This window comes from Desulfomicrobium macestii, from assembly GCF_014873765.1.
GTDB lineage: Bacteria > Desulfobacterota > Desulfovibrionia > Desulfovibrionales > Desulfomicrobiaceae > Desulfomicrobium > Desulfomicrobium macestii.
The window spans coordinates 1-56,819 of sequence record NZ_JADBGG010000030.1 but is presented as its reverse complement, the minus strand read 5'-3'; the positions used below and the strand labels follow the sequence as shown (position 1 = coordinate 56,819).

Below are 56,819 nucleotides of genomic sequence, written 5' to 3'. Positions count from 1 at the left end.
ACATAACCAGACGAGGTCGTCCGAGCGAAAATCTCTCATGTTTGCTGGCGTCATTAAGGTGCCCATCGGTGGCGCTATTAGGGTGCCCAGTCACACCAACCACCAGAGGGCGAATGGCACTTCGTTTGTGACGCATAGCATCAATCTTAATCCCCTCGAATCGGGTCATGGATTCAGAGCATATCTTGCCGCCCGCGCCGAGGTGGACCGGCTGATGTCTTAATCCCCTAAAATCGGGTCATGCATTCAGAGTTCTGACCACATACCCCAACTCGAACGGCCTCTTCTTGTCTTAATCCCCTCAAATCGGGTCATGCATTCAGAGTGCGCCATCGCTGTTGGCATCCTGCTTGACCAAACCGTCTTAATCCCCTCAAATCGGGTCATTCATTCAGAGGTTCACCCCGAACGCGGCGGGCAGGTGGTTGTGCTGGTCTTAATCCCCTCAAATCGGGTCATTCATTCAGAGTTGAGCACTGGGAGGGTCGCGATGCATAAGATAATACGTCTTAATCCCCTCAAATCGGGTCATTCATTCAGAGCATGACCCGGCTGCAGAAGCCCCGCCGGCTGACGTAGTCTTAATCCCCTCAAATCGGGTCATTCATTCAGAGATTGTTCTGGTAGTCCAACCAACTAACGCTAGTGTGGGTCTTAATCCCCTCAAATCGGGTCATTCATTCAGAGTTCATGATAATGGCACAAGCCTGATAACGCATCACATGTCTTAATCCCCTCAAATCGGGTCATTCATTCAGAGCGTGAATGCGATCAAAAGCTTGCTTCGCAAAGCAGGGTCTTAATCCCCTCAAATCGGGTCATTCATTCAGAGCGTGCTGACGGGCGGCTTCCGCTGGTCGCCGACGAGTCTTAATCCCCTCAAATCGGGTCATTCATTCAGAGCAAGGTGATGACGCCGTGCTGTGGCACGAAGGGCTGAAGTCTTAATCCCCTCAAATCGGGTCATTCATTCAGAGTTCTACGTTGAAGCATACGATAAAACGACTTGTGACGTCTTAATCCCCTCAAATCGGGTCATTCATTCAGAGGAGTCCACCCAGTCCACCGTTACCCGTGAACGCCAGAGTCTTAATCCCCTCAAATCGGGTCATTCATTCAGAGAGCGCAGTGCGACACTGCAGAATATCTGCACTTCATCGTCTTAATCCCCTCAAATCGGGTCATTCATTCAGAGCGTGCTGACGGGCGGCTTCCGCTGGTCGCCGACGAGTCTTAATCCCCTCAAATCGGGTCATTCATTCAGAGACGTGTCCATAATCCCCTCCCTTCCATACCCCGAAGTCTTAATCCCCTCAAATCGGGTCATTCATTCAGAGGGAGGATCCCTACGAACTGAATCGGTACGAATTCATGTCTTAATCCCCTCAAATCGGGTCATTCATTCAGAGAAGCGTTGGGTGTTCGGCGAGTAATCGCCTGACACCGTCTTAATCCCCTCAAATCGGGTCATTCATTCAGAGCGCGACGCGATAATCCTGGGCGTCAACGGCGATCCAGTCTTAATCCCCTCAAATCGGGTCATTCATTCAGAGAAGGTATCGAAGCTCTCCCACTGAATTTCGAGCTATGTCTTAATCCCCTCAAATCGGGTCATTCATTCAGAGCTGGATAGGTACGAATTCATGACGCTGGCCGAAAAGTCTTAATCCCCTCAAATCGGGTCATTCATTCAGAGTATGACCATTGAAAAGAACACTACCAGCGAAGTAACGTCTTAATCCCCTCAAATCGGGTCATTCATTCAGAGGATGAACACAAGGCCGCAAGGCCGCAGACGGCACAAGTCTTAATCCCCTCAAATCGGGTCATTCATTCAGAGGATCCGGTAAGCGGCCAGCCGTGCTTCTTCGTGGGCAAGTCTTAATCCCCTCAAATCGGGTCATTCATTCAGAGCCTCTCCAACCGCGTGAGGATTGCCGTCACGCAGCAGTCTTAATCCCCTCAAATCGGGTCATTCATTCAGAGCTGACTGGTGCATTCCGCTGGTTGCCGACGATCAGGTCTTAATCCCCTCAAATCGGGTCATTCATTCAGAGAAGAAAAATCGGTGTTAGTGTCTCTGCGGTCTGCTCTGTGTCTTAATCCCCTCAAATCGGGTCATTCATTCAGAGCAAGGCCGAAAGCCGCGAAACGCAGCCCCTGGCCCCGTCTTAATCCCCTCAAATCGGGTCATTCATTCAGAGATACGTCCTGTGGGTCGAGGCGAACGTCAAGTTTTTGTCTTAATCCCCTCAAATCGGGTCATTCATTCAGAGTTGACCGGCAAGAAGGTCAGTTTGCTCATCACGACCCACGTCTTAATCCCCTCAAATCGGGTCATTCATTCAGAGCAAGTTTGTCAAATGCTGGACCGGCGATCCTGCCGACGTCTTAATCCCCTCAAATCGGGTCATTCATTCAGAGTCCAGCGCCTTTTTTTATGAGCGTTGAGCGGAAGGCGTCTTAATCCCCTCAAATCGGGTCATTCATTCAGAGCAAGCCCGTAGCTAAGCCTGTAGCCAAGCCCGTCAAGTCTTAATCCCCTCAAATCGGGTCATTCATTCAAATCGGGTCATTCATTCAGAGTCTACTGGTTCTGCGTGTCAAGCGCGCAAAGTTCTTCGTCTTAATCCCCTCAAATCGGGTCATTCATTCAGAGCTTTCGAGAAGAAAGGCAAGAAATAAAGCGCAGCGGGTCTTAATCCCCTCAAATCGGGTCATTCATTCAGAGGCGGTATCTACACCTGAGAACTACGAGGCAGTGCCAGGTCTTAATCCCCTCAAATCGGGTCATTCATTCAGAGCAAGTATGGCCGACACGCTGTCATTGTTGACATTGAGTCTTAATCCCCTCAAATCGGGTCATTCATTCAGAGTGCGCCCGACGATCGACCTTCCGGCGTCCGTGCGGCGTCTTAATCCCCTCAAATCGGGTCATTCATTCAGAGACGTTCGGCGGCATCCTGGCTGGGTACGTCGATCCGTCTTAATCCCCTCAAATCGGGTCATTCATTCAGAGTGCCGGCCAGAAGCTGGCGCTGGTCCTTCAGGAGGTCTTAATCCCCTCAAATCGGGTCATTCATTCAGAGGAACTTGAAAAGCTTTGGCCAAAAGGCAGCACACAAAGTCTTAATCCCCTCAAATCGGGTCATTCATTCAGAGTATGAACGCACGCGAATTCTTGGAGATGCTCGATTTGTCTTAATCCCCTCAAATCGGGTCATTCATTCAGAGCCATGTCCAGACGCACACAGAACGCACAGACCCAGCCGTCTTAATCCCCTCAAATCGGGTCATTCATTCAGAGATCGTCACGCGACGCAAGCAAGCGCAAGAGTAAAGGTCTTAATCCCCTCAAATCGGGTCATTCATTCAGAGATTACGCTGGCGCTCATCATGCCCGTGACAAAGACGTCTTAATCCCCTCAAATCGGGTCATTCATTCAGAGCGAAACAAACGAGCCAATACAGGCAAGCGCAACGCGTCTTAATCCCCTCAAATCGGGTCATTCATTCAGAGAGCCGGATGGTTCGTCGAAGACAAGTCCGCCCGAGAGTCTTAATCCCCTCAAATCGGGTCATTCATTCAGAGCTGTTCGGGGACGAAGCGGACCAGCTCGTTGAGAAGTCTTAATCCCCTCAAATCGGGTCATTCATTCAGAGAACGGCATTCGCGTTCGGCATTGGTTATCTTTATGTCTTAATCCCCTCAAATCGGGTCATTCATTCAGAGCTGCTCGTCTTCTGTTTCGTATTCGTCACTCAAGAAGTCTTAATCCCCTCAAATCGGGTCATTCATTCAGAGTGCGGACCAAGGCAGACAAGGGACAGGCTACTATAAGTCTTAATCCCCTCAAATCGGGTCATTCATTCAGAGCCTGGGGCCGCTGAGGTTAGGGTTTGCAAGGGTTGCCGGAGGCGCTCTCACGGATCACCCCTAAAAAAGGGCCTCGGGAAATTTTGAATGCCATTCAATACAAGTCATTTATATACTAACCATCCAATTTTGCAACGAAAAACCTCTCTCACGTATCGATTTTCACCGAGTGTGCAATATCAGGCGGATAGCAGGTTTTTCAAAAAACTACGGAGATGCGTGAGAGAATGTCCACGATCTTGACCATCCCGGTTGGACGCGAAGGCAAGACTGCACTTCACGCCCCCGAAAGCACGTCATCTTATGCCATCCAAGGAAGAAACCGCTGCGAAGGCACTCCATATATCCAAGCCCGACTTCATCCGTTGCTATCGAAAATTGAAAGGCAGTAGCGTCTGAACAGCCTCAAGCGGCGACTCCGGGGGAGCCGCCGCATATCTTTCCAGAAGGTCCAGGCGAGCCTGAGCTCCCGGAAGGGCAGTGCGCAGCTGCTGCACTTCAGAAGCAAAAACGGGCCATGAAGCATCGATCAGTCCAAGGGCCACGCCCAGACACATACCGATGTAACGAACAGTCGGCCCTTGGTCTGGGTCGAAGGCCAGCTCCCATATGGACTTTGCGGTCTCCTGCCATAGCCGAGACTCATGCTTCCGGGCCAACAGGCAGCGGTAGAACTGGATAAGAGGCCAAGGATGGCCGTAATCATAGGACATGCTCTTTGCCGAGCGAAGATAATCTTTGGCAGATTTTTCGTCTTCGCTCTGGACAAGGTAGCGCACCAGAAGGTGGTGCTTGTACTTATCCTGGACCTTGGTGTTCGAAGCCAAAGCCTCTATCGCAGAGTTAACAGGACCCAGTACCGACTCCACCAGCCTGGTGACCTCCGTCGGGGCGCAGTCTGGATCATCCATGGACGCAATAGCCAGATAAATGCCTGTCTGCTCCTTGTCGCGGGCTGCCGAGACAGGGTCGGAGAGTCTCTCAAAATCCCTGAGTGCCAGTTCGAACATTTCCCGAGCTTCCGCCAGACGACCCTCAAAAGCCAGATGCTGGCCCAGCGAACTCTTCACCCGGCCAGACAGTTGAAGCCCGATGGTCATGTTTGACAGTTCAGCATACTGCATGAACTGGGACGGGGCCAACCCCATTTCGCGAAATATGGCTTCCAGACGAGGCATTCCCCGCCAGCGCTCCATGAAACGAGATGCTTCATCGAACTCAAAACGGTTGGTGGCCTGCACTGCCAGATGTAGATCGGCCTTGCATACGAGCCTTGCGTCCTCATCGAGCAGCCTGTCTCCGGCAGACTTTATCACCCTTATCGAATCCTGACACTCCGTCTTGCCCAGATGATTTGCGTTGGCCAACAGCGCTACGTTCCACATGAGCTCCATGGCGGCGGGCAAAGTCTTTCCCGACGGGCGACACTGCGCCAGCCAAGCGCACTGGCGTCCAAGAATTTGCAAATCCAGGGCCTTGCTGTCCAGATGTTCAAACAGGGCTCCTACATATTCGTCCCATTTTGTGGGGTTATTGGAGCAGTACGTGGCAAGTCGGCCCAACAGATGCCCGCTCAGGCTCTCAGGACGATCGCTGCCTGGCAGACCGCTCAGCCACTTCCAGTACTCTCCGTCCAGCAACTCCGGGCGGGCATAGAAGTCACGCAGATCACGCAGTTTTCTGCCACTCCCGATGCTCTGGAGGCATTCCCCGACCAAGGCGCTGCGCCTCAGGCGCTCTCTGCTCTCTTGCGCTGAACTTCCCCACGTGAACGCGACGGCATCTACATAGCCGAGAAAGTCATGCCCGTCCTTAGGCGCGATGGACATCGAGAGCTCCACCTTGCGGGAAGCGTCGATGCGAGCCCACTGGCGCAGCAGTTCCCTTTCCAGGGCCTTGAGGTCCAGGCGGGCCTCGTAGTCGCCACGGTTTTCTACGTGCACGTGTAATTCGGTGTGCAATGTCTGAGTGTCGAGGGGCAAGAGTTGCCAGACCCAGTGGACAACCTCGCACACCCCATCCATCCACCTCTCGCCGTCGGCCTCCGGGATGTCAGTTACGGAAATGCCGAACACTCCGACCGGGCGATCCAGTATCGCCTGCAGGGCCTGATCGACCACCTCGGGTGTGGCTGAAACTGCATGAAAACCCTTTAGCGCGGGAAGATCGCTCCCCCGGGGGACCAATAGGCCCACAACCTTGCCGGCCTGGGCACCTTTGGCACCAGCTTCGAACTCCATGCCGGATTCGTCGATGACGAGATCCCATACTGGACAAGGATCCAGGGTCTGGATGGCGTGAGACCTACCGGAGACAACCGAGGACAAGGGCTTTCCGGTCTTGCGGAAGGCCTGGTTACGCTCCAGGCGTTTTTTCCTGTTTTTCTGATACTCCATGGTTTTTTTCAATTTTGCTGACAGAAACGGGTATTTATTCAGCAACTGGGAGTATTTTTCCGCGACTTTCTTCTCGTCGGGCGTTGTTGCAAGAAATTTTTCGAAAGCATTAAGGGCTTTGCGGATTTCGAGTCCCAGTTGCTTCGCACGGGTGATGTCATTCACAGACACTTCAGGTAATGTGGACAACCAGGCCTCCACCTCCTCAACCTTCTCATCATTACCCCAGGAAACGTATTTCTGCAGGCTCCTCAGGAGAGGCTTCGCGCCGCTGCGAACATGCCGGGCGATGTCTTCCAGGGAAACATCGTCCCTGCCGGACAAAACGAATCTGACAAACGCTGACCGCTCCTGCCCATGAGGACCGAGAGACACACATTCTTCAAGCTCCTCAAGCAATCTTCTGGACGAGGTGTTTGCCGAATCAATCATTTGCGTTGTTTCCTGTCTACGTGCGAGGTCGAGATTTCAGGGAGTATTGTACTTCTCTTTATGCCTTCAATGAGGTGCCTGCCATACCGACAATGTCAGACACAAGAGAAAAGTTAAATTCGGCAAGCTTCAGAATGCCCCAATTGCTGCCATTTCTGCTGACTTCCACATCTTAGCGGGAACATAGTCAATTTTTTCAAGCAGGATTGCAGCAAGGACTGGTTGCCGGCCAAATATTCCGCGCCCAAAATGATCGTTTGCTTGAAAAAAAGCCCGCCGATTCCGTAATCCTTTTTATGAAACACGTTCCAGAATACAACGCGACGTTTCTCGAAGCGGTCGACTGAAATCCCCTCAATGAATCAACACGGCCACGAAAACCCGGGTCCAGTACCATCTACCGGGAATCTTCAAGCAGGAAAGGATTAAAAGACATGCAGATTGACGGCAAGGAATTGAGCAGGAAAGCCCGCCGAAAGGCCAGGCGCGAAGGCATCCGGCAATGCGGCCGGAAAATGGTCACTGTTGTCATGAAAGATGACACGAAGCAAACAGGACGAAAAGTGAAACACAAAAAGAACTGGATGATGGGAAATTGTCATGACACGGAATCGTGACACAGGAAGCAGTCCAAAATTGACCCCCTGTTTTCCTGTTATGCAATCATAAACAGAGTCCCAGATTGGAATCAATCTGATTATTGATATTAAAGTCAAGCATGACAGCGGTTCATTTTTATTCTATCAGGCGTATATAATTCTTTGCAGGGGCTTTGCCGTCTTAAAGACTCTCCATAGGTGTTTATCCAGTAAGGCTGCGGGAGCGCAAAACATGACAAGCCCTTGTCAGACATCCCTCATCTGAAAGGTGAACCATATAATCACACGCTGCTTGTGTCATACATTCCTGGTCTGATACTAGCTCAAAATAAAATTCCAAGGCGTTTTGAAATTTTTCGATGCAATATTGAAAAAGACCGACTTCCTCCCGTTATATTCTCCGATGGAGGTTAAAATGCTTTACGGGCGCTACGATTTTCGGGCCATATTCAAGGAGAACGCAGTCCTGCCGGAGTTCAAGGGATCAACCTTTCGCGGGGGATTCGGCTGGGCGCTAAAGAGCGTCAGCTGCTCCATGACCACCCGCGAATGCGGGTCTTGCCTGCTGCGAACGCGCTGTCTGTACCCCACCATGTTCGAACCGCAGAGCGGCATGTCTCCAGAGCTTCACGGGACAGCCCAGCATCCCTACTGTATATCGCCTCCGTTGGACCGAAAGCGCCATTACGAACGAGGCGAAGCCTTCGACTTTTCCCTGCTACTGTTCGGCCAAGCAAACCACTATCTCCCCTACTTCATCTACGCCTTCGAAAAGATGGGGCAGTCAGGGATCGGCAGGGGCGAGGAAGGGCCACGAGCCAGATACGTCATACAGCAGATGAAAATGGACGGCCGCGCTCTCTATGATGGGCGTGATGGACGCATGACGGCGGAACCGATTGTCCGGGATCTCAACTTTGAATCACTTCCGGACACCGTCCTTACGGATGCGCATGGAGTTGAGGTCTCATGGGCGACCCCGCTTCGGATCAAGAGAGACAATCGTCTCGCTGGCGACCTCCCCTTCCACGTCCTGATCAGGAGCCTGCTCCGCAGAATGTCGGGCCTGTTTTCCAGTTTCGGCAACGGCGAACCGGACCTTGATTACAGAGGCCTCGTGGATCGTGCCGAAGCGGTGACAATTCAACACAGCCGACTGGCCTGGCTCGAGAACAAGCGTTTTTCCAGCCGCCAGGACCAAGAGATGCTCCTCGGCGGCCTGACCGGCTATTGTTCCTACAAGGGAAGAATAAAAGAATTCCTGCCACTGCTGGAGATGGGACGCATCCTGCGCGTGGGCAAGCAGACGACTTTCGGGCTGGGGCAGATGGAATATCGAGTGAATTAATGTAATGCGGGAGGGCAAGCCAAATGCAGAGATATCTATGTTATGATGTAAAAGGAATTCAGTCATTTATATTTAAAATCCCCAAATTGAAATATATTATTGGCGGCTCTGCCCTCATTGATCGTTTTGACAAGATAACCATGCCTGGCTTTCACAATGCAAATACGCAACTCATTTTCGCTGGAGGCGGCAAGGGAACTTTTCTCTGCAAAGACGAACAAATTTTGAACGATCTGAAGTCAAAGATCATAGCAAAGGCGCACGGTATTGGGCTCGATATACGGTTTGGCGAAAATGAAGATTTCAGCCAGGCATCCCAACATGCTGACGAGATCTTCTCTTTTGTTCCAGTCATGAACAATGGTCGCCCTTGCCCGATAAGTGGTTTGTACCCGGTTTCAGACGACAGACCCCATCCGGTGCTTAATAAACGACTCTACGAACGGGGGGAAAAGATTTACCGCCATTTCGAGAACAAGCTTCTCAAGGATATCTTGCTCCCTGGAATTCCTAATGAAAATCTGGAATTTTTCCATAATGTCGATGACGACGACGGACTGGACGGCTTGGCTGGCGCAAAAGCCTTGGGCAATCGCAACCGCTGGGCAATCATTTCCATGGATGGAAACGACATGGGAATGCAGTTCAGACACCAAGTAAGCAAGGACAATCCAAAGAGGCTATCCACCCAGGAACTGCAGCGATGGATACGTGAAATGAGTTACGCCCTGGATCTTTGTACGTGCAAAGCCGCGACAGCGGCCATTCAACGAGTGGTTTCGGAATGGGCCGATTCAGACCAGGGCAAGGAAACGGTGAAGACAGGGAAGGATGTCGTCCTCCCTGTCCGTCCATTGCTGGTCGGGGGGGATGACATCGTTGTTCTCTGTCACTGCTCGTACGCTATGACCTTTGTGAAAGAAGCAATGCGAATTTTTGAACTGACCAGCGCAGAATCTCCGCACCTTTGGCCTGCGACCAATGGTAGACTGACTATTACTGCAGGAGTTCTCTACGCACCTGTCAGTCTGCCGCTACATACGGCGATTCCATACTCTGAAACGTTATTGGCGAGTGCAAAAACACGAGGCCGCAAAAAGGGAATCAAGAACGAGGCCTCGCCTGCCTGTATCGATTGGGAACAGATCACAGACACCCTAGTCGATAGCCCTGCAGCAAAAAGGCAACGTGAATTGCTGTTTGAAGACGAAGAATTGGACCGCATCGTCAAGTTGACCTGCCGACCGTGTACTATGGATGAATATCACGACATTGAGTCGGTTGCCCGAAAATACGAACGGGTGCCGACAACTGTGCGACACAAAATTTTACCCGCCCTCTCAAAACCTTATGCCGAACGTCTGGCATTTTACGCAGAGTGCAAGAAAAACCATGGGGATACAATTTTTAAGGACCTCAAAGAATTTGACGCTCGAAAGCCAGGCAACTCATGGTTTCTCTCCCCCGACAAAAAAGAGCAGTCGACCAACATCATCGATGCCCTCATGCTTCTTGAAGAAGAAGGCCGCATGCAAAAGGAGACCGTCTGATGAGCACAATCAACTTCACCATAAAACTCACTTCCGATGGTGAACCGGCGTGTGGTTTGGGCACAAGCCTGACCGATTCACTTTTGCCCAGGGATGTTGAACGGAATGTCATTATTCCGGCATCACACCTGAAAGGGCTTATGCGTGAGAACCTCGAAAATCTTGTGGACGAGTTCATTCCCGAAACTATTCTGGACACGCTCTTCGGTGCCGAGGGACTCAGTGGAGGGGCTCTTTTTCATCTTGATGACGCAGTGGCGGACAAAGCATCGGTCATCGACATCTCGCGAACAGCACTTAATGAATTCGGTACTGCAGATCAGGGCTCACTGCGCACAAGCGAAGCCGTATCTACAGGAACGGAGTTCAAGGGCAGTATTCATTTCCGAACTGGTTTGACAGATGAATATGTGCAACTCTTGAAACTTGGCCTCCTGTCGATTTTTGCGGTTGGCGGAAACAGGAATCGTGGTGCAGGTGCGTGCTTTGTCTCCATACCAGCAGAAAACAAAACTCCCGGCCAAATATTGCGGACATTGGCCAAAGTCACTGACTGGAAGTCTATCCCGGCTTTCCACCCACAAAAAATTCAACTTCGCACGGATTCAAACCGTCCGGTAATGCTCAAGCTTGTGTTTAGGGCTCAGAATCCAATCTGTGTGCCTGAAACTCCCATTATACAAAACAACATGATCAAGTCCGGTTTTACGATCCCGGCCAGCGCCGTCCAAGGCGCGATTCTGCATCGTCTGAATAATGTTTCCACAGAAGTCGCCACAGCTTGTTATGAAGATGTCAATTTCAGGGCGTGGCCACTCAATCCCACTGATTCCGAAGGATCACTTTCCATCAAAGTTTCTTTTACACACAAACTGAGCAAACTGACAGACAATCAGGGCATGTTCCATTTTGAAGACGAGATGATTCGTCCTTATGAATGGGACAAGATTCCGCCGAATTCTCCCTTGAAATCTGCCGACGGCGCTCTTTTGTACAATTCTGGAAAGGTACGTCTTTGGAAGTCATCAGATATGCCCAGGGTGATTACCGCACACGGGGTCATCAATGGAGACAGAAAAGGCGGCCAAAAACGTAATCTCTACACAATCGAAGCCATGGCTCCAATGACGTTCACGGGCATAGTCTCCATGCCGGAATCGGCGGCAGAATTGCTCAAGCAGAGTTTGGAAGACAACCCGTTTGTCACCTTGGGAAAATCTAGATCTGTTCGAGGCGGCGGCCTGCTTTCAGCGTACAGCATGCCTATGGAATCCATCGACTTGTTCAAAAGACCGGCAAATATTTTTATTGTTCAGTCTCCTTTGTTAGTTCCCGACGACGAAATGAACAAACCATTTGCGCAGATCATAAAGAAACTGGCTCATGAGCATGGTTTTGGAGAAGTCGAGGACTCAAGTGGAGCAATCTCGACACTGTTTGGATGGAACAGCACTGTACACAAAGGACTCTTGGGAGCGGTCGCGGTGATCAATACCGGGTCGGTATTCCGTGTAAGTAAACCTGTTACAGAACTGGAAAAAATCCTGGTGGCAGGAGTTGGAAAAGGTCGCGAGAGAGGTCTCGGAGCGGTCATGCCTCATCCTGGCATTGCCGAGGCTCTGTTCCCTGATCCTCCACGGCCCAAAAAAATGAAGAAGATCAAAAACTTCGCCCAAGAAGGCTTCGCCCTTTGGGAAAAAGCCAAGGCCAGTCAACTTTCTGCCAGCCAGATCTCCAGGGTCCGTGAGTTGACGCGCCTTAATAGCAAAAATGCACTCGCGTATCTGGAACGGCAACGGACTGACCGGCCGGAAAGCATCTGGCAACGCTGGAAGGACGTTGTCCTGGAGATGGAGAAAGGGATTAGCGCTGACGCAGCATATTATTGTCAGGTACTCAAAGTGTGCCAGGACCTGCTCGTTGCGGACAAGGGGGAGTGAAATTCATGAATACAATCTACAAAATAACTGCAAAAATTAATTTTCCCGAAGGCGTGGCTCCCGGGGCAGGAGCCGTTTCCAATCGCCAAATTGTATCCAAGAACGGAAGAGACGAATTCATATTGCGGGGCACGGCCTTGGCGGGCGCATTGAGGAGTGCCTACAGAAACTCAGTAGGGACCAACAAGGCCGATCGCTGGTTTGGAAGCGCCCTTGACGAGTTCAGAGAAAACGAATCGTTCATCCAAATCTCCGATACCGTGCTCGATTGCAAAACGGTCAATGAGAGAACGCATAACATGATCAACCGCCACACTGGTGTAGTGGCCAAAGGAGCACTCTTCTCCCTGGAAGCAACCCCCCCAGGGGCTTCGGCTTTTCTTTCCATCACCTTGAAGAGCGGCGCAGGATCTCGTGAAGAGTACATTGAGTTTATCAATGATCTAGCCCGGATTTTCGGCGCCGAGCTTCTGGTCGGAGGTAACAGCAATCGCGGGATAGGACGCATGCGGGTCGATGGCGGCCTTTATCTGAGAGCATTTGACCTCGATGACATTGAGGCTGTTGCTGCATGGATGGACGCGGAATACGAAGAGCGAAAGTCTGGAGTACGTTTGCAGGGCGACAAGGTCGCTGTTCCCGAAGAAGCGTCACTTCTGAGCGTCAATCTGGAGTTGGGCGTCCCGCGTGGGGAAGATCTCCTGGTGGGGGATGGACAGGATACCGACTACGCCCTCAAGCCCCAGAAAGTCTATTTTGCTGACGGAAGCGATCATTGGCGCATACCGGGTTCATCCCTGCGTGGCATTGTCAGAAGCTGGATGAGTCGTCTGGCCGCCCGAGAGGGCATGAACATTCGTGACTCGTATGACCAGTGGAGCAGGCAATCTCAAGGCGACCATAAAGCCGACGATGCAGGATGGGGCTTTGTCGATCCATTGGACAGAGAGGACTACCAGGAAGATCCATCGCTTCTTGAGGACCCGATTCTGGATCTTTTTGGCAGTATGTACAAAAAGGGACGTCTACACATTACTGACTCCTTTTCTTCTGCCAATACAGCCGACGATGATGTTCAGGATAGAATGCACGTAGCCATCGATCGCTTTTCCGGCGGCGCAAATGAAGGCGCTCTATTCAGTAATCAGGTCCTTGTCAGCGGAACATTGAAATTCCCTGTAAAAATATCTGTCGCCAATCCAACAAAAACAGAAGCCAAGCTGCTGGCAAAAACATTGCGAGCCATTCATCTGGGCATTCTCTTGATCGGCTCCAGCAAGAGCGGGGGACGTCTGGAAATCAAGTCCATTACCGTAACCGGAAAACATGGCGAAGAGCTGGAATCTTTGTGCAAGGAGATCATGTAATGGCCAAAAATTTTGCTAAAAGACAGACAGGGGGAAATACCCAAGAGGCCGGCAGCAATGCTAACGCCGCAAGCGCAAGCATGCTCGGAGCTCCTTTTTACAATCCTTACACGTTCATTCCATTTCCTGAGAAAGTGAAGCGAGTACCTCCTACGTCATTAAGCATTGACGAGCATCCTGATGAACGAGAACGGATCAGCGGGATATTGAGTTTAGAAATAAAAAATCTGTCCCCTCTTATGAGTTGCAGTCCAAAGGCCGACCATGACGAAAATGGACACAAGACGTTCAAGGCTTTGACCATCGCCAATGACGTGATTGTGCCGGCGACTAGCATTCGCGGGTCTCTGCGCACGTTGATGACTATCATCAGCGGCGGAACGCTGGGTTATATGGATGAGAATTTATGGTTGACCCAAGGGCGCGACGCTCAACTTGGACCGAGCAGAATCATAGCTAATGTTCCGGACAATGTTTTTCTGGCTAAAGTCATTCGGCCAGGAAACGCAAATCACCCAGGAATCATCGAGCTTGGCGAAACACAATTGATCAAGGCGGACGAACTGACAATGTCGATAGGTGACCTGGATAAAAAACGTTTGCAAGCCAATCCAGCACCACTGATCTACAACGGATATGAAGTTAAGCTCAGCGGAACACCTGTAAATAAAAAAAGTAAAAAAGAAGGATTATTTCGAGGCAATGATGTCGAATTAGAGTTGGCCGAACACTTTTGGGAAGATTATCGGGGCCGCCATCGTCATTCGGATCGGCCTGAACTCAAACCCGGGGACCTTGTCTGGCTCGAACCAGCCAATGCGGCTTGCACAGCAATCACCTCTGAGGCCGACATCAAGTCACTCCAATGGGCACGCTGGGGACGGCAAGGCAAAAAACTGGAAACGTTGATCCGGGATCATCACAAGGCTGTTCTTCCGGACAGCATGCGTGACGACGGTCTTGTGGACACGGTCACGAATCTCTTTGGCCAGATTCCGCACAAGAAAAACCCGAAGGCCGCAGGCCCGTTTGCCGCTCGAATCAGACCGGGAAACCTGATTTTTTTTGATGCGAAACAAAAAACCAGCAAGGAAGTCCTGGCTCCCCTTTCGGCCCCGCATCCCGGCTGTTTGGCCTTTTACCGAGACGCGGACGATCTTGACCAGATAAACGTGGACTCTCCCCTCAAAGGCTACAAAGTCTATCGCAATACCATCGAACGGAAGGATAACGCCCCTTGGAGATATTCCGTTCAGGGGGTGTACGTAGAACGTGGGGATTTGAAATTGCCAGCTGAGCAGAAAGTCAACAAGACCGCCGAACTTCTTGAAGAGGGAATGACCGGCAAACTGCGCATTTCCTTCAGAGCTCTCAACGAGGTTGAGTTGGCATTGCTTTTTTCGGCCATTTCGGTGGACTGGAAACTTGGCGGCGGGAAGCCTTTGGGGCTTGGACATTGCCGGGTAATCGGATGCAGGCTGATTGACGAAGACGGGAACTCCTCTGAACCGTTAGGCCGTTCTGAACATGGCGAAAACCTGACCCTCCCACCAGAACAGCTGAAAATCCTGGATGATTATTTCCAAGGATTCAGAAGCATATCCGAATGCATCAAGCTGTACTCCGCTTCACAGGTTCCGGTCGACAAACTTCGCTATCCGCGGGCCGTCACCGTTAACAAGAACAAGACGACGCGCGCAGGTCTGACTTGGTTTGCCCGCCATGCTTCCCCTAAAAAGACCCTGAAAGGGCTTGAAACAACATGGGCTGATGGCCCTCTGCAGGCCAAGGTCGGTGGCAAGGGGCAGATAAAAGCCCAGGCGCTTCCTCAAATAGTCTCTTCCAATCCTAAGGCAGACCTTCTTTATGGTTATGACCTGATAGATTCAGAAAATGATACTTCAGAAAGAAATCAGCGCATAATTAAAAGATTGGAGCCATTTGACCGGGAGAAGCATACTCACGAGTCCGAAAAAGCCGGAACAAACACGAGTCAAAATCGGCAAAGCAGGCAGGAAGTCAGGGAACAACGAACACCTGCGACGAGTTCTCACACGGTAGCCCCTACAAAAGATACGATAGGCGAAATGATCACAAAAGAGCATGCGGACAAATTGATCACACCCGTTCGCGCTCGTGAGTTCCTTGATTCCATGAAAGCGTTTGGCATCACGCGTGAGCAAAGCACAAAATGGACAAAAAAATTCGATTTGCTTGAAAGTATCGCAAACAAGAAGTGATGTGGGCACCACAGAAACGGACTCAACTATCACATATTTAATGTAAAATGAGTCAACTCTAAAACTTAGACAGTCCTCTCAACCCAAGGTTTCACATGCCCGCCCGCGTCATCATCAACGAACAGCACTCCCTGAATCCGGCCCAAGGCCGGATTCTCGGGGAGCGGTTCGGCTCATACGAATCCATCAAAATTCCGGCCCAGGGCCTGTCCCGCGCACAGCAGGAGGCCATGGCTGCTGACCTCATGCGCACCATCGGTCCTGTGGTCTTCATCAGTCCGGTCCCGCTGCTGCTGGCCATCATGGCCGGCAACTGCGGCCGGAGCCTGGCCGTCCAGGACAGCGGTCGTCCGCGTCCCGGCACTCCCCCGGTATTTTTGTTTCACAACGACCTTCGCAGCAAGACTGAAACCGGCGAAGGCAGGATCACCTCGACCATCGCGCCTAAAGGATGGGAACTGATCCTGCTTTGAACATGCCCTGCCTTCCACGCTTCTGGCATATCAACCGGAGAACGTAATGATCTACCTTTGCACGTGTGGCACAAGCGCCGCCAAGGAATGGCCGAAAGAGGAATTCGGCAGGTTTTCGTCCGAAGCCATTCTGAAATGCGGCGGCAAGGATTGGGCCGTGTGCTTTCTCAGCGAACTTCTCGGGCGCTTCTCGATGCATGACGATGGGCACTTGGCCGATCACCTCTCGGCGGAAATCCACTCCCTTGCCCGCATGAGGGTAAGCGCTGCCGACACGGTTGTGCTCTTCTCCTCCGAAACGCTGGACGGACAGGTCTGCGCCGAAGCCGTAGCCCGCTTCCTTGGAGCCAACGGACTCGATGCCAAAGTGGAGATCATTCCCGGCCTGCAGGTTCAAGACGCCAGGAAATTCAGCAGATTCGGCGTTGTTGCCTATCTCAGAAAACTGCTCCAGTACATTGATGGCCACGGGAACGGACAGTGTGTACTCAACCCTACAGGCGGCTTCAAGGCGTTGGTCCCCTACACGGTATTGCTGGGTATGCTCCGGCAGGTAACCTGTAGATACATATTCGAATTCTCGTCCCAACTCATCGACCTGCCTCCGCTCCCGGTCGAATTCTCGAAGGCATCCCTAAACGCCGTCCGCCCGGTTCTGGAACGGATCGAACGTGAATGCGCCATCCCCCTTCAGGAATTTTCCGCAGCGTTATCCAGGGAACAACGGCTGTCCCTTGAAGTGCTGTTCGACATGGATGCTACCGACGTAACCCTTTCCGCTGTCGGGTTTCTGGTCCTCGAGGAACTGCAGAAACCGTCGGCCCTCATCCCGTACCTCTCGCAAGAAGCCATGACAGGCTTGCGCAGACTTCGAGCGCGGAGCGACGTCAATCCGCTGGAGTATCTCGAACGGATAGCCCGTCATCCTGACAAATTGTCGAAGGACAAACACGGAAACGCCGAATCCGGCATCTTCTGGCTCAAACCAGGCAACACCACGGACCGCTATCTCGTGTCCGTTGAGGACGACTGGAAGCTGCTCGTGTGGGAAATGCACGACCACGAGGGATACGAAGAGCGTTCCAGAGTGGGTGGCCTTGGCAAAGCCTTGCGCAATGAGCGATTTCGAAGGTATGCACCCTTTTTCCGGATGGAAATCCAAGACTAACATCAATCAAGGCTTGAAAACACGCCTCCCGTTCCCGTCCCTCCTTTCATACCCAGGAGGAACGCATGAACAGCCAAGCCGTCCGCATCATCTCTCTGCCGTCCGCCGAAAAAGAAACACCGAAGCCCCAGGCCGTCCCGGTGTCGTCCACAGAACTCCAGCAGCAGGGAGCGCTGCCCATTGACCTGAGCCCGGACGCGATTGGGGCTGTTGTCGATCCCTTTGCAGCACTTGCAGACAGCTTTGGCGGTGCGGAACAGGCATGCAAGCTCCGTGACCGGGTCCTGGCAGAGATCGGTAGCCTTCAGGCCGAAAACCGCTGGCAGGAAATCCTGGATCTTTTCTACCCCATCGAAGATCACGAACCGTCCCTGATTACCCATGGCCTGGACATGGAGATCCGTTCCAGCCTGGGGTTCGTCCTCGGCCAGCTCAAGCGCTTCGACCAAGCCCTGGCCGAGTTGCGAATATGCGTCCAGCGCGACCCTGAAAATTTTCGCTACCGGTCGTCCCTCGGGTACACGCTCATGAGCAGTCTGCAGGCCGCAAACGCCAAGGAGATCATTCTTCCTGGCCAGGAAAAGAGAACCCGACTGCAGGAGGCCCACGAACATTTCCGCAAGGCCCAGTCCATCCTGCCCGACCGGGTCACGCCGTTCTATCGCGAAGGCAGACTCTTCAAGGACTTCGACAGAAAGCCCGAAAAAGCCCTGCCCCTGCTGGCCCAGGCCGTGCGCAACTGGGATGAATATCCCCCGGAGACGCGTCTGAGCCGCCACCAGGAACGCAAAAATGCCGTAAAGGCAAGATACGCCCTTGCCTCGTGCATGCTCCAGGAAGGACAAGTTGCGACTGCTCTCGAACATGTCAGGATCGTAATCGAAGAGGACGCCCGGACCTCCTACCTGAAAAACGAGCACAAGCATTTCGCAGAGGGCAAGGCCCTGCATGCACTTGGGCGCTTCGAAGAGGCACTGAAAGCTCTGGACGCTGCGGCGTTGTTCACCAACCCGACGGATGGAGACTATGTTCACGAACTGAGCGGACGCTGCCACTTGGCCATGGGCAATGCGGAGCAGGGACTGCAGGCTATTGAACGCATCCCCCAGAAGGCTCGTCGCCCCTACGTGCGTTGGACCGAAGCTGACTGCCTCGTCGCCCTTGGCCGCATCGAGGAAGCTCGACGCATCCTCCTGGCTTGTTGTGAGCGCGACCGGCGGGGACGCCACAAGGGTCTCACCCGTCTGGCCCGCATCGCCTACAACCAGGGAAACTTCGCCGACGTGGCCGCCTTTGCTGAAAAAGCCGTGGCGTTCCACATGGAAGCGTACTCCACCCCATGCGCCGACGGCCTTTTCTGGCAGTCCGTGGCCGCCCTGCGATCGGGACAAAGGGAAAAGGCCCTCGGCTTCGAACGCGACCTCTCCGCCCACCGTCCACGCTACCCATGGCTCCCCAAGCTTCGCCAGGCATTGCGCGAGGGGGGATGCCAGTGAACGCGATCCCAAAACAAACCCAAGGAGCCGTCCAGTACGACCTTCTGCTAGACAATCTGCGTCAGCAGGTCCTCACCGGCCATAACCCCGACAAAACCACAGCCTTACTCTCCCGCACGGAACTGTTTGAGCATCTGAATCCCGAGCAACTCCTGTCCTGGGCCTCCTGCGCCCAGATCGCTGGAAACATCGCCATTGCCGAAAAGGCATTCGATCACCTCCACGAACATTATCCCGATTCCGAGGAAGCGTGGAACGAGCACAGGGACTACCTCCAGGCCATGAATGATAGCGTTGGGCTTGCCACCCTCCGCGCACAATGCAGGGTTCGAGCCCCGCAGTTTCTCGCCCTTTTCCATACGCAGCCCCAAGGCTGGGAACGCGAAGCGGAAATTCCGGACGCCTCCTTTGTGACCATGAACCGAGAAAAAATACTCATTTCGCGCTTCATGGAAATATTCCGAGGCCGCGAGGACTGCTTCGCCCGTCAGTGGGTCGACAAAGCGGAAGGTAAAAGCGGGTACATGCCGGTAAGGCGTCCCATGACGGAACAGGATCTGCGCGAGCACCTCTCGGGGCTCCGGACATTCGGCATATATCTCATGCAGGCCGATGGCCGGGTGCGGATAGGTGTCATAGATGCAGACCTGCGCAAAGATCTCCGCCAGCCATCTCTTCCTGCGTCCCAACGCGACTCCGTACGTCGGGAACTCGCTTATATTCTGGAACGAATTCCAGCCCTGGCGGGTGACATGGGGCTATCATGCATCGTCGAATTCAGCGGTTCCAAGGGCTACCATTTCTGGTTTCCCTTCGACGACCCGGTGGACCCTGCAAAGCTCAGGAGCATATTGCATAACTTTTCGAATTCGCTGGCAAAAGACCTGCCATGCTTCACTCTGGAGGTGTTTCCAAAGCAGGATCACTTGTCGGGCAAGGGTCTTGGGAATCTGGTCAAGCTGCCGCTCGGTATTCACCGCCTCTCCGGCAAACCTTCCCGCTTTCTGCCGGGGGATCGTGGAGATGCGTGGAGGCAGCTGGAAAAACTCGAGCAAGCGACTATAAACTCCGTGGCCGCTCTGTCCGCTGCGAAAGCCGCACCCAAGGCCACTGTCGTTGAGCACCCTTCATTCAAGCGATGGAAAAACGACTACCCCGAGTTGGCCGCCATCTCGGCAGCCTGCCCGCTTCTTGCGGGCATCTTCAGCCTGTGTCGAGAAGGCCGCGCCCTCTCCGTCCGAGAAGAGCGCGTTCTGTTCGGTGTCCTCGGATTTCTGGACAGGCGGGGAGCCGTTCTGCACGCCCTGCTCGGCAACCAGGCCGAATACAACCGGCACCTCGTTGACTACCGCATCTCGCGTCTGCGCGGCACCCCTCTGGGATGCAAAAAAATCCACGCGTTGCTCGAAAGCAGCCGCGATCTCTGTGATTTTCCTCCAGGGGCGGCTTACGGGCATCCGCTACTGTTTGTTGACGGCTGGCAAAGCGGCAGATGCGGACAGTCCGAAAACGTCTCCAACCTTCAGGATGCTCTCGACCAATTACGTCAAAGTCTGGAACTGGTCGGCCGTTTTCTGCCTGAGCCCGGCAAGGCCATGACATGATGCGAAGAGTTCGCAAATGCGCACTCCCTGACAGGTGGAGGCAATAGTGGAACGAATATATCTGCTTGAACCGGGGACGTTCCTCAAAAAGGAAGGAACGAACCTGGCCCTGACGCGTGACGGAAAAGTCATCGACAGAGTATCTTTAGACGGACTCAAGCAGCTGACCCTCATCGGCTACACGTCCCTCAGCGGAGCCGTGCTGCGCGCGCTCGTTCGCAACAGGATCGAAACCGTCCTGCTCACACCGACCGGACGTTTCGAGGGCAGACTCTGTGTTGATGAACACAAACAGGTCCTCCGACGCAAGGCCCAATACCTCAGGTTGTCGGATCCGGTGATGCAGGCAGCCGTTGCCGAGAGCATTGTCAAAGGCAAACTGCGGAGCCAAGCCCGACTCCTGCTCCTTAGGGGGCAACAATTCGGGGAGCCCACACTTCTCGCTTCTGGAGCGGCCATCCGCGCGCTGGAGAAGGGCTTTCCCTCCGGCATGACCGATCTTGACTTCATACGCGGGGTCGAAGGACACGGAAGCCGTATCTATTTCAGCGCATTTCCAGACATGCTTCGCAACCCTGACTTCACCTTCCCTGGCAGGGTCAAACGTCCGCCGACGGACCCGGTTAATGCCCTGCTGTCCTTCGTGTATTCCGTACTGACGAACGAGGTACTTTCGGCCATCCAGCGCGTGGGTCTCGACCCCTATCTCGGCAGCCTCCATGAAGTGTCCTATGGCCGGCCTTCTCTGGCTTGCGATCTTGTGGAGGAATGGCGTGCATTTATTGCAGACCGCCTGGTTCTCGGCCTGCTGAACCGCAAGTCAATCTCGCCGGACAATTTTGTTTACCGTCCATCTGATCAAAAAGTCTTCGCTGATGAAGAGGAACTCAAAGCAAGGCGCCCGGTCGAAATGAAGCCCGCGACGATGCGAGCCTTGCTAAAAGCCTACGACGCATGGATGAATACGCGGGTCCTAGATCCTGCGGACGGCAAAAAAACTTCCTACAGGGAGATCCTCTTCGCTCAGGCAAGGCGCTTCAATTCCTGGATTATGGGCGAGAGCGAAATGTACCTGCCCTTCGCATGGGACAAGGTGCGCTGATGTACTACCTGATCAGCTATGATATCACCGAAGACCGTTTCCGTACCAAGGCGGCCAAACTGTTGCAGGGCTACGGACGGCGTGTACAGAAATCCGTCTTTGAATGCCCTAACCTGACCGAAAGGCAGCTTCTGAAAATTCAGGACGAGTTGGACCGCCTCATCGATCATGAAACGGATAGCGTTCGCTTCTACCGCCAATGCAAGGGATGTCTGGCGCAATTCGAACTGGTCGGAGCGGGCCAGGAACCGGAAATGGCAGCAAGCGGTTATTATTGAGACAAAGCATCACATCTGCGGCGCTCACCTGGCTCGGCAGGTGAACCTGAAAAAAGAGTATCAGAACGTTTGCTGTGAATACGTTCTACTGCCGTTTTGCAACAATCGAAGGTGAACCGCGCGCACTCCCGATGCCACAGCGTGAATCGCACCGAAAAAAGTCTCTCACGCATCTCCGTAGTTTTTTGAATAATCTGCTATCCGCCTGATATTGCACACCCGGCGAAAATCGATACGTGAGAGCGGTTTTTCGTTGCAAAATTGGATGGTTAGTATATAAAAAGTACGCATTGGATGGCACACAAAATTTCCCGAGGCCCTTTTTTAGGGGGGATCCGTGAGAGCGCCTCCCGCAACCCTTGCAAACCCTGAACTCAGAGACCCAAGACTCTGAATGCATGACCCGATTCGAGGGGATTAAGACATGAAAAGCCTATTATCAAATAGGCATAGCCAACGCCCTCTGAATGCATGACCCGATTCGAGGGGATTAAGACGAGAAGCCTTCGGCCTTCAACATGCGTTTAAGCTCTGAATGCATGACCCGATTCGAGGGGATTAAGACCTCTACGTTGGCCGAGCCGCACTTCATCACGCCAGCCTCTGAATGCATGACCCGATTCGAGGGGATTAAGACTTTCCGCTCTCGCTTCCACGTTGGAGCATGTTTACTCTCTGAATGCATGACCCGATTCGAGGGGATTAAGACATAGCAGATGCAGGAACAGTCTCTTTAGAATCGTCTCTGAATGCATGACCCGATTCGAGGGGATTAAGACGTACATGCTGCATGGTGCGCATGGCTCTTCCGAAAACTCTGAATGCATGACCCGATTCGAGGGGATTAAGACGTTTCTGTCCTTGCTTGCCGCGAATTCCACCGCTCGCTCTGAATGCATGACCCGATTCGAGGGGATTAAGACCGGATCTACAGCGAGGTACAGCTTCTGGCCGGCACGCTCTGAATGCATGACCCGATTCGAGGGGATTAAGACTCAGTACTGCCTCTAGTCCCTTGATCGGCCGTCCTGCTCTGAATGCATGACCCGATTCGAGGGGATTAAGACATCTCGCGTCTAGCCGTTGACGACGCGACGGAAGGTGCTCTGAATGCATGACCCGATTCGAGGGGATTAAGACTGCTTTTTGCCATTACGACAGCTCCTTTGTGACGGCTCTGAATGCATGACCCGATTCGAGGGGATTAAGACTTCTCCTCAACCTCTCTCCACCACCACGCCCGGAACTCTGAATGCATGACCCGATTCGAGGGGATTAAGACCAGCGACGTGCCGTTATCAATGTCAACAATGACAGCTCTGAATGCATGACCCGATTCGAGGGGATTAAGACTAGCTCCCTGGCCTTACTGCGGACACCTATGTCCATCTCTGAATGCATGACCCGATTCGAGGGGATTAAGACTAACGGCGGGGATATGCGTCCAATTAAGGCGTTGTGCCTCTGAATGCATGACCCGATTCGAGGGGATTAAGACAAGGCGCCTGTCAGCACGCTGGCGTTGATGGCAAGGCTCTGAATGCATGACCCGATTCGAGGGGATTAAGACGGATCGACGTACCCGGACAAGATGCCACCGAACGTGCTCTGAATGCATGACCCGATTCGAGGGGATTAAGACACCTTTCGAAAGGTAGTTCCCGCAAAACTCGGCAGTCCTCTGAATGCATGACCCGATTCGAGGGGATTAAGACGAGGCCGTTGGAGTTGGGGTAGGTTTCGAAGATCAACTCTGAATGCATGACCCGATTCGAGGGGATTAAGACTTCGTTGTTCTTCTTTGCCATGACGTAAACTCTCTTCTCTGAATGCATGACCCGATTCGAGGGGATTAAGACGTGGTCAACAGGACGCTAACCTTCGCGCCGGAATCTCTCTGAATGCATGACCCGATTCGAGGGGATTAAGACTGTAACAGCGTCCTGATGCAATATCGTAAACCATGCCCTCTGAATGCATGACCCGATTCGAGGGGATTAAGACATATTGTGAGGCCGGGGCATAGCCGCCCATCTCGTCTCTGAATGCATGACCCGATTCGAGGGGATTAAGACTCGTCACGAACGTTGGCTTGTCATCACGGATACCGACTCTGAATGCATGACCCGATTCGAGGGGATTAAGACCGATGAGAGGAAAAACATTGCCAATGTTTCAGACGGGCTCTGAATGCATGACCCGATTCGAGGGGATTAAGACAGTCGTATACAGGAACTTGCACTTGTTGCTCAAGGTAGCTCTGAATGCATGACCCGATTCGAGGGGATTAAGACAGCTGCATGGTGTTCATAGATGCCTCCTTGTTGGTCTCTGAATGCATGACCCGATTCGAGGGGATATAAGAGATTCAACTGTAGCACTGTGGAATTTCAACGCCTCGTTCTTAAGCAGCTTTCTCCCATCTTGATTTTTGAAATTCTGCAAAAATGCTAAGTTCCGCCCTCAGCCCATCCGCTACCAACTACTTGAAAACGTAGATCAAATCAAAACAACTCGCTTATTCCCGAACAAATAACCCAACTTCTTGAAATTAGCGTATCCATTCCCGTCACTCTCTTCATAACGCAAACACCACGCGCAGAAGGGAGGTTGACACATGAATGGACTTTACTACACGGAAGATTCTTCTTGGGATCATACGATTCCAACATATCTTCAGGACGTCCTCTTTTCCGCTGGCTCCCTTGGTGCGCGCTACTGCCAACTTCGCGAAGACGCCAAGTCGAATCTGCACTCGGATTTAGACAAGATCCGTTGCTATCTTGGCACATATTTCCCCAGAAGCTTCTGTGAAAGCTACAATCTTCATTCGCTGCTGCTTGGGCTTGCACCGCTCAGACGTACTTGGAATGCCAAGGCCGAGCTGAATGTGCTGGATTTTGGTTCCGGAACCGGGGGCAACCTCTGTGGTTTGGTTCATGCCCTCGCCTCTTTGGGCTTCAGAGCCAAGCTTAATGTATACTCCATCGACGGCAACAAAGAAGCCCTTTCCCTTCAGGCGGGCATCCTTGATCATGTCCGGCATAACGTGGGTATGAGGGTCGAACAACACCGCATCCACAAAATCTTCTCCAATGATCCTTCCACATTTTCCCGTGAATTTCATGGCATCATGGGCGAACTCCCCCAAAAGTTCGATCTGGTCATGGCGTGGAAATCCATCTCGGAGCTCTTCATTGCCGACCGGACTTCTATCAACGCAAGCTATGGGCACTTCCTGGAAGCCTGCGCTCCTCGCCTCGCCTGCCACGGGGTCATTTCCATGCTGGACGTAACCATCAAATCCAGAGGAAGATGGCTACCGACAGTGATGACTCAGGAGTTGAGCCGTTTCGTGCACCAGAACGAAGGCACCGAGCTCATCATGCCTTTTGGATGCGCGCAGAAGCAAGGCCCGTGCTCCCTTGCCGGTTGCTACCCGAAATTCAATTTTCCCGTCGCACACAGGCAATGCGGCAATGACAGGACCAAATTTTCCTATTTCGCGATAGGAAATAGCGGCCTGGCGTCGTCGATTCGGGATATTCTCCCGAATGCGATGCCCTGCCCTGAAGAATGCGGCAGGAATTGCGTGCCGTATCCGGGACCACCACTTCGCTTCACGGAGATGCGCTAAAGGGATCCAAGCTGGCCACCGCTACGGGGTTATTGAAGAATTCCAGACAGCCGGTTTGTTCAAAAGGGAGAAACGCGAGGAGCATGAAAACTCAGGTTCGAATTGTATTGGGACAGGTGAGGATCTGGATTTTTTGCAGGGATCAAACGAATCGCCGTTTTTCAACGACCTGAACATGAACTCGATTGTCACTTGATGGTTAACAGTTACGAAAAAGGAGCCTCCATGAAAGCAGCCCCTTGGGAAAAAGTCACCCTTTCCCTGCCCCAGGCCCGCGAAGTCCAGGCAGTAGCGCCTGTTATCATCTCGGCCAGCAGATCGACCGACCTTCCCGCCTTTCATTCCGAATGGTTCATGAACCGTCTGCGAGCTGGTCATGCGGCATGGCGCAACCCTTTCAATCAGGCTGTGCAGTACGTTTCGTTCATGCGTACGCGTGTGGTCGTTTTCTGGACCAAAAACCCCGCCCCGCTGCTCCCACACCTGCAGGAAATCGAGGACATGGGCATCAACTACTATTTCCAGTTCACAATCAACGACTACGAAACCCAAGGATGGGAACCGAATGTGCCCCGACTGGAAAGCCGTATCGAGACAATGGCCAGACTGTCCGCTCGAATCGGGCGGGACCGGATTATATGGCGCTTCGATCCTTTGCTGCTGTCAGATACCGTGACGGAAGATGTTCTGGCCAAAAAAGTTCAACGGGTTGGGAATCTTGCGCATCCGTACACGTCAAAACTGGTCTTCAGTTTTGCGGATATTGCCGCCTACAGGAAAGTCCGCACCAATCTCGCCTCGGCCGGCATCAACTACAGCGAATTCGATACTGCGGGCATGATGCGGATGGCGCAACGCATAGCGGAGATGAACCACGGCTGGGGTCTTGACTTGGCTACCTGCGCCGAAGCGGAAAATTTCGAAAAGCTTGGAATCATGCACAACCGCTGCATCGACGGAGAGCTCATGCTTCGTCTTTTCCCTTCCGACAGTGAATTGCGGCGTTTCCTTAACCCCAGGCAGCGTCCTCTTATGCTGGGCATGTCCGATCTGGACTCGAAATGGCAGGATAAAATCAAGGACGCCGGACAGCGCAAGGAGTGTGGGTGCATCGTCAGCAAGGACATTGGTGCCTACAATACCTGCGCACACCTCTGCACTTACTGCTACGCCAACACATCTGAGCGGGTGGTGATGAAAAACCTCGCACGGCGGGCAGCAGACGAGGCGTGCATCGTGAGCGCATGAAAATCATTGTCAGAGTACAACGCCGCCAAGATGCAGGCGGTGCCATATCGCTTCAACCGAGAACATCGAGGAGCCATCCATGAGCAAAGTTTTCATCAGTTTCCTTGGGACAGGATCCAACCCGGACGATAGCACGAAAATCGGATACGATGAAGTCAGCTACTCCATTGGGGACAAGACGCTGCCCTCAACCCACTTTGCCCAGAGGGCCATCCTCGAGTACCATCACCCGGCAAGCTTTGACCGGATTCACATATTCATGACGGAACAATCCAGGATAAAGCACTGGACACCCCTCCGGGATCAACTGCTCTCGCTGGGCGCGAAAGAAGACGCCCTTCGCGACAATGCCTCGCTCACCACACGGATGGATTCTGAAGACCAATGGCAGTGGTTTGAAATCCTTCTCGACGCCATCCAAGACGACGATGACGTCATCATGGATTTCACTCACGGATTCCGATCGGTCCCGATCGTTTTCTCATCGGCCATCGGCTTCCTGCAGAAGGCGCGCAAATTCAGGCTGCTGCACGCCTACTACGGCTATGTGGAGAAAGAAAACAAAACCAAAACGGTCGTAAAGGCAGAAATCGTCGACATGGCAGGCTTCTACCGCATCAATGACTGGGCCGATGCCGTAGCCAGACTGACCGAGACCGCCGACGCTTCAAAACTCGCCATGCTGGCGGAAGAAGAAAAAGGCAGCAGTTTCGAGGCCCTCAACGACCAGAAGCTTATTGAAGCCCTCCAAAGCCTGACCGACCTCATCAAGAATATTGACGTCAACCGGGTCGGCACAATTGCCGACGCTGCGCTTGGCATCATTGAAAAAAAGATTGGCGAAAGCTCCGGGGCAAACCTTTGCCTGCTTGAGATGGTCAGGGACAAGTTCGGTGAACTTGCATGCCAACAACCGCCCTCTGGCCGGTACGACGAGGCCTATTTCCGCACCCAACTAATCTTGGCCGAGATGCTGCTCAAGCACCACCTGCCAATGCAGGCCTTCACGGTGATGCGAGAGTGCGTGGCGTCAATAGGAATGCTTGGGGTACAGGAAAAATACACAAAGAAATGCATGCTCACCAAAGAAGGTAGGGGTTACCGCAGGAGATTCGGGGAAGTGTTTGCTTCCATGAGCCAGTATCCCAAGGCTGACTGGAAGTTCGAGAAACCTGAGGAAGCGTTGCGGTTCACCCCGCTCGTAATCAACGACTACAAACATCTGAAACCATTCTGGGAACAACTCGAGGAGCTTGGCATCGCAGAGATTCTCCAGGGATTTTTTGGAGATATGGCGAAACTACGCAATGGTTTCGATCATGCCTGGATCATCAAGAACGGAGTTCCGGCAAACGTAATCGAGTCGGGCAAGCAGTATCTGGAAGCACTGAAAACGATCTTCGAAAAACTCCGCGAAGCAGGCCTGCTGCCTTTGCCTCGGCAGTGATCCGGTGAGGACACGCGCCTTACACATTGAGAAAAGTAAGCAAGAGGCATCAACAATGAAGCCTCCAAAAGACTTCACAAAGAGAAAAACTTGCAGCGTCCCTTACATTATCATCCACATAGTCGCAATCTGGAGGCTCTCATGGAATATTCGATCACGACCTCATCCATCACCAACCTTACCAGCGTTTTCCATTTCGAAGATTTGAAGCGAGATTTCCCCTTCAACATCAAGGTTGCGACCAAACCAGAGGCCAAAAGGGATATCCGGTTTTTTGGGCCTGGAATATACTCTATCTTTGATGTCATCGACAACAGGATGATTTACATTGGAATTTACACACCAACAGACAGCGTTATCGACAAACGTTTCAGAAAGCATATCCAGACGCTGACGCTTCGCGGGAAGGAAGTTACGTTTAAAAGTAGCCTTCCAAAAAGCGTTTTCCTCTCAAAAATTGGGAGTGAGGGTCTTGTTCAAGACCTGAATAGATGCAGATCCTTTGACGAACTCTTGGTCAAGGACAGATGCGTATCGCATATCAACAAAGTGAGATATGCTGCTGCCAACTGGGACGAATTCAGAAACTGGACGCCAGGCAAAAACTCTACGCGCGGGACAGAGACCCGTTTTTCGTTTCAATTTGACAAAATCATTGGCGAAAAGGTGGACAAGAAAATGCTGAAAAATATCGAGTCACGGCTCATTTCGTGCTTCAATCCTTTGACAAACAGCTCACACTCGGCTGCGTATAAGCCCGAATACGAGTCTCAGAGCAAGCTCACCGACATCGTCAAGACAATTGTCTCGCAAAAATAAAATCACAGCTTGGAATTCTCAAAGGCAATTATCCCGTTCAAAGGAACAAACAGCGCAACGACTCACGCAACCAGGAGGAGCATATAACCTTCGCCATCTGCCAGAAATGCGGCGCGGAAAAGTTCGGGGCAGTGACCCATTGCCCGGCCTGCGGATATTGTCCAATGAACGGATCTGACAGGGATGTCGCACTCGCGATGCTGTTCAGCGACCATTATCTGGATACAAAAAACCTTAAGGCGCTTGGCCGGGACATCGCCGCTGGCGTTGACGTGGAAGTGGAGGGTGCTGCCCTCGACACCATGACTCAACACGTAACAAAGCATTTTAACAAGTTCCGAAAACGCGCCGAGCCTTCCCGCAAATGGTGGCAATTCTGGAAAGATTAGACCGATCCCCGCTGTTGAAGCCCCATCTTTTGTCCGCAGATTGCATCTCAGGCACGATAGCATGCAGCTTGTGTTGAGGTTTGGATATGAACTGCCGAAAGACTGATTCGAACAGCGCAATCCTCCCCCTCGTGGTCGTGCAACCAGAAGTTAAGCGGGGGGTGGTGTAAGCTGGCTAATAAATAGTAACAATTATTAATAATATCAAAAAAAGAAAATCCGACCTCCTAATAACCAGCCTAACCCGTCAGATCTTCAAAAGTGGACTTCGGTCTGCCCAACTCCGCTTTCATAGGGCCCTCCCAATCTTATCGACTTGGGGCCAAGGGAACGGCCATGGAAATGGAGGCCGAGGGAGAGGCAATGGAAAAGGCCATGGGCGCGGGATCACGGTATCCCCACAAACGGTTCCAGAAGCTTTTGAACCAGAAGCGACAATCTGGGGATAAACAGCGTCATTAGTGGTCATGGGGCGTCCTCCTGCATGTTGAAAGTAGTCTCCAGGATTCAAGGAATTCCCTATCCTCACCAGTCGACACGCTCGCGACTAAGAACACTATGGCACTTGCCAGGGCAAGCGGGATGACCACTGGCGCAGCAGCAACACCGAGAGCAGCGGTTCCCACAGTGATCTCACCTGCGGCGGCAGCCCCGCAGACTCCTCCCGCAGCAGTCGCCACGACGTGAGGGTTTATTCGTGGACATGGAGATCATCCTATGATTTGTTTGAGAAAATGCGCAGACTGCTCAGCCCGCTTGACCTACCGGGAAACTACGGGCCACTCAATTCCGGAAGGTTTCCTCCAAGGTTCAGGATTTTTCATCCTACACGCGTCAGTGCAGTCCATAATTTTAATATAACTTACAATAGTAAAAATTTGGGGAAATCATGGACCTAGCAGATCTAAAAGAGGGAGATATTTTTTGTGTAGGACTTATTAGTGGAGCAACAATCATCGGAGCGTATCAAAAGGCAACAGAAGGAATTATTGATGCATTCTTTGTATCGTTAATCAGAGACCCAGAGTCTCAGGAAAAGACATTTTGTTTTAAACCAGTGCTTTCTTGTGCAGCCAAGCAGGTTATTTCAGGACGGGCTTTGGTTTTAATGATGGAAAGCGGTTCAGTTATTGGCATCTATGAACCAGCGCCCACAGTTCTCTCTGCCTACAAATACTTTATCGACAATGAGCAGCTTGTGGGGAAAGTCATCTACGACCACCTGTACGAGCAAGGCCCGAGCAAGGAGTTTGTCGATAAACTCATGGCCGATATGCCAAAGCCCAAACCCAGATGTGAAGACGGGGTGATCAAAGGCGTATTTGGGCCTGATTTTAAAATGATGGAAATTGATGAAAAAGAGGAGGGCTAAAAAACGAAAGAGCTCCAATAACGAGATAATTGGTCGTCCCGACCATTCAAAGCATGCTCCCATCGCAAATCCTGTCTGCAATAGCTACGGGTTGGAGAAAGACGGGTGCTATCGATATGAATAGGGGAAAAGACGAGCCTTTTCCTTTTGCACGATCCGCAAGACCTCTTCTGTGGTCCTTGCCTGCATGAGGCAAGCGAAATGTTCTCCTGAAAGATCCTTACTGCAGACAGGCACAATGGCCCGCCTGACCTGATCGTCCATGTCGGGCAGGCTGTATCCGGCCGAATGGAGCTGCGCCAATGGCAAAAGGGCCATCACCTTGATGGTTGGCCCAGTATCCGGAGATAGACATATGGACAGAGACTCGGAAAGCATATGATACGAGGCCACCTTGTCAGACTCAAGGAGGCCCAGGTTATATGCTATCAGTTGCCAAGGATGCGAACGCTTTCTCTGCGACCTCCATAAATCCGAAATCTCCTGCAGAAGGGCTGTGCGCATTCCGTTTCCAGAATCAACATGGGCGCGCAGCAACGCGTGCATCTGGTATTGATCCATCTCCCTCTGATTCCACCGCCCTTGCATCCATAGCCCGGGTATCCCGCTCAGGGTCTCGAGGGCATCATCCGTCCTTCCTGCAGAGGACAATGCGAACACCTTATAGAGGAGATCCCGGTTTCGCTCCTTCTCCGACATCTGCGAATCAGCGCAAAAACATGAAATGGCCAACTCCAGATAACGCAGGGTTTCCCCAAGAAAGTCGGGACCGCAGAAACCATAATTCTGCCCGATTGTTCCGTAGTATCTGCCCAGACGGCCGTCTTCTCGCCTCCCCCCACCGGCCTGATGGCGCCTGAAGGTCTCCTCCATGGCTCCGACCTCAAACATCGCGTCCCCATCCTCGGGAAGTTCCACAGAAAATACGTAGCGATTATGCCTATCGCCGATAACAGATTGAACATAATGCAGCGCGAGGAGGCTTGCGGCATCTTGGGTGGAAACGATCCGCGGCCGCAGTTCGTCAGCCTGGGCCCTCCACTCCTCAAATTCGGGAAGACTGCCGGTATGATTCATTCGATCCATCTGAAGAACACAGATGGTCCAGGCAAGCAGCGCATCATCTACCGCCACTTTTTTTACAAGCTCCAGTGAAAGACATTGCAGCACCGCCCTCCCGAGCTCGGGCTCGCATTGAAGAGTCGAATCGCACCAACGCTTAAGCTGGGTGACGAGTTCGGCAAGGGAAGTGTCGGTCGTGACGACTTCAGATATGGCCTGACGATTTCGCATAAGCCACGAGACCATCCCACTTTGAAAGGAACAGATCTCCCTGGCCAGTCCGCGCCCGGAGCGAAGCGCGTTTTCGGCCTGGACGATCTTGTTCCCCATCCCCGGTTGGTAACAGGCCATGACCGCCAGTGCCTCGCAGGCATGAGCTACCGGAACGCACTCCAGACGAGATTCGGGCGGGTCGGAACCCTGAGGATAGATGATAAGCTTGAAGCCAAAGCTGGCAGAATTGACCTTTGTTTGGATGTACTTGACGGGTAGTACGGCGCCGAATTCGTCAAGCTGGCCCGTCGAAAGGATCTGAGTATCAGGAAGGCCTTCAATACACGCCGCTGCTGCGAGATAGCAGGGAAGTCCGAGAGACTGGCCAGAAATGATGGGACCGGACACGCCTGGAGAAGCAAGCCCGAAGCAGCATCCCTCCTCCCATTTTTCCTGAACAAGCCGGCTAACCACCTCCAATGCGCGTAGAGAATCCAGCGCAAACGCCTTTGCGCCTGCGGTCGCTACAAGGGGCAAATCACTGCCTATGCCAACCAGGAGTCTCCAGAGATAGCCGGAATGTTCGTCCGCAACGGGCACAAAAAAATCCCGCCACTGCGCCCGTTCGAGAAGCTCCAGATCCGCGCCTGTAACGCCAAAGGCATTCCGGTGCAGCCATGGTCTGGCCCAAGCGGGGGTCCGTTGCGGATACAGCAGATGAGCCACCACCAAGGCCTCACACAGGGAATCACCCAGTTTTTCCGCTCGCAACAATTCTTCCAGCCTTTCAGCAGAACAACGGCGACCCCAGATATTCGGATGAGGGTTCAAAGCATAACCAGAGCCACCTCTTTCCAGGTCATGACTCAGACAATCAAGATCCCGACGTTCAATCCTGCGCATCGTTGACCTGAACCAACAGCAGAACTGGCTCCCCAATATTGAAATCCAGCTGGCTTTTCCCTGGAAAAACCGCGCTGAATATGCCCGCAGACGGATCAAATTCCGCCACGCCCTCTTCGAGTCCTATGTCGGGTCTGCGCCACCAAGCAAACAGGAGGCCTTCCCGGCATTCTTCAGGAAGGCGTCCTGTTATGCGAATAACAGTGTCCTCAAGGTCGGAGCCCAGCACTTCCGCGAGGAAACCGCGACAAGGGTTCGTCGGCCCACCAATCGAAACCACCGTAAAGGGAAGTTGCTCCCCTTCAACAGCTGCCGCCTTGAGCATCAGTTCGTCCGGAAGATTGGCTTCAGCGAGCATCTTCAGGCCATCTTCAACTTTCGGCAGACGGATTCGCGGATCGAATGCCAGGATCTTTCCCCTCACCATTTCGGCATCAGCAAGCTCCTGACGCACGGCATTACGTTCCTGACGACCCATGAGCCGCCCTATGGCCTCCATGGCCATGAATGAAGCGACCTCCAGTTCCAGTTGTCGAAAATGCCAGACAATTGAATCGTCTTCCACATTATGGGCTTCGGAAAGCACGGCATTCCTGACGGAATCCAGGTCATCATGGCCCACTGTCCCAAAACACGAATCGAGATCTGCTTGGTCCAGAGCGTATGTATTCCAAGCTTCGGCCACACCGAAACGCGGACCCAAATCTACATCGCCATCGGCCATCAGGGCTTTCACGTCGAAGAGCTGGGTAACGCGAATGCCGGAAACATCCTCGAAAACGTCCAGAATCAGGACCATAGGTGGATTAACATGTCGGAATCGATCATCCCATCCGCCCTTGGTCGCAACGAGGCTCCAGATCTGCCCGACCTGAACCGACGGTTTTTGGGGTTTCGGCCAATCGTGGGCCATCTGCGTCCCTAGCTCCTCCCAAGCCTCATAATCTATTGATTCTGTTGATTTCATGGCACAAAACGGACAGCCTTTGCGGTGTTCCGCCACGTTTTCCGTCTGCGCCGGATCGCGCAACACGGCATAAGGCGGGCATGTACGGTCCTGGTACATGATGCGCCAGGCCTCTTTGATCGTGGAAATTTTCGTCATATCTGTCCTCTTCTCCTAAGCATAACGGGAACAGTCGTCGTCATTGCACGAGTCGAGAAGCAACTTGCCGAAAAACTGCAAAAGCGCTTCGTTGGCATCGGGCGCTGACAAGCCGTCATGCAGGCTGAAAAACTCACGGATCAAGGCGTCGAGTTTCGCCAGCGGGGCATGGATACCGGATGGTCCTGAATACCCGAGAGCCTTGGCGACGTCTTTCTGCTTCAACCGACAATACCTGATGAGACAGAACAGAAGAACAAGGTTTTGCTGCTCGATTCTATGTATCAAAACACGAGACAGCTCTATTAACATCGCCTCACTGTATGGCCAATCCAGAATGCCGTCGTTCTTGATCCGAACTTCTTCATCTTCTTCGCGGGTTTCATATTCCAAAGGCTCAGCAACCTTTCCAGGCGTTGGGTAAACAATATCTACATCATACCCTTCCCGAATAAATGAGCAAAGCTCACGAATTGGTATGCGGCAATCCGAACCGAGCTCCTGTTCAACTTGCTCTTTGAAAGATTTTGCCAAAACAAGGATCATCTCTTTCGAGTTGATATTGGAAGCATTTATTTGAGGATGAAATGGTTTCATCCCAAAAGCGACAAGTTCTTTATAGGATTCACAAGTAGGTGCCGATTCATAATTAGCCCCATACCAAGAATACTTTCTGCCCGCCTGATACCCAATCTCTTCGCCGGCGGCGTGAAGCACCTGACGAACTCTTTGGTATAGAGGATCCCGGCTTTTCTCTCTCTTGTATAACCCGTACATGTAAACGATTTTTCGGCGCAACCCTTCCCAATCCTGACGACCAACCAAGGCTTCCAGAGCAACCAAGCTTGAGCCATCCTGACCCTTCAAAAATTCCCAGAAAACAGCCACTTCATCCAAGATATCATCGGGGTCTCCGCTATCCGACAGCCAGTCCGGTCGCTTGAGTTTCCGATGTGCCCCCTCCAGACATCGTTGCAAAATTGCATAACATTCCCTGCTTTCCAGCCATCGCTGAAATTCACCCTTCATTTGCAACTCCTGTGAATGCACATTTCCGGAACTTTGCCCTTGAATCCAGGCTGGTCGGAAAAAGTACTGTTCATCGGCAGAGAAAAGGCAAAACGCTCGACAAGAAAGGAATCCCTGTCCGTAACATTGCCGCTCAGCAAAAGCTTACATCCACGGCGAATGAAGCGAGCCCCGATATTTCCAGAGCTTGAGCAAGGACAGACCTGGAAACAATAATTCCCTTTCGCTCCCAGGACAAAGAGAGGGTGTGTTCCCGATGAATGTTTAGTCGCGGGAAATCCACCGGTTATTTTCCGCCACCAGACATTACTCACACCGGAAAAGAGCATGTTCTTCTCCCAATAACGAACGGGCAGCTTAGTCATGGTATCCCCTAGGGTTTCCCAGGCTTCTTGCTTCCGTTTGGCCCATACATCCTCGGCTGCATCAAAAATCTGCTTCATAGGATCTTCTCTACTAAGTGTGTTAAACCAGCGCCACCGACTAGCTTGCATCGGTAAACAAATCTTCAGGAAAAACAAGCCCTCAGGCAACATTTTCACCTCGCCGCAAAGCAGGAGCTTATTCTAACCGTGAGTGAATCGTTGAATTAGATAAGACCGAACGAGCCGATTCATGGGCAGTCGTCCTTGTGGACGACCGTTTTAAGGCGAGGAATACTCTTCACTTATTCATCGGTAATCAGAAGCATCACTCAGAAGGCATGGAACCAACGATAGAAGGAGATCGAATCCGCCCTTTGGGACTGGACAATTAACAAAAACCACTCGGAGGAATGTTTGGCTCGCCTTTACGCCACCCCGGCAAAGGTCCAGCCTGACCGTACCTTATTGAAAATGGCGTAACCTGGTAAGAGTTCCAGCTATGACTCAACCTTTTTGGACTTGACCTTTGCTCCTCCTGGTGGAGTGAGATCTGGATTTGGCGGATGGCGCAGATGGCCAAGCGCGCCTTAGAGAAACAGCCTTGAGGTTATCAACACTGGGATGGCGTTAACGCCGAAGGAAAACCCTGACTTGGCATAGCAGTCATGATTTCCTAATCACGATGGCGCGAGGATTCGAAACTCCAGCCCTCAATACCCAAAGCCAAAGGCTCGCTCATGGGGGCTTCATAAAAATGGGGTATAAAACAGGGGTATTTATTTTTTATCAACCATATCAATTTAAAATAAAAGTAAATATTTCAAAGTTCGACCCCTGGTTGGCCACCATTCAAATAAAAACAGCCCGGATTTCCGGGCTTTTTTATTTCTGTGGCGGGCTCGAGCTATCCCCGCAGTCAGTGTGAACACGTTACCCTCAAAGTTTCCGTAAGGACCAGAAAAAACGCACATCCCTGCGCTGTCATACGCTTTAAAATAATTGACTTTTTTTAAAAGAAACATCAAATGTTCCTGTCAAAAATTGTCATATCTCGCTTTCAGAAAATATCATATATATTGAGATTACGATAATAAAGGATGCACTGCGGAGCTAATTATTCATATTATTTTTATTTTTTTCTGAAGAGTAGCCGTCATTGTAACCATCTATGACGGCATCGGTCTTTCTTTCAATCTTGGCCTGCGCCTTGCCAACAGACCGGCCTACCCATTCGCACCCAGATGCAAGTAGACATGTACACAGTAAGATAAAAACAAAAATGCGAACCATAATTCCTCCATATAAAAATATTTTTTGAAAATTTATTCTAATGGACATAATCTCTAAATTTTTCCATGTATGCAAGTACTTATTTTTTAAGCATACAAAATAAATTGTACTCATAAAATCTCAAAATTTTATCATTATTACGTAAAAATTAATTATATAAAGTCTATTAAAAATACGAAAGAACTCCACCTCACAGCGCTAAAAATAATAGTTATAACTACAGTTAATCGAGTTATAACCTATATTGATTTTTTTCAATATTCTGTATTCGTCGTCGTTATCGAACACAAAAAATATAAAATCAATTGTATATACACATGCGAATAATTAAAAACAATCCTATAACATTCTGTTTTTACATTTTATCCTTGCAATTTCTTCCTGCGCCGTAAACAGACGCATACTAACTATTGATCCAAATATAAATATCTCGTCATAGTCTCTGAATAAATGCTTCCTCGTCGTTTCAAGTGAGCAAAAATCTTGAACCCATGGCCGAAATAGACTCAGCATGGAAAGAAACAATAGATCGTATTCTCCAAAGCTACAAAAAAGCACAGAAATGGAACTTGAATTTTTAACTGTGCATAAATAGCTCCAACTTTTTTCATTTTTTTTAAGGGCTAGTCGTGAATCCTCAAGGAATATCTCTTGTCACAGGTGCCAGCAAAGGAATTGGCGAAGCTGTCGCTATCCGTCTTGCCGAAGCAGGGTTTGACATTTGGCTTAACTATCTAAGTGATCATAAAAACGCTCGTCGAATACAAGGTCAAATTGAAGAATTAGGAAAAAAATGCACACTTGTCCCATTTGATGTTTGTGATTTTAAAGAATGCCAAAAAACACTTGCGCCGCTTCTAGAGAAAGACACGCCGTTTTCAATTGTAAACAACGCTGGAATCACAAAAGATTCTCTTCTGATATGGATGGAAGAAAACGACTGGAACAAAGTTATCAACGTACATTTGTCCGGTTTTTTCAATATCACACGCACAGTACTTCCCTTCATGCTTAGAAAAAGAAAAGGGCGCATCATAAATATTTCATCCACATCTGGAGAAACTGGAGTTGCAGGGCAAGTAAATTACTCTGCTGCGAAGTCCGGACTCATTGGCGCAACACGCTCACTTGCTGTAGAAGTTGCAAAACGAAACATTCTCGTCAATGCTGTCTCCCCGGGATTCATTGATACTGACATGCTTAAGGAACTCCCAATTGAAGAAATATCCAAGAATATTCCATTAGGCCGCATTGGTACCGCTCAAGAGGTCGCAGAAGTTGTTACCTTTCTTTGTTCTCCAGGATCTTCCTACATAACGGGACAAGTAATCTCCGTTAACGGTGGAATTTACACTTAATTTTTTTTACTTTTATAAAAATGAATAAAGTTGCAATTACTGGGATTGGAATTATCTCTACATTGGGAATCAATACTGAAACAGTTTCCAATGCTCTTTATCAGGGAAAATCTGGAATTTTTTTAGATCCTGAACGATCATCACTAGGTTTCTCTTCACCGCTTACTGGATCTATCAAAGGGTTTAACGCAAAAGATTTACTTAATCGCAAGCAATTAAAAACCATGCCAGATTTTGCTGTTTGGGCTTATGCTGCGGTGATGGAGGCCATTGGGCTTTCGGGCCTGGATCCCGTCGACCTTAAAAACGAGAGAACCGGCATTATTTTTGGTTGCGATTCAAGCTGTATCGCAGCGCTTGAGCAGGTTGAACTTCTTCAAAAACGTGGCGAAACAGCCCTCATTGGAAGTGGTCTTGTCTTCAGATCAATGACGTCCTGTATTACCATGAACTTGAACACACTCCTTGGAACCAAAGGAGCGTGCTGGACCCTGAGCGCGGCATGCTCCAGTTCCGGCCATGCCATTGGCCAAGCAGCGGACCTGATCGCTCTTGGCCGTCAAGACCGAGTGATTTGTGGCGGAGCGCAGGAGATCAACTGGCAATCCATCTGCAGCTTTGATGGTCTGGGCGCTTTCTCCACTCGCGTCACGACGCCCGAATCTGCCAGCAGGCCCTTTGACCGTAATCGCGACGGACTTGTTCCCAGCGGAGGCGCCGCGGCCATTCTTCTGGAAAATTGGGACATGGCTGTCGCGCGTGGCGCCAATATCCTTGGAGAACTGGCCGGCTATGGCTTTTCCTCCGATGGCAGCAATCTCTCTGTTCCAAGTGCAGACGGCTTGGCCCGATCTATGAACGGCGCACTGACAGCTGCGAGTGTGACCCCTGGCGACGTCGATTACATTTGCGCGCACGCGACTTCCACTCCTGCGGGAGATGGCGTCGAAGCGAAAAATATCGCTACTGTTTTTAAAGATTATCGCCCCATAACAACCTCGACAAAATCCATGACCGGTCATGAACTCTGGATGTCCGGAGCATCACAGGTTGTTTACTCGACGCTCATGGCCAGGGATGGCTACATCGCGCCGAACATCAATTTCGAGGAGCCAGATGAAGCCACTTCAAAGCTCAACATCGCAACTGAAACGATTCATCGCCCTCCCCGCATGGTCCTCTGCAACGCGGCTGGATTCGGAGGAACTAACTCTTCACTCATCCTGCGTTACACGTAATGCGACAAGACTTTGTAATCATCGGCTCCGGCATTTCTGGCATGACGGCAGCACTGCTTCTCGCGCGTCAAGGGCACAAAGTCACCCTGGTAGAAAAATTTCAATCTGCATCTCCAACAGTGCGTGGCTTTTCTAGACAAGGTGTTTATTTCGACACTGGACTGCATTATACTGGAAGCTTCGCACCAGGTGAAATCCTGGACGTATATTTCAAATATCTTGGCCTCAAGGGTATTGTGCGTGCGCCTTTCGATCCTCATTGTTTCGACAGATTGCGGTATCCCAAACAGAAGGTGGAATTCCAACTCCCTGTCGGCTACGAACAGATTCAAGTAAGACTTTGCGAAAATTTCCCTCGGGAAGCAAAGGCGATTCGTACTTACCTTGCTGATGTTCGCAAAAATTTCGAACATTCACCATTCCTGAATCTGGAGCACAAAGTTTCGGTTGATACTCTTGAAAGCCCCGTCACGCTGGAAACCTATCTTAACGAATTGACCAATGACAGGCTCCTTAAATCAGTACTTGGCATACACGCCCTGCTTTACGGCGTACCTCCGCAGGAAATTGCCTTTTCGGACCATGCAAAAATCGCGGGCTCCTATTACCAATCAGTTCACGGCATCGTCGGTGGTGGCCTGAGCGTAGTACGAGCTTTTGAAGCCGCCCTTGAAGATTCAAAAATTGAAGTCCGTTACGGGAATGGCGCGAAACAGGTGCAACTGACTCCTGCGGGAAAAATATGCGGGTTAATTCTTGATGACAATGAAATCATCGAAACAGATCAAATTCTAAGCACAATTCATCCCGCCAAACTCCTCGAACTCGTTCCGGATGGTGCATTTCGCCCGACCTTCAGCCGCCGCCTTCGCGAACTTGTCGACACCCCTTCTGCCTATATGCTTTTCGGAATTTCCGAAAAACCTCTGCCAATACTTGAGCGAAGCAATCTTTTTGTATGCCCGGAAACAGATGTCGACAATTTTTTCCAACCAAACCGCCTACCTGAGCAGGGCCCGTGGTACCTGGCGTCCACCAAGCAAGACAGTGAAAAACGCGGCGTTGTCGTTATAGCCCCCGGCTCAATACAAGACGTGGCCGCCTGGAAATCATCAAAACTCGGAAAACGCTCCTTTGAGTACCGCGCACACAAACAAAAGCGCCTTGATCATATGCGAACCGCTCTGCTTAAACACGTTCCTGAACTTGAATCTGTTCGTTTTGTCGAAGGGGCGACTCCACTTACGCTTCGAGACTACATGAACACGCCCACCGGCAGCCTGTATGGAATTCGCCACACTGTGAATCAATTCAATCCTGCTCCCGCCACAAGAATTCCGGGCCTCTTGCTCGCAGGACAATCCATTGTCGCCCCTGGCCTTCTTGGGGCAGTGATCTCCGCATTTCTCACCTGCGGATTTATCATCGGTCACAACAAACTTCGCAAGGAATTGAGAGCATGCAACTGAGACGGGTTGTGATCACGGGCGTGGGTGCGGTCTCCCCCTTCGGACAAGGTGCCGAGCGACTCTTCCAAGCTCTGGTGAATGGAGAAAGTGCCATCCGATACATTGCTGACCTGGAAAAAGTTCAAGGACTCGGTCCGCACGTGGCTGGCCTGGTTCAAGGCATAGACATCAAGGATATCCCACGCAAAATTCGACGCACCATGTCACCCATGTCGGTGTATGCCTTGCTCGCCTCGCAGGAGGCCCTGGATCAAGCCCACGTTGACCAAGATCTCCGCACCGGAGGACGATTGGGGATCGCTCTGGGCTCCACTGTAGGAAGCGTGGACGTCATGGAAGATTTTTTTGAAGACTTTTTGAAAAACAGAAGCATCGAAGGCATCAAGTCCATGCTGTTTTTCAAGATCATGGGGCATTCCTGCGCGGCAAACGTTGCGCAGACCCTTGGCATCGCTGGCCGCACGCTTGCACCCTCTGCCGCCTGCGCTACTGGTTGTCAGGCAGTGGGTCTGGCTTATGAAGCCATTGCCTTGGGCAAACAAGACCTCATGCTTTGCGGAGGCGCTGACGAATTCCATCCGCTGACAGCCGCAACATTCGACATCATCCAGGCAGCTTCAACACAATACAACGACCGACCGCAATGCACGCCAAGACCATTTGACCGAGATCGTGACGGCATTGTGTGCTCCGAAGGCGCGGGACTCCTCCTACTGGAATCTTTGGATTCCGCTCAAGCTCGCGGAGCGACTATTCTGGCTGAAATTTCAGGCTTTGCATCCACTTCCGACGCGTCAAGCATTGCCAATCCCGACCCCGAACCCGTTCGGCTTTGCATGGAACTGGCGCTTGCGGAAGCAGGGCTGAACGCTGCCGAAATCGACTACGTCAACGCCCATGCCACAGGCACAGTGCAGGGAGACGAAGCCGAGAGTCGTGCCATCGGAGATCTTTTTGGAGCACACACGCCCGTTTCAAGCCTGAAGGGTCACATGGGTCACGCCATGGCCGCCAGTGGCGCGCTTGAACTCATCGCCTGCGTAAAAATGTTGCGCACCGGCCAAATCATCCCGACCCGCAATCTTGACAACCCTGCCGTGGAATGTTCTGCCGTCGCACTGCCACGCCAGATAGAAAACAAGGTGTTACAAACAATTATAAAAAACAACTTTGCACTGGGCGGAGTAAATTGCGCTATCGTGCTAAGGAGATTTTTCGAATGACGAATGATGAAATCATTGAGCGTACCAATGCCGCAATTGCAGAAGAATTCGAATTGGACATGAACGACTTGGTACCCTCGGCCTCATTCAAGGACGATTTGGGACTCGACAGTCTGGATGCCGTCGACATGGTCATTGTTTTGGAGCAAGAGTTCGGAATTAAAATAGGGAAGGATCCCAAAATATTGAAGATCAGACAACTTTGCGATTTGCATTCCTATGTGATCGACAAAAAAAATGCATTTTTAAACTGAGTAAATATGGCTACATCACAAAATCCATATACGCTAAGATCTATTTTAAGAAATATTGGATTTTATTGTGGCTTTCTAATATTAAATTTATTCATTTTTATAATTTCTCCATTCTTATATTTAATCCTTCGAACAGCAAAAAAATATAGTCAAGGCCAAGCTGTTCGTCGCATAATATGGATTTATGGGAGAATGTGGGTAATACTAACATCTTTATTTGTAGAAATAAAAATAGATACAAAAAAAGCAGCAGATTATCCAAAGCCAAGCATTATTCTTGTCAATCATCAATCTTTTTTTGATGCTTTTTGCATGGGCGCTCTTCCGATTTACGATATAATTTTTTTAGTCCGGCAATGGCCATTTCGAATTCCATTTTATGGCCACTACATGCGACAAGCTAAATATATCAACAGTGAAAATATGTCCTGTGAAGAATTTGTTTGCGAAGCCAAAGAAAAGCTAAACCGGGGAATATCGATAATAATCTTCCCCGAAGGAACTCGCAGTAAAAATGGACAACTGGGCCGATTCTATTCCGGAGCCTTCAAACTGGCCACGGAATCTAAACACCCCATAGTGCCTGTTTGTATCGATGGCTCTGGAAAGTTCCTGCCCAAAGGAAAATTTCTAATAACAGCAAACCCGATCTCAATTAGAACGCTACCTACCATTGACCCAAACGAATTTAAGAAATTTGGCCAAAGAGCTCACATAGAACTAAGGAAAAATGTCAAAAAAATGTTCTTAAAAGATCTTGAACAGTCTTTTTTGCATTATGACCCTATTTTACAAGTACAAACCTGTAGCCCGAGGGAAACACAATGAAAAAGAATTCAGCCTTCCTGCGCATCTTGAGCCTTATGCTTGTGACAATTGCCATGCTGTTGATTTCGGGATGCCGCACAGTTCCCGTTCGCAATATTGAAAACGCTCCCATCGTAACAACAAGCCAAGCCCACCCCAATATGCAAAAAATTGGTGACGCCATAATCAAAGCTGGAACAAACCTTGGCTGGAAAATGTCCCAAAAAGAGGCCGGACTGATCATAGGAAAACTCTATGTTCGCACTCACAGAGCTGAGGTCAAAATCATTTATAACCACAAAAATTACAATATTCTTTACGACAACAGTAGCAATCTTAAATATAATCCAGAAAAATCAACAATTCACAGACAGTATAACAACTGGATTAAAAATCTCGACATTGCAATACAACGCGAGCTAGTAAGCATTCAATAGATAAAGCCCATTTACTATTTTAAATAAAATTTTAAAATTATTAAAGGACAATATCTATAATGACTCGCTTAAGATGGGGCGCTTCTTTTAGCCAAGAAGAAATCGAGAATTGCAAGAAAAAACATGGATTACTCTCCATGGAGCTTGAACTCTCAAGAGAGTGCAATCTTCGCTGTATTTATTGCTATGCAGAATCAGGAAATCCCATTGCTGACGAGCTTTCATACGAAGAAATTCTCTCTGCCATAGACCAGGCGGTGGAACTTGGGGCTCAAAAAATAGTCGTTCTTGGCGGTGGAGAGCCACTCTGCTATCCTGGAATATTTGACGTACTAAATTATATACATGCCAAAAGCGTTGAAATAGAGCTATTTACAAACGGGATGCTCATCACCAAAGATGCTGCGCAGACATTTATACGCCTAGGTGTCAAACCAGTAATCAAAATGAACAGCTTTCGTCCTGAAGTACAAGACATTCTGGCAGGCCAAAAGGGAGCATTCACAGCAATACGCAACGGGCTTACGCTGCTCATGGAGGCCGGATATCCCACCAGGGACTTGGCCCTCGGCGCACAAACCGTGATCTGTCGGCACAATCTGGAAGAACTGCCTGCGATGTGGATCTGGCTTAGGGAACACGGAATAATCCCATATTTCGAGATGCTGACGCTGCAAGGCAGAGCCAGGCGACATCCCGATCTTGAACTGAACCCCGAAGAACTTGAGCGCATCTTTGAAACACTGGCCGACATCGACGCCCAAAGGTTTGGTAATTTTTGGGAACCGCATCCCTCCGTGGCCGCCTTTTGCTGTGACAGGCACGAATACTCATGCACTGTGAGCGTAACCGGAGATATCTACCCCTGTCCGGGAGTGGACATTCCCGCAGGAAACATCCGTCAAGCCCCGCTCTCGGACATTCTGCGCACAAGTCCGCTCATTCATGATTTGCGCAACATCCGCAGCAACATCAAAGGCACGTGCGCCCAGTGCGACCTGAAGGCGCAGTGTTATGGCTGCCGGGGAATGGCTTACCAGGCCACCGGAGACTACCTCGCCGCTGATCCTCTATGTTGGCGCAATAAAACGTACCATGCCTAGGAAGAACAGATCATGAACACCTTATCCCTGCCTGCGAAAGCGGTTCATTTCCTTCCGCATGATTTTCCGATGGTCTTTATCGACCGCCTACTGGAAGCTGATGGTGAACGCGGGCTGTGCGAACTTCTACTTACTTCCGCACATATTTTTGTGGATGCCCAAGGGCGCATGGACCGGGCGTGTTATGTGGAAATCGCAGCCCAGAGTTTTGCCGCTGTGAAGGGCTGGAAACTCGCCTGCAAAGGAGCACTTTTCTCCAGTGGCTTTCTGGTTGGAGTTCAGGCTTTCGAATGTCTGGACGATGCAAGAACAGGTGACCTGCTGCAGATCGAAACCATCGAACTCGGTGGCTTCGACGGATATACAGTGGTGCGTGCCACGATCAACCGTGGCGGCGAGACTATCGCCGGGGGCAAGATCAAACTTTATGTGCCTGCGTCCGAAATTCAGAATCCGGGAGCAGATGCATAATGGGCCGCTGCCGCACCCTTGCTTTTCATTTCATCCTGACCATCGGCCTCGGCATCATTTTTTCCGCCCATGCCTTGGCCGAAATCCGGGACATTGACGCTGTCCTCCAAAAACTTCGAACACAGGCGACTGCCGTCGAAAGTATTTCCAGCGAGTTTTCGCAGGAAAATCGCCTCTCGGTTTTCGAAGAAACCATTGTTTCAAGCGGTCGCTTTCTTTTCCGCAAACCTGACAGTCTCCGCTGGGAATATCTGAGTCCCATTACGGAAGGCTTTGCCCTGCAAGGAAATCAAGGGGTACGCTGGACGGAAACGACCCGAACGTCTTTTTCCTTGCGCAACGACCCGCTCATGAATGTTGTCGCCAGACAATTGTTGGCCTGGGCCACCTTTGATCTTGCCTGGCTTTCCGCTGAATACGACATCACGTTGGAGGCGGATTCTCCTGTTTTACTAAAACTTGTTCCCAAGAGTTCTGACACCGCACAAGTGCTAAAACATCTTCTCATCGAGTTTTCCTTGTCGTCAAATACAGTGCAAAGAGTGGAGCTTCACGATCAAAGCGGTGATCTCACGCGTATTCTTTTTAAAAATCCACAAGTGAACACCCCCCTTGACGACGGAATGTTCAGGTAAGGCGGCATGTTTCACCTGTTTGGCCGCGCCTATGCTCTTCTCGCTCCCCGACGGGGTTTCCTGCTGGCACTCTGCGCACTTGCCTGTTTCGCCTGCGCTCTCTTTGTTTCAAGGCTGGTTGTGCGCGAAGATATCAGCACCATGTTTCCGGACGACTCCGGCCGAATTGCTTCCGACTTTGCCCTGTTGCGCTTGGCGCCATTTGCCCAGCGACTGACCATTACAGTCAGTCATGCCGGCGCAAATCCCACCCAGGCCGCCGAAACCCTGGCAACCGCCTTGCGCCGGGAAAGCGTTTTCACTCGCGTACTGACCGGTCCGCCGAGCAACATTTCCCTGACGTTTCTCACCAAGCTGTTACCTCTGGCTCCGGCCCTGCTGACCGAACAGGACACAAAAACACTCTACGCATTGACCGACCCGGAGCATGTGCAAACCGCACTGGAGCAAAACAGACGCGACCTGCTTTCACCTGGCGCAGTAGCCCTGAAAAAGGTCATCCGCCAAGATCCCCTGGGAATACGGAACATTGTTCTGCCCAAACTGGCAGCGCCGTCGCGCCTGGCCGATGTAAGGATTGAAAACGGTCATTTCGTAAGCCGTGACGGCAATCACGCCTTGATCTTGGTTGACACGGATATCCCGATGACCGACTCGCTCGGCGCGGCCAAGGTCATGAGCAGCTATGAAAAAGCGGTCGCAGCACTGCCCGAAGGCGCGCAGGCCATGCTTGTCGGCGGGCATCGCCATACCCACGTCAACGCGCAGGCCATCAAGGATGACCTGAAAATCATTTTGCCTTCCGCCTTCATCCTGCTGGCCCTGATTTTCCTGCTTTTCATGCGTAACCGGCAAAGCCTTTATGTTTTCCTGGTTCCGGTCTGCGTGGTCGGTGTCGCCGGGACAGCAACCGCTCTTGTCTACGGCTCCATTTCCGGCATTGTCCTTGGATTTGGCGCCGTGCTCCTGGGTATTTCCGTAGACTACGCCCTGCACGTCTACTTTGCGTTGCAGAATTCAAGCGCCGATGAAAATCATAACCCTGCGCATACGCTTACACAAATATCTCCTGCCATTACCTTTGGCGCCTTGACCTCATGCACCGCCCTCGCCGCCCTTCTTGTGTCGGACATCCCAGGCATCCGCCAGCTGGCCGTTTTTTCCCTTTTCGGCATCATTGCGTCCTTTTTCATGTCGCTGCTCATCCTGCCACACTTCATCACCGCAACGAAAGGCCGCCTGACCAACACAACTCAGCACAACACTCATAAATCTTTTGGCGTAGCGCCTCTCATAACGCTTTGGGTTGTCGTCCTGAGTGCCGGAATCTGGTTTGGTCAGCACACACGCATAAACGGCGACCTGCGGGCAATGAGCTTTACTCCCACAGAGGTCCAGGCGGAAGAAGATGCCACCAGAACAATCTGGGGAAGCATGCGTGATCTCGCCCTGATCTTTGTTCGCGCTCGGACATTCGACGACGCTCTCGAAAAAAACGACCGCGTTTGGAGTTTTCTGCAGACTCATAATGCCACAAGTCCAATAATCAGCCTGGCCCCACTCCTTCCCGCCATGCAGACACAACTGCAAAACATTTCGCGCTGGAAAGCCTTTTGGCAGGTCAACGGACAATCAGCTTTTACCCGTCTGGAAACCGAGCAAAAGGCCTTGGGATTTTCCCGTTCCGCATTCAGCCCGTTTGCCGAATTCATCAGTGCCTCGCCCGAAACTATTTCAAGCGAGTCACTGCATGAACTAGGTATCCAGGAATTTGTGGACGTGCTGGCCATGCGCGATGGCGATGACTTCCTTGTCCTCACCCTGCTTCCGGACACGATGAAAAATGCCGCTTTGCTAAGCGATTACACCGAGCGGGAGCTAGGAGCCCAATTTGTTTCCGGATCCCGGTTCCGGGAACTGCTTGGGGGCGCAATGCGCATTGATGTCTTGCGCTTCAGTGGCTCGGCCCTGGCCGGAGTGGTGCTGCTCAATGCGATACTCTTTCGCAACCCGCGCAAAACACTGCTCGCCCTTTTGCCCATAGGCATGGGCGTGACCACGGTGCTCGCGGTCATGTACAGCTTCGGACAAGCCTTGAACCTCTTCCACATCGTCTCTCTCCCGCTCATCATCGGTCTTGGCGCTGACTACGGAATATTCATGGTTTGCCGCTCGGAACAATCCGCGCATCATCAGACAGCACGCGCCGTGCTCTTTTCCGGATTGACCACGCTGTGCGGGTTTGGGGTGCTCGTGCTGGCTCGACACCCGGCCTTGCACTCCATCGGCATAACAGTCTTGACCGGAGTGGGCACGGCAATGATCACGGCCCTTTGGATAGTACCCGCATTGAACGGAGACCGGCGATGAAATGGCTCGTAACCGCTGTGCTTCTGGTCAACCTGGGGTGTGCGGGCATGGCAAATCAGCAGCCTCGATCGGAACTGCCGAACCCGCATCTGGCCGCTACTCTGTCGCAATACCGAGGTCCCGCTCGAAACGGACTGCTGCTGCGACATTCAGTGCGACTGCGAATCCCTGGGCGCAGTCTGGACCAGACTTTCAGCGGAATCATGCGGTTTGATCATAACGGACAATCGGTACGGCTTGTGGGCATGGCCGGTTTTGGAATGAAGATTTTTGATCTGAGCATCAGTCAGGAAACCGTTGAAACACATTTCATTTCACCGGGTTTAAATCGCATCAACAATTTATCGGAGCATATCGCCTTCTGCGTGCGGCGGATCTGGCTGACTCCCCAGCCAGAAATTGGCAACGGGTTCCGCCGGATTGAAGACACCGCTTACATGTACGGAATCCACGACGGCCAACACGTTGAGCACGAGTATCTGAAAGAAACACTCACGGCGACCCGATCCCTTGGTCCAGACGAATACTGGGAAATTCATTATTCGGAACGCATGGCCGACACACAGGAACCGTCTCGTATCATCTTCAAAGACAGCCACGGGCGCTATTCACTCGATGTGCGCCTCATCGAACAAAGGATGACATCATCATGAGCAGACTCCTTCAAGAGGTCCGGTCCTGTGCAACTCGCCCCGCCCACACCGACGAGCACGGATTCCGAACAATGGAGTTCATCTTCCCGCCCACTTTTGTGGGATTTGACGGCCACTTTCCGGATCGCCCCATCCTGCCCGGCATCGTTCAAGTCCTGGCCGGCATGCTCACAGCGAGCGATGATTCCATGACGCTTCATAAAGTCGCCAAGGCTAAATTCTCACGTGTAATCACCCCAGGGGAACTCATGCTCGTCAGGGCAGAGACCCAAAAAAAAGATGGCAATATTCTGGCTACCATTATCATCAGCGTAGGCGGGGACACGGCCGCGACCATGGCTCTGGCACTGCATCCAAAGGAATTCGCGGAATGAAAAAGCCATATTTCAAAACAGCACCCGGCAGTCCTGTCCCGTTGCGCATTGATGTTGAACGCCGCATTCGGTTCCAAGAGGTAGATACGCTGGGCATTGTCTGGCACGGGCACTATCCAAGCTATTTCGAAGACGCGCGCGTGGCTTTGGGCAATCGTTACGGTGTCGGCTACCTCGACTTCCACCGGGAAAATGTCATCACGCCCATCAAGCAACTCTGGATCGATTATATCGCGCCACTGCGTTTCGGTGAAGACTGCACGATCACCGCCATCTTGCACTGGACAGAAGCCGCCCGCATCAATTTTGAGTTTGAAATTCGCAACCAGGTCGGCACGCTGGCAACCACTGGCTTCACGGTACAGCTCTTCCTGGACAGCGACGGAAACATCCTTACATATCCACCTGATTTTTATCAAAAATTCCTTGCATCATGGAAGAAGGGAGAACTCTAGAAGATGCGGATTCTGCTCATCGCCACGAATACTGAAATCGAGCCGTATCCTGTCTTCCCCCTGGGAATGGCCGTCCTTGCGAGCGCGCTTTTGTCCTCCGGGCATGACGTTCGTCAGCTCGACTGCCTGGCTCTCGGTGGCGACAAAGAGATAATCCGCAGCGTCTGCACCGAATATCGTCCACAGGTCATAGGTTTTTCCCTTCGCAACGTAGACAACGTGGACTCGCTGACATCGCACACGCATTGGGCACTGCGCGAGGTGCGTGAACTGATCGCCTTTATCCGCTCTTTTTGCGATGCACCTTTGATGATGGGGGGCCCTGGCTTTTCGCTCATGCCTGAACAAATCCTGGACTACACGGGGGCCGACTTTGGCATTGTCGGCGAAGGCGAGGAGGCCTGTCGCAATGTTCTCGAACAACTCGCGCAGGGCCAGACACCCCCACGAATCACCAAAGGAACAAAACGGTTGCAGGACAAGGAAATGCACGGCGCATCTCCCTGCCCCGAGATCATGGACTTCTATCTGCGTGAAAGTGGGGTCGCCAGCATCCAGACCAAACGCGGATGTCCGCATACATGTATCTACTGCACCTACCCCGCCCTTGAAGGGACGAAAATCCGAGCGCGAGAGCCCGGCGACGTGGTTGACGAAATCATACGACTGAAACGTGACTACAGTATTTCCGAACTTTTTTTCACTGACTCGGTCTTCAACGATGGCCTGGGCCATTGGTTGGCACTGGCCGAAGAAATGATCAGGCGCGAGGTGAACATCTCCTGGAGCGGATTTTTCCAGCCAATCGGCATTACCCAGGACGCATTGCGCCTCTGCCGCCGAGCCGGGCTCAAGGCCATGGAACTTGGCACGGACGCGGCATCGGACGCCACCCTGCAAGGTTTACGCAAAGGTTTTGATTTCAAGACGGTTGAAAAAATCAATGCCTTGTGTGTGGAAGAACGGATCCCATGTGCCCACTTCATCATCTTCGGTGGTCCGGGAGAAACCGAACTAACCGTGCGGGAAGGCATTGAAAACATAGGCCGGCTGCAGCATTGCGTGGTCTGCGCTTTCCTGGGAATCCGCATCTATCCGAACACAGCGCTGGTGCGGCACGCCATTGAAGAGGGCTCTCTTGATCCGGCTGCATCCTGCTTGGAACCCACCTATTATTTTTCACCGCACATTGACCCCGCAAAGGTTGAAACCCAGCTCACCCAAGCCTTCAAGGGGCGACGAGACCGACTGTTCCCACCATCCAAAGGGCAGGAGCAGATGGCCGTCATGCGCAAGTTCGGCTACCGGGGCATTCTTTGGGACTCTCTTATCCGTTATCCCGCATCCAACGAAAAGGAGCCGTCTATATATGCCTGCCAAGCCTGACACAGCCCTGGATAGTCGCGTGATGGTAGTCATCCCGGTCTACAATCACGGAGCAACGCTACGCTCCGTGGTGGAGGGGGTGCTGAGCAGGCATGTGCACGTCCTGGTCGTGGATGACGGCAGCGACGACATCCCGCCGCACGCCCTGGACGATCTGCCTGTAAGGATTGTCCGCCATGAGCAGAACCGTGGCAAAGGCGCGGCCATCCGAACAGGTGCAAATGTGGCGCGCTCCTTGGGAATGTCCCACATTGTCACCATTGACGCGGACGGGCAGCATGACCCGGCCGATCTGCCATTGCTCCTGGACGCCATCGCCCGGGACGAAAATGCCATCATCGTTGGAGCCCGTGACTTCAACACCGCGAATGTGCCCGGTTCTTCTCGCTTCGGGCGAAAATTTTCCAATTTCTGGCTCAGAGTCCAAACCGGCATCGCCATTTCAGATGTGCAAAGCGGTTTTCGGGCCTATCCGCTGGCGGTTCTTGAAAAGCTGCGGTTTACTGAAAATCACTACAGCTTCGAGGTCGAAATTCTGGTTCGTGCCGCCTGGGCCGGCTTCCGATTGTCCGAGGTTGACATTACCGTGTATTATCCGCCCAAAGGTGAGAGAGTGTCGCACTTCAGAGCCTTCATGGACAATCTGCGTCTTTCCCTCCTGAATACCAGGCTCACCATGAGGGCCATCATACCCATTCCGCATCGAACCTTCAGCCAGGACGAAACAGGCGCCATATCAGCCATTCATCCGCTGAAATCCCTGCGCATTCTTCTGGCCAGCGAGGCCACACCAAGAGAACTGGCCATGGCCGCCGCGATGGGCATGTTTCTGGGAACCATCCCGCTTATCGGGCTGCACAGCATTACCATTCTCCTGGTAGCCGGGTGGTTTCGAATGAACAAAGTTGTCGGTCTCGCAGTAAGCCAGCTCTGCATGCCTCCATTTGTGCCGGCCCTGTGCATTGAAGCCGGGCATTTCATGCGCCATGGAAGTTTTCTGACAGAAATATCCCTGCAGACCCTTGGTTACGAAGCGCTGCAACGAATCTGGGAATGGCTTCTGGGATCCCTTCTGCTGGCTCCGATACTGTCGCTTCTCATCGGTGGCATCGTCTTTGTCATGGCCAAGGGGATTTCAATGGGCCTTAACGGTCGTTCAGAAAACGAACCGCAGGTCAGGCCATGACACACCAACGCTGGACAAGCCGAAGTATCGGGTCACGCCTTCAACATGGAATTTTTTACCTGCTGATCCGGACGCTGGGCAGAAGACCCGCCTATGTCCTGCTTTTTTTTGTCGTGCTCTGGTACACCCTGCGCCCCATGACCAGGGCCCGCTCAGCGCCTTATCTTGCGCGTCGCTTTCCCAAAACGGGAAGGCTGCAACGCCTGCGGCATTGTTTCCTGCTGAACTGGAATTTTGGGCTCACCCTGATCGACCGCGCGGCTTCCGGCATCCTCGGCCAGTTTTCCATCACAGCCAGCCAGGACGATGGACAGACCCTCAAAACGCTGCTGAGCGAAGGACGGGGCCTCATCCTGCTGACCGGACATTTCGGCTGCTGGCAAACATCCAGCACTGGCCTCGACGGCATTGAGACACCCGTACACGTGCTTATGCATCGCGCGCCTGACGACATTGACCGCCAGCATTTCGAGCACGCAGGAACTGACGCCCCTTTTCGCATCATCGACCCCTGCGGATATCTGGGCGGAAGCCTTGAAATGCTCGATGCGCTTACCAAAGGGCATATTCTCGGAATCATGGGCGACCGTACGTTCGGCAATGATCGCAACACAGTGAGCGTCCCCTTTCTCGGTGGCAGTGTGCGCCTGCCTTTCAGCGCCTACAGGCTGGCCTCGGTCACGGGCGCTCCGATTCTCGTTTTCTTTTCCAGCAGGATCGGTCCCGGCCAAGCAAGACACGAAATCGCCCGGATTATCCGCGTTCCGCGGGGCCTGGGACGATCCAGGGAAAATTACATCCCTTACGCACGGCAATTCGCGCTGGCCCTGGAAGAAATGGTCAAAGCGAACCCTTATCAATTCTTCAACTTTTACGACATGTGGGAAAATTAGGATTTATACATGGATATTAAAAAACAACTCAAGCAGACCCTGATAAGCGAACTCAATCTCGAAGATCTGGTCCCGGATGATATCGACGACGGAGCCCCGCTGTTTGGCGACGGCCTCGGTCTTGACTCCCTTGACGCAGTGGAGATCGTGGTTCTTGTGCAACGCCTTTACGGGGTGGAAATCAAGGACATGGACGAAGGCCGAAGAGCTTTCCAATCCATCAACGCCTTGGCCGAGTTCATTACAGAGCGCCGGAGTTAGCATGCTGCGCATGGAACCTGTCAGCGTTACCGGAATGGGTTGCGTCTGCGCCGCCGGCACGAATCTGAAAGATATCCTGCGTGCTCTGGAGGCCGGACAACGCGCTCCCCTCCCCCCATCGCGTTTCAAAAGTGGACACACCAGAACCTACCCTGTCTTCGAAGTGCCTGAACACGTCCGTTGCGAACAAAAAAACGGTCCTGATCTGTCCATGACCGCACATTTTGCACTGCATGCCGTAAAAGAGGCTCTCCTGCAGGCCGGTCTTGCAATTTCCGATCTTGATACGAGTAGGGTTGGAGTCTGTATCGGTACTTCCGTGGGGGCATCTCTCAACCTTCTGGACTTCTATCGGGGCACACGAGCGGGGCAGACACCCGACCTTGAACCCGTGCACCGATATCTCAACTCCAATCCGGCCGTGACTTTGGCCCATGCCTTGGGCACCACCGGCCCTGTCCAGACCGTTGTCAACGCGTGCTCGTCCGGCGCCGACGCCATCGGCTTGGCCGCATCCTGGATAGCCCAGGGAATATGCGATATCGTTATCGCTGGCGGTGCGGACGAAATGTCCGAAGTGACCTACAATGGATTCATCCGGCTGATGATCTCGGATCAATCGCCCTGCCGCCCATTCGACAAGTCACGAGGCGGGCTGAACCTGGGCGAGGGGGCGGGGATCGTCATCCTGGAAGCCTCAGCCAGCCGTGAAAAGCGAAATGCCGGTGAACTTGCGACAATCCTCGGCTACGGTACAGCTGCCGACGCCCATCACCTGACCGCCCCGCATCCGCAAGGAGTGGGACTCAAGCTGGCCATATCGGACGCGCTCGACGCAGCAGGCCTCACGACCGCGGACATCTCCTTCATCAATGCCCACGGCACGGGAACCGCTAACAACGACACTGTCGAGGCTACCGTGCTCAATGAACTTTTTCCGCAAACTCCGTTCATCTCCACGAAAGGCATGACCGGGCACACTCTTGGAGCGGCAGGAGCCATCGAGGCAATCTTTACCATGGGCCATCTGGCGGCTGGCGGCATTCCAGCCAGCGCGGGATTTTCCGAAGAAGATCCGGCCCTGAGTGCAAGCCCTGCCCGGAGGCATACCCCTGTACATGGAAAGGCGGCCATATCTCAGTCACTGGCCTTTGGCGGCAACAATACGGTACTTGTCATCGGCAAAGGGAGGGCGATCTGATGCGCATGGCCGTAGAAGGAATGGGAATCGTGAGCGCCGTGGGCAATGGTCTCCAGGATCTGGCCCAGGCCGCACGGCATATGTTGCGGGAAGAAAGCCAGACCATCGAGTTCTCGAAGATCGACACAAGCAATCTCGTCCGACATGCGTCCTCCCGGGCATTGCGCAGAGTAGATCATTTCACCCGAATGGCGCTCCTGGCGGCATATTCAGCACTTGAAGATGCGGGGCTTGATGCCGCAGAACTCGAACACACCGGGATTGTTCTGGCCACGGGCTACGGACCGGTCAAGCTGACCTTCGACTTTCTTGACTCCATCATCGACTTCGGCCCGGAAATGGCCTCGCCTCAGGCGTTCGCGCATTCCGTCCACAACATTCCCGCCGCCACCGTCGCGTTGATGATGACTTTGCGCGGGCCGTGTTTCAGTATCTGCCAACTCGACACGGCCGTTGCGGCGGCGACCCTGACAGCTCAAACTTGGCTGGCTGAAAAACGCGTGACGCGCGTTCTGCTCGGCGCCGTGGACGAGCATACAGCCCTGCTTGAAATAAATGCCCAGCGCATTGCCGAAAATCTGTCTGCCGAAATCTCTGGTGGGCGGCGCGGGCTTGCCCCCGGAGAGGGGGCCGTCTTTTTCTGCCTGCACGCCGACCCAGAGCATGCACGCCACGGCTTCATCGAAAATGCTTCCCTCTCAAAAACGTATCCCGATGCCCCGATCTTTTTCTCCGGGTCCGCAAGCCCGGCGCAACGAAACACCCTTCCTCCGATGCATGACTTCTCCCCGCTTTACGGCAACATACCCATCGGTATGGCCTTCGATGCGACCGTGGCTCTGCTCACAGTGCAGGGACGGCTGGGGCCGGTCATGGACGAATGCCCTGCCGTGCATTGTCTGAGCAGGAATCGATTCGGCATGACTGGCAGCATTCTCGTAACATCCCGAGAATACGCATGAAATCGGATCTCGAACTCACAGCGTCCGACCTGCGGGCTTTGCTGGCCAGTCTGATACGCGGCTCCGGGTTACACGCCAGCAAGGCACATTACCTCCTGGCCAACAGCCTGGACATGGATGCTCTCGCGTCGATGCAACCCTCGCAATCAGGTCTGCAGGAATCCGAACTGCGCAGCGTGGCTCACGCCTTTGCTGAAATGCTGTGCATTCCAGGCACTGCCGTAGACCAGCTCATGAGTTGTTCGAGCATGGACGAGTGGGCCCAATGCGCGCTCGGGTTCTGGCGCGCCAATCCTGCCGAACTTGTTTTCAAGACATCCGGCAGCACAGGCACCCCCAACGCCTGCAAGCAATCTTTCGCCCTCTTGGAACAGGAAATTCAGGCTCAGGCGGAAATTTTCAAGGAGCACACGCGCATCGTCACTTTGGTTCCCAGGCATCATATTTATGGATTCCTTTTTTCCATTCTCCTGCCCAAGGCCTTGGGAACTCCGGTCCTTGATCTCCCCCTTGTCCCTTCGCGAAACCAGATGAAACAATTGCGGCCTGGCGACCTGGTCGTAGCCTTTCCCATGTTCTGGAAATCCTTGGCAGTGCTTGCGCCCGCCTTTCCGCCCGAAGTCTGCGGCGTGACATCAACAGGCCCCTGCCCAGCGGATGTCATCCATGGCCTGCTGAACCTGGGACTATGCCGTATAACGGAAGTTTATGGTTCCTCGGAAACCGGAGGCATCGGCACGCGCCATCATCCGGATCAAGCCTACACGCTGCTTCCGTTTTGGGAACCGCTCACCATACAGCCAGACCATCCAACAATACTCACGCGCCGACTTCCGAACGGAGAAACCGCAGGAGCCTTCGAACTGCCCGATCTCGTCCACTGGGAGACAGCCCGAACCTTCCGGCCGCTGAAACGTCAGGACAAGTGTGTCCAGGTAGCTGGTGTCAACGTGTATCCGGAAAAAGTGGCCGACTGCCTCCGCGGCCATGCCATGGTACGCTCGTGCGCGGTGCGTCTCATGCGTCCGGATGAAGGGCAAAGGCTCAAGGCCTTCGTCGTCCTCAAGGATGAGAGCCGGATCGACGCGTTTCGACGCGACATCCGTACGTGGTTGGTCCAGAGACTGTCCGCGAGCGAAATCCCGAAATCCCTGACCTTTGGGACCGCGCTGCCTACCAACGACATGGGCAAGGACGCTGACTGGGATTGATCGCTCCTCATGATTTTTTTCTTGAACATGACCTGCCCGGCACTTTTCAGACCAGTCGAAACTTGAGATAGGTTCCCCCTCAACCACGAGGGAACTGATGAAAAAGGGACGATTTTCCGAAGA

Annotated in this window: 45 protein-coding genes and 2 CRISPR repeat arrays; of the genes, 39 read left to right on the top strand and 6 right to left on the bottom strand. The window is 52.2% G+C overall.

The window, feature by feature from the left end; translation table 11 throughout:
• Window positions 1–143: 143 nt before the first annotated feature.
• A CRISPR array of direct repeats spans window positions 144–3,877; the repeat unit is 36 nt; unit sequence GTCTTAATCCCCTCAAATCGGGTCATTCATTCAGAG.
• A 368-nt stretch (window positions 3,878–4,245) separates the two neighbouring features.
• Window positions 4,246–6,705 (bottom strand): hypothetical protein, encoded by a 2,460-nt coding sequence (locus H4684_RS16320; RefSeq protein ID WP_192624567.1) that lies wholly within the window; start codon window positions 6,703–6,705, stop codon window positions 4,246–4,248.
• A gap of 434 nt (window positions 6,706–7,139) precedes the next feature.
• Here H4684_RS16320 and H4684_RS16315 point away from each other — a divergent pair, with 434 nt between their 5' ends.
• The 18 genes from H4684_RS16315 (at window position 7,140) to H4684_RS16230 (ending at window position 30,782) form a co-directional block, all read left to right on the top strand.
• Window positions 7,140–7,322 (top strand): hypothetical protein, encoded by a 183-nt coding sequence (locus tag H4684_RS16315; protein ID WP_192624566.1) that lies wholly within the window; start codon window positions 7,140–7,142, stop codon window positions 7,320–7,322.
• 397 nt (window positions 7,323–7,719) lie between these two features.
• A complete protein-coding gene (gene cas6, locus H4684_RS16310) occupies window positions 7,720–8,652 on the top strand; it encodes a CRISPR system precrRNA processing endoribonuclease RAMP protein Cas6 (protein WP_192624565.1) in 933 nt (310 codons plus the stop codon).
• Between the two features lie 23 nt (window positions 8,653–8,675).
• The gene (locus tag H4684_RS16305) at window positions 8,676–10,202 is read left to right on the top strand and encodes a Cas10/Cmr2 second palm domain-containing protein (RefSeq protein ID WP_192624564.1); all 1,527 of its coding nucleotides are present in this window, start codon (window positions 8,676–8,678) and stop codon (window positions 10,200–10,202) included.
• Window positions 10,202–12,142 (top strand): RAMP superfamily CRISPR-associated protein, encoded by a 1,941-nt coding sequence (locus tag H4684_RS16300; protein WP_192624563.1) that lies wholly within the window; start codon window positions 10,202–10,204, stop codon window positions 12,140–12,142. Before H4684_RS16305 ends, H4684_RS16300 begins: the two co-directional genes overlap by 1 nt.
• A gap of 5 nt (window positions 12,143–12,147) precedes the next feature.
• The gene (locus H4684_RS16295; RefSeq protein ID WP_192624562.1) at window positions 12,148–13,509 is read left to right on the top strand and encodes an RAMP superfamily CRISPR-associated protein; all 1,362 of its coding nucleotides are present in this window, start codon (window positions 12,148–12,150) and stop codon (window positions 13,507–13,509) included.
• Window positions 13,509–15,749: a hypothetical protein gene (locus tag H4684_RS16290; protein ID WP_192624561.1), complete on the top strand. Its 2,241-nt coding sequence runs from the start codon at window positions 13,509–13,511 to the stop codon at window positions 15,747–15,749. The genes H4684_RS16295 and H4684_RS16290 overlap by 1 nt, the downstream gene beginning before the upstream one ends.
• A gap of 95 nt (window positions 15,750–15,844) precedes the next feature.
• Window positions 15,845–16,222 (top strand): hypothetical protein, encoded by a 378-nt coding sequence (locus H4684_RS16285; RefSeq protein ID WP_192624560.1) that lies wholly within the window; start codon window positions 15,845–15,847, stop codon window positions 16,220–16,222.
• Window positions 16,223–16,268: 46 nt separating this feature from the next.
• Window positions 16,269–17,390 (top strand): putative CRISPR-associated protein, encoded by a 1,122-nt coding sequence (locus tag H4684_RS16280; protein ID WP_192624559.1) that lies wholly within the window; start codon window positions 16,269–16,271, stop codon window positions 17,388–17,390.
• A 65-nt stretch (window positions 17,391–17,455) separates the two neighbouring features.
• The gene (locus H4684_RS16275; protein ID WP_192624558.1) at window positions 17,456–18,886 is read left to right on the top strand and encodes a tetratricopeptide repeat protein; all 1,431 of its coding nucleotides are present in this window, start codon (window positions 17,456–17,458) and stop codon (window positions 18,884–18,886) included.
• Entirely contained in the window at window positions 18,883–20,490 is a 1,608-nt protein-coding gene (locus H4684_RS16270) for a CRISPR-associated primase-polymerase type A1 (RefSeq protein WP_192624557.1), read from the top strand. Before H4684_RS16275 ends, H4684_RS16270 begins: the two co-directional genes overlap by 4 nt.
• 46 nt (window positions 20,491–20,536) lie before the next feature.
• Complete coding sequence (gene cas1 / locus H4684_RS16265) at window positions 20,537–21,592, top strand: CRISPR-associated endonuclease Cas1 (protein WP_192624556.1); 1,056 nt, start codon at window positions 20,537–20,539, stop codon at window positions 21,590–21,592.
• Window positions 21,592–21,870, top strand: coding sequence for a CRISPR-associated endonuclease Cas2 (cas2, locus tag H4684_RS16260; protein ID WP_192624555.1), 279 nt, complete (start codon window positions 21,592–21,594; stop codon window positions 21,868–21,870). The genes cas1 and cas2 overlap by 1 nt, the downstream gene beginning before the upstream one ends.
• A gap of 388 nt (window positions 21,871–22,258) precedes the next feature.
• A CRISPR array of direct repeats spans window positions 22,259–24,235; the repeat unit is 36 nt; unit sequence CTCTGAATGCATGACCCGATTCGAGGGGATTAAGAC.
• Window positions 24,236–24,487: 252 nt separating this feature from the next.
• On the top strand, window positions 24,488–25,507 hold the full coding sequence (locus H4684_RS16255) for a hypothetical protein (RefSeq protein ID WP_192624554.1): 1,020 nt from the start codon (window positions 24,488–24,490) through the stop codon (window positions 25,505–25,507).
• A gap of 225 nt (window positions 25,508–25,732) precedes the next feature.
• On the top strand, window positions 25,733–26,755 hold the full coding sequence (locus H4684_RS16250) for a DUF1848 domain-containing protein (protein WP_192624553.1): 1,023 nt from the start codon (window positions 25,733–25,735) through the stop codon (window positions 26,753–26,755).
• A gap of 79 nt (window positions 26,756–26,834) precedes the next feature.
• Window positions 26,835–28,202 (top strand): TIGR02221 family CRISPR-associated protein, encoded by a 1,368-nt coding sequence (gene csx2 / locus H4684_RS16245; protein WP_192624552.1) that lies wholly within the window; start codon window positions 26,835–26,837, stop codon window positions 28,200–28,202.
• Between the two features lie 141 nt (window positions 28,203–28,343).
• Window positions 28,344–29,021, top strand: coding sequence for a hypothetical protein (locus tag H4684_RS16240; RefSeq protein WP_192624551.1), 678 nt, complete (start codon window positions 28,344–28,346; stop codon window positions 29,019–29,021).
• A gap of 164 nt (window positions 29,022–29,185) precedes the next feature.
• Window positions 29,186–29,410 (top strand): hypothetical protein, encoded by a 225-nt coding sequence (locus H4684_RS16235; protein ID WP_192624550.1) that lies wholly within the window; start codon window positions 29,186–29,188, stop codon window positions 29,408–29,410.
• A gap of 889 nt (window positions 29,411–30,299) precedes the next feature.
• Window positions 30,300–30,782, top strand: coding sequence for a hypothetical protein (locus H4684_RS16230; protein ID WP_192624549.1), 483 nt, complete (start codon window positions 30,300–30,302; stop codon window positions 30,780–30,782).
• A gap of 108 nt (window positions 30,783–30,890) precedes the next feature.
• Here the strand turns inward: H4684_RS16230 and H4684_RS16225 are convergent, their stop codons facing one another.
• The 5 genes from H4684_RS16225 to H4684_RS16205 form a co-directional block, all read right to left on the bottom strand.
• Window positions 30,891–32,960: a hypothetical protein gene (locus tag H4684_RS16225; protein WP_192624548.1), complete on the bottom strand. Its 2,070-nt coding sequence runs from the start codon at window positions 32,958–32,960 to the stop codon at window positions 30,891–30,893.
• Window positions 32,947–34,065, bottom strand: coding sequence for a hypothetical protein (locus H4684_RS16220; protein WP_192624547.1), 1,119 nt, complete (start codon window positions 34,063–34,065; stop codon window positions 32,947–32,949). Before H4684_RS16220 ends, H4684_RS16225 begins: the two co-directional genes overlap by 14 nt.
• 15 nt (window positions 34,066–34,080) lie before the next feature.
• Window positions 34,081–35,094 (bottom strand): hypothetical protein, encoded by a 1,014-nt coding sequence (locus tag H4684_RS16215; protein ID WP_192624546.1) that lies wholly within the window; start codon window positions 35,092–35,094, stop codon window positions 34,081–34,083.
• Window positions 35,091–35,537: a hypothetical protein gene (locus tag H4684_RS16210; protein WP_192624545.1), complete on the bottom strand. Its 447-nt coding sequence runs from the start codon at window positions 35,535–35,537 to the stop codon at window positions 35,091–35,093. The genes H4684_RS16215 and H4684_RS16210 overlap by 4 nt, the downstream gene beginning before the upstream one ends.
• Before the next feature lie 1,032 nt (window positions 35,538–36,569).
• Window positions 36,570–36,863 (bottom strand): hypothetical protein, encoded by a 294-nt coding sequence (locus tag H4684_RS16205; protein WP_192624544.1) that lies wholly within the window; start codon window positions 36,861–36,863, stop codon window positions 36,570–36,572.
• Window positions 36,864–37,378: 515 nt separating this feature from the next.
• Here H4684_RS16205 and fabG point away from each other — a divergent pair.
• From fabG to H4684_RS16100, 21 genes are all read left to right on the top strand, one after another.
• On the top strand, window positions 37,379–38,107 hold the full coding sequence (gene fabG, locus H4684_RS16200; protein WP_192624543.1) for a 3-oxoacyl-ACP reductase FabG: 729 nt from the start codon (window positions 37,379–37,381) through the stop codon (window positions 38,105–38,107).
• Between the two features lie 20 nt (window positions 38,108–38,127).
• Window positions 38,128–39,345: a beta-ketoacyl-[acyl-carrier-protein] synthase family protein gene (locus H4684_RS16195; RefSeq protein ID WP_192624542.1), complete on the top strand. Its 1,218-nt coding sequence runs from the start codon at window positions 38,128–38,130 to the stop codon at window positions 39,343–39,345.
• Entirely contained in the window at window positions 39,345–40,814 is a 1,470-nt protein-coding gene (locus H4684_RS16190) for a phytoene desaturase family protein (RefSeq protein WP_192624541.1), read from the top strand. The genes H4684_RS16195 and H4684_RS16190 overlap by 1 nt, the downstream gene beginning before the upstream one ends.
• The gene (locus H4684_RS16185; RefSeq protein WP_192624540.1) at window positions 40,805–42,037 is read left to right on the top strand and encodes a beta-ketoacyl-[acyl-carrier-protein] synthase family protein; all 1,233 of its coding nucleotides are present in this window, start codon (window positions 40,805–40,807) and stop codon (window positions 42,035–42,037) included. The genes H4684_RS16190 and H4684_RS16185 overlap by 10 nt, the downstream gene beginning before the upstream one ends.
• Window positions 42,034–42,291 (top strand): acyl carrier protein, encoded by a 258-nt coding sequence (locus tag H4684_RS16180; RefSeq protein ID WP_092192606.1) that lies wholly within the window; start codon window positions 42,034–42,036, stop codon window positions 42,289–42,291. Before H4684_RS16185 ends, H4684_RS16180 begins: the two co-directional genes overlap by 4 nt.
• 6 nt (window positions 42,292–42,297) lie before the next feature.
• Entirely contained in the window at window positions 42,298–43,119 is an 822-nt protein-coding gene (locus tag H4684_RS16175) for a lysophospholipid acyltransferase family protein (protein ID WP_192624539.1), read from the top strand.
• Window positions 43,116–43,535 (top strand): hypothetical protein, encoded by a 420-nt coding sequence (locus H4684_RS16170; RefSeq protein ID WP_192624538.1) that lies wholly within the window; start codon window positions 43,116–43,118, stop codon window positions 43,533–43,535. The genes H4684_RS16175 and H4684_RS16170 overlap by 4 nt, the downstream gene beginning before the upstream one ends.
• A 137-nt stretch (window positions 43,536–43,672) precedes the next feature.
• Window positions 43,673–44,638 (top strand): radical SAM/SPASM domain-containing protein, encoded by a 966-nt coding sequence (locus tag H4684_RS16165; protein WP_225940494.1) that lies wholly within the window; start codon window positions 43,673–43,675, stop codon window positions 44,636–44,638.
• A 12-nt stretch (window positions 44,639–44,650) separates the two neighbouring features.
• Window positions 44,651–45,109: an ApeP family dehydratase gene (locus tag H4684_RS16160; RefSeq protein WP_192624536.1), complete on the top strand. Its 459-nt coding sequence runs from the start codon at window positions 44,651–44,653 to the stop codon at window positions 45,107–45,109.
• Window positions 45,109–45,744, top strand: a complete 636-nt coding sequence (locus tag H4684_RS16155; protein ID WP_192624535.1) for a LolA family protein — start codon at window positions 45,109–45,111, stop codon at window positions 45,742–45,744. The genes H4684_RS16160 and H4684_RS16155 overlap by 1 nt, the downstream gene beginning before the upstream one ends.
• A 6-nt stretch (window positions 45,745–45,750) precedes the next feature.
• Window positions 45,751–48,114: an MMPL family transporter gene (locus H4684_RS16150; protein WP_192624534.1), complete on the top strand. Its 2,364-nt coding sequence runs from the start codon at window positions 45,751–45,753 to the stop codon at window positions 48,112–48,114.
• The gene (locus tag H4684_RS16145) at window positions 48,111–48,767 is read left to right on the top strand and encodes a DUF3261 domain-containing protein (RefSeq protein WP_192624533.1); all 657 of its coding nucleotides are present in this window, start codon (window positions 48,111–48,113) and stop codon (window positions 48,765–48,767) included. Before H4684_RS16150 ends, H4684_RS16145 begins: the two co-directional genes overlap by 4 nt.
• Window positions 48,764–49,141: a hypothetical protein gene (locus H4684_RS16140; protein WP_192624532.1), complete on the top strand. Its 378-nt coding sequence runs from the start codon at window positions 48,764–48,766 to the stop codon at window positions 49,139–49,141. Before H4684_RS16145 ends, H4684_RS16140 begins: the two co-directional genes overlap by 4 nt.
• Window positions 49,138–49,596 (top strand): acyl-CoA thioesterase, encoded by a 459-nt coding sequence (locus H4684_RS16135; protein WP_092192624.1) that lies wholly within the window; start codon window positions 49,138–49,140, stop codon window positions 49,594–49,596. The genes H4684_RS16140 and H4684_RS16135 overlap by 4 nt, the downstream gene beginning before the upstream one ends.
• 3 nt (window positions 49,597–49,599) lie before the next feature.
• Window positions 49,600–50,982, top strand: coding sequence for a lipid biosynthesis B12-binding/radical SAM protein (locus H4684_RS16130; protein ID WP_092192626.1), 1,383 nt, complete (start codon window positions 49,600–49,602; stop codon window positions 50,980–50,982).
• Entirely contained in the window at window positions 50,966–52,168 is a 1,203-nt protein-coding gene (locus H4684_RS16125) for a DUF2062 domain-containing protein (RefSeq protein WP_192624531.1), read from the top strand. The genes H4684_RS16130 and H4684_RS16125 overlap by 17 nt, the downstream gene beginning before the upstream one ends.
• Complete coding sequence (locus tag H4684_RS16120; protein ID WP_192624530.1) at window positions 52,165–53,061, top strand: lysophospholipid acyltransferase family protein; 897 nt, start codon at window positions 52,165–52,167, stop codon at window positions 53,059–53,061. Before H4684_RS16125 ends, H4684_RS16120 begins: the two co-directional genes overlap by 4 nt.
• Before the next feature lie 9 nt (window positions 53,062–53,070).
• A complete protein-coding gene (locus H4684_RS16115) occupies window positions 53,071–53,322 on the top strand; it encodes a phosphopantetheine-binding protein (protein WP_092192632.1) in 252 nt (83 codons plus the stop codon).
• A gap of 1 nt (window position 53,323) precedes the next feature.
• Window positions 53,324–54,523, top strand: a complete 1,200-nt coding sequence (locus tag H4684_RS16110; protein WP_208599846.1) for a beta-ketoacyl-[acyl-carrier-protein] synthase family protein — start codon at window positions 53,324–53,326, stop codon at window positions 54,521–54,523.
• On the top strand, window positions 54,523–55,485 hold the full coding sequence (locus tag H4684_RS16105) for a beta-ketoacyl synthase N-terminal-like domain-containing protein (protein WP_092192634.1): 963 nt from the start codon (window positions 54,523–54,525) through the stop codon (window positions 55,483–55,485). Before H4684_RS16110 ends, H4684_RS16105 begins: the two co-directional genes overlap by 1 nt.
• Entirely contained in the window at window positions 55,482–56,696 is a 1,215-nt protein-coding gene (locus H4684_RS16100; RefSeq protein WP_161949144.1) for an AMP-binding protein, read from the top strand. Before H4684_RS16105 ends, H4684_RS16100 begins: the two co-directional genes overlap by 4 nt.
• Window positions 56,697–56,819 lie beyond the last annotated feature (123 nt).

What these genes read in the sequence shown, in the direction of transcription:
- H4684_RS16105 (WP_092192634.1), top strand. Translation starts at nt 54,523, where the DNA reads ATGCGCATGGCCGTAGAAGGAATGGGAATCGTGAGCGCCGTGGGCAAT.
- H4684_RS16140 (WP_192624532.1), top strand. Translation starts at nt 48,764, where the DNA reads ATGAGCAGACTCCTTCAAGAGGTCCGGTCCTGTGCAACTCGCCCCGCC.
- H4684_RS16190 (WP_192624541.1), top strand. Translation starts at nt 39,345, where the DNA reads ATGCGACAAGACTTTGTAATCATCGGCTCCGGCATTTCTGGCATGACG.
- H4684_RS16205 (WP_192624544.1), bottom strand. Translation starts at nt 36,863, where the DNA reads ATGAGTACAATTTATTTTGTATGCTTAAAAAATAAGTACTTGCATACA.
- H4684_RS16120 (WP_192624530.1), top strand. Translation starts at nt 52,165, where the DNA reads ATGACACACCAACGCTGGACAAGCCGAAGTATCGGGTCACGCCTTCAA.
- H4684_RS16180 (WP_092192606.1), top strand. Translation starts at nt 42,034, where the DNA reads ATGACGAATGATGAAATCATTGAGCGTACCAATGCCGCAATTGCAGAA.
- H4684_RS16125 (WP_192624531.1), top strand. Translation starts at nt 50,966, where the DNA reads ATGCCTGCCAAGCCTGACACAGCCCTGGATAGTCGCGTGATGGTAGTC.
- H4684_RS16195 (WP_192624542.1), top strand. Translation starts at nt 38,128, where the DNA reads ATGAATAAAGTTGCAATTACTGGGATTGGAATTATCTCTACATTGGGA.
- cas2 (WP_192624555.1), top strand. Translation starts at nt 21,592, where the DNA reads ATGTACTACCTGATCAGCTATGATATCACCGAAGACCGTTTCCGTACC.
- H4684_RS16135 (WP_092192624.1), top strand. Translation starts at nt 49,138, where the DNA reads ATGAAAAAGCCATATTTCAAAACAGCACCCGGCAGTCCTGTCCCGTTG.
- H4684_RS16165 (WP_225940494.1), top strand. Translation starts at nt 43,673, where the DNA reads ATGGAGCTTGAACTCTCAAGAGAGTGCAATCTTCGCTGTATTTATTGC.
- H4684_RS16295 (WP_192624562.1), top strand. Translation starts at nt 12,148, where the DNA reads ATGAATACAATCTACAAAATAACTGCAAAAATTAATTTTCCCGAAGGC.
- H4684_RS16280 (WP_192624559.1), top strand. Translation starts at nt 16,269, where the DNA reads ATGATCTACCTTTGCACGTGTGGCACAAGCGCCGCCAAGGAATGGCCG.
- H4684_RS16170 (WP_192624538.1), top strand. Translation starts at nt 43,116, where the DNA reads ATGAAAAAGAATTCAGCCTTCCTGCGCATCTTGAGCCTTATGCTTGTG.
- H4684_RS16175 (WP_192624539.1), top strand. Translation starts at nt 42,298, where the DNA reads ATGGCTACATCACAAAATCCATATACGCTAAGATCTATTTTAAGAAAT.
- H4684_RS16100 (WP_161949144.1), top strand. Translation starts at nt 55,482, where the DNA reads ATGAAATCGGATCTCGAACTCACAGCGTCCGACCTGCGGGCTTTGCTG.
- H4684_RS16230 (WP_192624549.1), top strand. Translation starts at nt 30,300, where the DNA reads ATGGACCTAGCAGATCTAAAAGAGGGAGATATTTTTTGTGTAGGACTT.
- H4684_RS16150 (WP_192624534.1), top strand. Translation starts at nt 45,751, where the DNA reads ATGTTTCACCTGTTTGGCCGCGCCTATGCTCTTCTCGCTCCCCGACGG.
- H4684_RS16240 (WP_192624551.1), top strand. Translation starts at nt 28,344, where the DNA reads ATGGAATATTCGATCACGACCTCATCCATCACCAACCTTACCAGCGTT.
- H4684_RS16110 (WP_208599846.1), top strand. Translation starts at nt 53,324, where the DNA reads ATGCTGCGCATGGAACCTGTCAGCGTTACCGGAATGGGTTGCGTCTGC.
- H4684_RS16160 (WP_192624536.1), top strand. Translation starts at nt 44,651, where the DNA reads ATGAACACCTTATCCCTGCCTGCGAAAGCGGTTCATTTCCTTCCGCAT.
- H4684_RS16235 (WP_192624550.1), top strand. Translation starts at nt 29,186, where the DNA reads ATGAACGGATCTGACAGGGATGTCGCACTCGCGATGCTGTTCAGCGAC.
- H4684_RS16215 (WP_192624546.1), bottom strand. Translation starts at nt 35,094, where the DNA reads ATGAAGGGTGAATTTCAGCGATGGCTGGAAAGCAGGGAATGTTATGCA.
- H4684_RS16220 (WP_192624547.1), bottom strand. Translation starts at nt 34,065, where the DNA reads ATGACGAAAATTTCCACGATCAAAGAGGCCTGGCGCATCATGTACCAG.
- cas6 (WP_192624565.1), top strand. Translation starts at nt 7,720, where the DNA reads ATGCTTTACGGGCGCTACGATTTTCGGGCCATATTCAAGGAGAACGCA.
- H4684_RS16155 (WP_192624535.1), top strand. Translation starts at nt 45,109, where the DNA reads ATGGGCCGCTGCCGCACCCTTGCTTTTCATTTCATCCTGACCATCGGC.
- H4684_RS16315 (WP_192624566.1), top strand. Translation starts at nt 7,140, where the DNA reads ATGCAGATTGACGGCAAGGAATTGAGCAGGAAAGCCCGCCGAAAGGCC.
- H4684_RS16305 (WP_192624564.1), top strand. Translation starts at nt 8,676, where the DNA reads ATGCAGAGATATCTATGTTATGATGTAAAAGGAATTCAGTCATTTATA.
- H4684_RS16210 (WP_192624545.1), bottom strand. Translation starts at nt 35,537, where the DNA reads ATGAAGCAGATTTTTGATGCAGCCGAGGATGTATGGGCCAAACGGAAG.
- H4684_RS16115 (WP_092192632.1), top strand. Translation starts at nt 53,071, where the DNA reads ATGGATATTAAAAAACAACTCAAGCAGACCCTGATAAGCGAACTCAAT.
- H4684_RS16255 (WP_192624554.1), top strand. Translation starts at nt 24,488, where the DNA reads ATGAATGGACTTTACTACACGGAAGATTCTTCTTGGGATCATACGATT.
- H4684_RS16285 (WP_192624560.1), top strand. Translation starts at nt 15,845, where the DNA reads ATGCCCGCCCGCGTCATCATCAACGAACAGCACTCCCTGAATCCGGCC.
- H4684_RS16185 (WP_192624540.1), top strand. Translation starts at nt 40,805, where the DNA reads ATGCAACTGAGACGGGTTGTGATCACGGGCGTGGGTGCGGTCTCCCCC.
- H4684_RS16225 (WP_192624548.1), bottom strand. Translation starts at nt 32,960, where the DNA reads ATGCGCAGGATTGAACGTCGGGATCTTGATTGTCTGAGTCATGACCTG.
- H4684_RS16145 (WP_192624533.1), top strand. Translation starts at nt 48,111, where the DNA reads ATGAAATGGCTCGTAACCGCTGTGCTTCTGGTCAACCTGGGGTGTGCG.
- H4684_RS16290 (WP_192624561.1), top strand. Translation starts at nt 13,509, where the DNA reads ATGGCCAAAAATTTTGCTAAAAGACAGACAGGGGGAAATACCCAAGAG.
- H4684_RS16130 (WP_092192626.1), top strand. Translation starts at nt 49,600, where the DNA reads ATGCGGATTCTGCTCATCGCCACGAATACTGAAATCGAGCCGTATCCT.
- csx2 (WP_192624552.1), top strand. Translation starts at nt 26,835, where the DNA reads ATGAGCAAAGTTTTCATCAGTTTCCTTGGGACAGGATCCAACCCGGAC.
- H4684_RS16320 (WP_192624567.1), bottom strand. Translation starts at nt 6,705, where the DNA reads ATGATTGATTCGGCAAACACCTCGTCCAGAAGATTGCTTGAGGAGCTT.
- H4684_RS16250 (WP_192624553.1), top strand. Translation starts at nt 25,733, where the DNA reads ATGAAAGCAGCCCCTTGGGAAAAAGTCACCCTTTCCCTGCCCCAGGCC.
- H4684_RS16300 (WP_192624563.1), top strand. Translation starts at nt 10,202, where the DNA reads ATGAGCACAATCAACTTCACCATAAAACTCACTTCCGATGGTGAACCG.
- H4684_RS16275 (WP_192624558.1), top strand. Translation starts at nt 17,456, where the DNA reads ATGAACAGCCAAGCCGTCCGCATCATCTCTCTGCCGTCCGCCGAAAAA.